Here is a 48,001-nt window from a genome sequence, read left to right as displayed (position 1 = left end):
GGCAGTTTGGTGCCCGGGCCCATCGAGCCCAGCACCCAGCGCTGCTGCCCCGTCGAGGCCGTGAACTCGTCCGCGACCTCGCGCGCGATCCGCGCGCCCGCCTCGGAGAGCTCGAAGTTGCGGTGCGGGATGTCGTACTCGACCAGGGCGGAGAGGTTCGTGCCGAAGGTGTTGGTCTCCACGCAGTCGACGCCGACGGAGAAGTAGGCCTCGTGGACCGTGCGCACGATGTCGGGGCGCGTCGCGTTCAGGACCTCGTTGCAGCCTTCCAGCTGCTCGAAGTCCTCCATCGTCGGGTCCTGGGCCTGGAGCATCGTCCCCATGGCTCCGTCGGCGACCACCACGCGGGTGGCCAGCGCCTGCCGGAGGGCGTCGGCACGGGTCTGTGTGTCGGCGGCGGGCGGGTTCGGCAACGAGGCCATGGTTGAGCTCCCTGGGATGCGACGGCTGTCGGCTTTGCACCCCCTCTGTGTCAAGGGTGCACGCGGTCAGGGTAACCGCGAGGGACCGGCCCCGGTGAGGGTGTCCCACGTGGCGGACTGCATTCTGTGCGCGGGGGTTCACCGGGTCTGGCCGGTTCGCCGTGGCTCGAACAGTTTCCCCACCATGCGCGGAGTCGGCATCGACCGATACTGTTCAGCATTGTCGAACCACGTCAGCAGGAGGCAGCCCGATGGCACGGAACATCCAGTCGCTCGAGCGAGCCGCTGCGATGCTGCGACTCCTGGCGGGGGGCGAGCGCCGCTACGGCCTGTCGGACGTGGCCTCCTCCCTGGGGCTGGCCAAGGGCACCGCACACGGCATCCTGCGCACCCTCCAGGCCGAGGGTTTCGTGGAGCAGGACCCGGTGTCGGGCCGCTATCAGCTGGGGGCGGAGCTGCTGCGCCTGGGCAACAGCTACCTGGACGTGCACGAGCTGCGCGCCCGCGCGCTGGTCTGGACGGACGATCTGGCCCGGGCGAGCGGCGAGAGCGTGTACGTGGGGGTGCTCCACAAGAGCGGGGTGCTGATCATGCACCACGTCTTCCGCCCCGACGACAGCCGCCAGGTACTGGAGGTGGGGGCCATGCAGCCGCTGCACTCCACGGCCCTGGGCAAGGTGCTGTCGGCGTACGACCCGGTGGCGCACAGCCAGGCCGCGGAGGCCGAGCGGGAGTCGTTCACGCCCCGTACGGTCACGGACCCGGTCGGCTTCGAAGAGGTGCTGGACCTGACCCGGGCGCGCGGCTGGGGCTCCGACGTCGAGGAGACCTGGGACGGCCTGGCCTCGGTGGCCGCGCCGATCCACGACCGGCGCAGGATGCCCGTGGGCGCGGTGGCGGTCTCGGGCGCCGTGGAGCGGGTCTGCGGCGACTCCGGGGAGCCGCGTCCGGCGCTGGTGGCGGCGGTGCGCGACTGCGCGCGTGCGGTTTCGCGCGATCTCGGCGCGGGCCGGTTCTGACCTTCCCTTCTCAGCCTGGGGCCCTTCCCTGGCCGTTCCATGCCCTTTTCGGCCGGTTCCTGACCATGAGATGGCTGGATTTGGGCGATCGTACCTACTGGTAACGATCCTGCACTTTGGCCTGGCCAACCCTTGACGCGTTCTCCACCTGGGCGGAAAACTGCCGTTCACCGGTCGGCATTGTCGAACACCTAACGGCAATAAGCGTTAGGGTGTGGCAAGGCCAAGGAACCGGTGCAGCACTCACCGAGTGCGTGGGACCACCGGAGGGACCCGGTGTTCCGCCCACCCCATGGACGTTTTTGACAAAGGAGTCGCGGGTGTCCAGCTCCGACATCTTCATCGGCGAGACCATCGGTACCGCCCTGCTCACCCTGCTCGGCGGAGGCGTCTGCGCCGCCGTGACGCTCAAGAGCTCCAAGGCCCGCAACGCGGGCTGGCTGGCGATCACGTTCGGCTGGGGCTTCGCCGTCCTGATCGCCGCCTACGTGTCCGCCCCGCTCTCGGGTGCCCACCTGAACCCGGCGGTCACCGTCGGCCTCGCCATCAAGAGCGGCGACTGGAACGACGTACCGGTGTACTTCGCCGGCCAGCTGCTCGGCGCCATGCTCGGCGCCGTGCTGATGTGGGCGACGTACTACGGCCAGTTCCGCGTCCACCTCGCCGACCCGGAGCACATCCGCGACGCCAAGCTCGGCCCCGAGAACCCGCACCCGCACGACCAGGCCGGTCCGGTGCTCGGTGTCTTCTCCACGGGCCCCGAGATCCGTAATGTCGTCCAGAACCTCACCACCGAGATCATCGGCACGGCCGTCCTGGTCCTGGCCATCCTGACCCAGGGCCTCCAGGACGACGGCAAGGGCCTCGGCGTCATCGGCGTCCTGATCACCTCCTTCGTGGTCGTCGGCATCGGCCTCTCGCTGGGCGGGCCGACCGGTTACGCGATCAACCCGGTGCGCGACCTCGGTCCGCGCATCGTGCACGCCCTGCTCCCGCTGCCCAACAAGGGCGGCTCGGACTGGGGGTACTCCTGGATCCCGGTGGTAGGCCCGCTCGCCGGCGCCGCCCTCGCCGGCGGTCTGTACAACCTCGCGTTCGCCTGATCAGTACCGGCACGTTGCGCACCATCCGCACCGCCCCCTGATTCCGCCTACTCACAGACCTGCCAGGAGCAGCCACCATGACCAGCAGCACCGGCCCCTTCATCGCCGCGATCGACCAGGGCACCACCTCTTCCCGCTGCATCGTCTTCGACCGCGACGGGCGCATCGTCGCCGTCGACCAGAAGGAGCACGAGCAGATCTTCCCGAAGCCGGGCTGGGTCGAGCACGACGCCATGGAGATCTGGACCAACGTCCAGGAAGTCGTGGCGAGCGCCATCGCCAAGGCCGAGATCACCTCGGCCGACGTCAAGGCCGTCGGCATCACCAACCAGCGCGAGACCACCGTCCTGTGGGACCGCCACACCGGCCAGCCCGTGCACAACGCGCTGGTCTGGCAGGACACGCGCACCGACGCCCTGTGCAAGGAGCTCGGCCGCAACGTCGGCCAGGACCGCTTCCGCCGTGAGACGGGCCTGCCGCTGGCGAGCTACTTCGCCGGCCCGAAGGCCCGCTGGCTGCTCGACAACGTCGAGGGCCTGCGCGAGCGCGCCGAGGCCGGGGACATCCTCTTCGGCACGATGGACTCCTGGGTCATCTGGAACCTCACCGGCGGCGCCGAGGGCGGTGTGCACGTCACCGACGTCACCAACGCCTCGCGCACCATGCTGATGAACCTGCACTCCCTGGAGTGGGACGCCAAGATCGCGGAGTCGATGGAGGTCCCCCTCGACATCCTCCCCGAGATCAAGTCCTCCGCCGAGGTCTACGGCCACGTCAAGGACGGCGTCCTCGCCGGTGTCCCGGTCGCCTCGGCGCTCGGTGACCAGCAGGCCGCCCTCTTCGGCCAGACCTGTTTCGCCGAGGGCGAGGCGAAGTCGACGTACGGCACCGGCACGTTCATGCTCATGAACACCGGCGACAAGATCATCAACTCCTACAGCGGCCTGCTGACCACGGTCGGCTACCAGATCGGCGACCAGAAGCCGGTCTACGCGCTGGAGGGCTCCATCGCCGTCACCGGCTCGCTCGTCCAGTGGATGCGCGACCAGATGGGCATGATCAAGACCGCGGCCGAGATCGAGACCCTCGCGTCCTCGGTCGAGGACAACGGCGGCGCCTACTTCGTCCCCGCCTTCTCCGGTCTGTTCGCCCCGTACTGGCGCTCCGACGCCCGCGGTGTGATCGCCGGCCTCACCCGGTACGTCACCAAGGCGCACATCGCCCGTGCCGTCCTGGAGGCCACCGCCTGGCAGACCCGCGAGATCACCGACGCCATGACCAAGGACTCCGGCGTCGAGCTGGCGGCCCTCAAGGTCGACGGCGGCATGACCTCCAACAACCTGCTGATGCAGACCCTCTCCGACTTCGTGGACGCCCCCGTGGTGCGCCCGATGGTCGCCGAGACCACCTGCCTCGGCGCCGCCTACGCCGCCGGCCTGGCCGTCGGTTTCTGGCCCGACACCGACGCCCTGCGCGCCAACTGGCGCCGCGCGGCGGAGTGGACCCCGCGCATGCCCGCCGACCAGCGGGACCGCGAGTACAAGAGCTGGCTCAAGGCCGTGGAGCGGTCCATGGGCTGGGTCGACGACGAAGACGCCAGCTGACCGCACCAGCTGAGTCAATCGACGAGGAGCTAAGAGAGATATGAGCACCCTGCAGCGCGTTCCCTCGCTGGGAACGCACCCGACCGCCGGTTCCAACGCGAGCCGAGCCGAGACCCGCGAGCAGCTGGCCAAGGCCACGTACGACCTGCTCGTCATCGGCGGCGGAATCCTGGGCACCTCGGTGGCCTGGCACGCCGCGCAGTCGGGTCTGCGGGTCGCCATGGTGGACGCCGGCGACTTCGCCGGCGCCACCTCCTCGGCCTCCTCCAAGCTCGTCCACGGCGGGCTGCGCTACCTGCAGACCGGCGCGGTCAAGCTGGTCGCGGAGAACCACCACGAGCGCCGGGTACTGGCCAAGGACGTGGCCCCGCACCTGGTCAACCCGCTGACCTTCTACCTCCCCGTGTACAAGGGCGGTCCGGTCGGCGCCGCGAAGCTGGGCGCGGGCGTCTTCGCGTACTCGGCCCTCTCGGCCTTCGGCGACGGCATCGGCAAGGTCATATCCCCGGCCCGCGCCGCCGCCGACAACCCGGGTCTGAAGACCGACAACCTGAAGGCCGTCGCGGTCTACTACGACCACCAGATGAACGACTCCCGCGTCGCCGTCATGACGGTCCGCGCGGCCGTCGAGTCGGGCGCGGTCGTCCTCAACCACGCCGAGGTCACGGGCCTGCGCATGACGCAGGGCCGGGTCTCCGGCGCCGAGCTCAAGGACCGCCTCGACGGCACCGAGTTCGGGGTCGACGCGCGCGTCGTGCTCAACGCCACCGGCCCGTGGGTGGACCACCTGCGGCGCATGGAGGACAAGCACTCGATGCCGTCGATCCGCCTCTCCAAGGGCGCGCACATCGTGATGAAGCGCAAGTCGCCGTGGAAGGCCGCCATGGCCACCCCGATCGACAAGTACCGCATCACCTTCGCCCTCCCGTGGGAGGACCAGCTGCTGCTCGGTACGACCGACGAGGTCTACGAGGGCGACCCGGCGGACGTGCGCGCCACCGAGTCCGACATCGAGCAGATCCTCGACGAGGCGGCCTTCTCCGTGAAGGACGCCGACCTCGACCGCTCCCTGATGACCTACGCCTTCGCGGGCCTGCGGGTGCTGCCCGGCGGCCCCGGCGGGGTCGAGAAGGCCAAGCGCGAGACGGTGGTCTCCGAGGGCCGCGCGGGCATGCTGTCGGTGGCCGGCGGCAAGTGGACGACGTACCGGCACATCGGCCGCGTGGTCATGGACAAGCTGGCGAAGCTCCCGGGCAGCCCGCTGACCGACGACATGGAGCCGGTGAAGTCCCTGGTGCGCCGGGTGCCGCTGCCCGGTGTCGCCAACCCCAACGCGGTCGCGCACCGGCTGCTGATCGACCGGGACCCGGGCTCGCGGATGGACCCGCTGACCGCACGCCACCTGGCCTCCCACTACGGCTCGCTGGCCTTCGACATCGCGCGCCTGGCCAATGAGAACCCGGCGCTCGCCGAGCGGATCCACGAGGACGGCCCGGAGATCTGGGCGCAGGTCGCCTACGCCCGTGACCACGAGTGGGCGGAGACGGTCGACGACGTCCTGCGCCGCCGTACGACGGTCACCGTGCGCGGTCTCGACAACGCCGAGGTGCGCGCCCGCGTCGAGGAGATGCTGAGCCGCAAGGCATAGCTTCCGCGCAGGTGGGGAAGAGGGGTGGTCCCGGGGACCGCCCCTTTTCCGATGGCGGTGGCAGGCACACCGCCAAGGCTTAGGCTGGCCCTCGTACGCAAGGAACTTCGGAAGGAGACCTGGGTGATCGAGCTTGAGGGCGTGCCCGAGCTGATCGACCCGGTCATGGTGGCCGCGTTCGAGGGCTGGAACGACGCGGGTGACGCCGCCTCCGGTGCGGTGACGCACCTGGACCGGGAGTGGAAGGGCGAGGTGTTCGCGGCGCTGGACGCCGAGGACTACTACGACTTCCAGGTCAACCGTCCGACGGTGTGGCTGGACAACGGGGTGCGCAAGGTCACCTGGCCGACCACCCGGTTGTCCGTGGTCCGGGTGGGCGGTGCCAAGCCGCGCGACCTGGTCCTGGTCCGGGGCATCGAACCGTCCATGCGGTGGCGGTCGTTCTGCAACGAGATCCTCGGCTTCGCCCACGAACTGGGCGTGGAGATGGTGGTCATCCTGGGCGCGCTGCTCGGGGACACCCCGCACACCCGGCCGGTGCCGGTGAGCGGGGTGACGTCCGATCCGGACCTGGCCCGGACGATGGACCTGGAGGAGACCCGGTACGAGGGCCCGACGGGCATCGTCGGGATCCTCCAGGAGGCGTGCACGCACGCGGGTGTTCCGGCCGTGTCGCTGTGGGCGGCGGTGCCGCACTACGTGTCGCAGCCGCCGAACCCGAAGGCGACGCTGGCCCTCCTGAACCGCCTGGAGGACCTCCTGGACATCCGCATCCCGCTGGGCGAACTGCCGGAGGACGCGCGGGCGTGGCAGGTGGGGGTTGACCAACTGGCCGCCGAGGACAGCGAGGTGGCGGAGTACGTCCAGACGCTGGAGGAGGCGCGGGACACGGCGGACCTCCCGGAGGCCTCCGGGGAGGCCATCGCCCGGGAGTTCGAGCGGTACCTGCGGCGGCGGGACGGTGGGCCCGGGCCCGCGGTGGCGGGCGACCCCGGGGACGGTTCGTATCTGCGCGACCCGTCGAGCGGTCGACCGAAAGGTCCGCGCCGCAAGCCGGACACCGCCGCGGAGGACCCCACCGACCCCGCGCCGGAGGACCCCTCCCCGGACACGCCGGAGGCCTAGCCGGCGGGCGACCGGCCCCCTAGAAGAGGGTCACGATCTTTCCTCGGACGCGTCCGCGCTCGGAGTGGGCGTGGGCCTGGGCGATCTCTTCCAGGGGGTAGGTCTGTTCGATGCGGGGTGTGTACCGGCCTTGCGCGCCGTATCCGGCGGCTTCGGCGAGGAGCGCGTGGTCGTTCGCCGCGTTGACCAGGTGGACGCCCAGGCGACCGGAGTCCCTGTAGTCGGCGACCGTCACGACGCGGGTCGGGTCTCCGGCGATCTCGACGAGCTCCGCGAGGGAGCCGGAGCCGGCGGCGTCGAGCACGAGGTCGATCCCGTCGGGGGCCAGGTCGGCGAGGCGTTCGGCAAGGCCCGTGCCGTAGGTGGTGGGAAGGGCTCCGAGGGAGGAGAGGAACGCGTGGTTGCGCTCGCTGGCCGTCCCGATCACGGTGGCGCCCATGGCGACCGCGATCTCGACCGCCGCGCCGCCGACACCGCCGGCGGCGCCTTCGATCAGCACGGTGCGCCCCGCCACTGGGCCGAGCGCCTTGAGTGCACCCAGTGCCGTCACGGCCACCAGGCCGGCCGCGCCCGCCTCCGCGTCGTTCCACGCGTCGGGCGCGGGGGCCCAGGCCGAGAGCACGGCGAGCTCCGCCGTCGCTCCCGTGACACTGCCCAGCCCGAAGACGCGGTCGCCGACGGCCACCCCGTCCACGCCCTCCCCGATCATGTCCACCAGGCCGACGGCGTCACGGCCGGGGATGGCCGGCAGCTCCACGGGGAGTACGTCGCGGACGTCTCCCCTGCGCACCTTCCAGTCGACCGGGTTGACACCGGCTGCCGCGACGCGGATGCGGATCTCTCCGGCGCCGGGCCGCGGGTCCGGCGCCTCCTCGACGGTGAGGGTCTCCGTGCCGCCGTACTCGTGGTAGCGGGCTGCGCGCATGATGTTCTGCCTTCCATCCCAACGGCTCGGTACGCCGTGACCTCGACTACGCTAAAACCTGACGTCGGTGTCAGGTGCAAGTCGAGCAGGTGAATCGGAGGCCCCGTCGGTGGCCCGGGTGAGGCTGATCCAGCAACTGTTCGCTGCGGGACTGCCGAGCAGGTCCGTGCGCGAGGTGCTCCCCTGCGTGGACTCCGGCACGGCCGCGCCGGGGCTCCTGGAGCACCTGGAGGCCGAACGCGCTCGGATCAGCGAACGGATCAGCGACCTCGCCGCGGCCCGCGAGCGACTCGACACGGTGATCGCCAACACCCGCAACCCTCCCCCCGAGTGCGCCCACCACGCCCGGGGCCAATCCCGCCTGGCCGGCGCTTGAGACGCCCCCAGAGGGCGGGCGACCCCGACCCGGCCAACGCCAGCCCCGCCGGCGATTGAGGCGCCCCCAGAGGACGGGCGACCCCGACCCGGGCAACTCCAGCCCCGCCGGCGCTTGAGGCACCCCCAGAGGGCGGCCGACCCCGCCCCTGCCAACTCCAGCCCCGCCGGCGCTTGAGGCGCCCCCGGAGGGCATACGGGTCCGCACCCGCCCCCTGAACGCACCGCGGCCCCCCGCCCGGGAGGGGCGAGGGGCCGCGTCACGACCGGTCGGGACCGGCCAGGGTCAGAGGGCCACGCCCAGCAGGGCGTCCACGGTGCGCGAGACCAGCCCGGGCGCAGCCTCGTCGGAGCCGCCGGAGGCGATCTGCGCGTCCGCCCAGCGGTCCACGGCCGCCAGCGCGGCGGGCGCGTCCAGGTCGTTCGCGAGCGCCTCCCGGACCTCCTCCACCAGCGCGTCGGCCGCGAGGCCGTCCGGCCGGGACACCGCCGCACGCCACCGCTCCAGCCGCGCCACCGCATCGGCGAGGACGCCGTCCGTCCACTCCCAGTCGGACCGGTAGTGGTGCGAGAGCAGGGCCAGGCGGATCGCCGCCGGGTCGACCCCGGAGCGCCGCAGCGCCGAGACGAAGACCAGGTTGCCCTTGGACTTCGACATCTTCTCGCCGTTCAGCCCGACCATGCCCGCGTGCACGTACGCCTTGGCCATCGGGAACTCGCCCGTCAGGGCCTGCGCGTGCGAGGCGCCCATCTCGTGGTGCGGGAAGGCGAGGTCGGACCCGCCGCCCTGGATGTCGAAGCCCATGCCCAGGTGGTCCAGGGCGATGGCGACGCACTCGATGTGCCAGCCGGGCCGGCCGCGGCCCAGCGAGGCGCCGTCCCAGCTCGGCTCGCCCGGGCGGGCGGCCATCCACAGCATCGGGTCGAGCGGGTTCTTCTTGCCGGGGCGCTCGGGGTCGCCGCCGCGCTCGGCGGAGAGCAGCCGCATCGCCTCGGCGTCGAGGTGCGAGACCCCGCCGAAGTGCGGGTCGGACTCGACCGAGAAGTAGGTGTCGCCGTCGAGTTCGTAGGCGACGCCCGCGTCCCGGAGCCGCTCCACGAGCGGCACGATCCCGGGTATGGCCTCGACGGCGCCGATGTAGTGCTGCGGCGGGAGCATCCGCAGCGCGGTCATGTCCTCGCGGAACAGGGCGGTCTCGCGCTCGGCGAGCTCGGTCCAGTCGTGGCCGTCGCGCAGGGCCCGCTCCAGGAGCGGATCGTCCACGTCGGTCACGTTCTGGACGTAGTGCACCTGCCGCTTGGTGTCGAGCCACACGCGCTGTACGAGGTCGAACGCGTTGTAGGTCGCCGCGTGACCCATGTGGGTCGCGTCGTACGGGGTGATTCCGCAGACGTAGATACGGGCGACGGGACCGGGGGAAAGGGTGACCTTCCCCTGAGTCGAAGTGTCGTGGATCTGGAGGTCGCGGCCCTTGCCAGGCAGGGCGGGGACCTCAGAAGCGGGCCAGGCATGCATGCATCGAGCCTAACCGGACGGGTGTTCCTCAAACGAACCGGACCTGCGCTCTTGGCGTGATCGAATCGCTTGCGGTCCGGCCGGTTGTGTGCGTACGTCCGTGCGGGCCGGGCGCCCAGTACGCAGAAGGGGTCGGACGGGGTCAGACGGGCGGCCAGGGGATCGAGGGCCACTCCCCGGAGGGTCGGGGATGCTCCCCGGTCCGCAGCAGGTCCGCCACCCGGCCCCGTACGGCGTCCAACTCGACCGGTGTGATCAGTTCCGCCAGTCGGGTGGCGAGCGGCGCTCCCTCGACCAGCAGGGCGGTCAGGGAGGCGAGCACCGCGCGCGCCTCGTCGGTGAGCGGCTCCCCCGCCCAGCCCCAGAGCAGGGTGCGCAGTTTGTCCTCGGTGTGGAAACTCACCCCGTGGTCGATGCCGTAGAGCCGGCCGTCGGGGGCGGGCAGCAGGTGGCCGCCCTTGCGGTCGCCGTTGTTGATCACGGCGTCGAGGACGGCGAGGCGGCGCAGCCGGGGGTCGTCGGCGTGCACGAGGAGGGCGGTGCGGCCCTCGCCCACGTCGGCGAGGGCGACGGGCTTCCAGCCCTCCCCCGCTTCCTCGCCGTCGACCAGCGCGAGCAGACCCGCCCCGGCCGGCCCCCCGGACTCCGCGACCTCCGCGCTCTCCGTGGCGTCGGCGTCCTCGGCCGGCTCCGCGGCCTCGATCCAGTGCTGGACCATGCCCTCGCCGTACGGCCCGTCGCGCAGCACGGTTGCCGGGACCAGGCCCCAGCCGGTGGCTTCGGAGACCAGGAAGGCGGCGCGCTCGCGCTGGGCGAGGTTGCCGTCGGGGAAGTCCCACAGCGGCCGCTCGCCCTTGACGGGCTTGTAGACGCAGTCCACGCTCACCCCGTCGTGGATCACGGTGCACAGCAGGACGGCGTTGGACGCCTCGCGGATCCGGCCCCGGACGGTCAGCTCGCCGCGCGCGAGCACGTCGAGGAGCGCCTCGGTCGGCTGCTCCCGCTGGTCGTCCGGCCGGTTCTCCCCCGTCACGTCGTCCCCCATCGCGTTCACGCCCCGCGCCGGTAACCGTTCTGGCGCGGACAGACATGCCCCTCGGGGTCCAGGGGCAGGCTGCACAGCGGGCACGGCGGGCGTCCCGAGTTGACCACGTCCAGGGCCCGCTTGGCGAAGGCGCGGGCCTGCGCCCCGGAGAGCCGCACCCGCAGCATGGGCGGGCCGTTCTCCTCGTCCTGGAGCAGCCGCTCCTCCGCCTCGGCGAGATCCTCGTCCGAGTCGGCGTCGAGTTCCACCAGGGCCTGCGCCTCGACGATCATGCGCTGTTCCTCGCCGTCCCAGGCCAGGGCCATGGTGCCGACGCGGAACTCCTCGTCGACGGGCACGTCGAGGGGGGCCGTGTCCGCCGCCTCGGCGGAGGCCACGGCGGGTACCGGGGCATTGCCCCCGGTGCGCCGCACGACTTCGTCCAGCAGCTCGTCCATCCGCTCCGCGAGCGCCGCGACCTGGGTCTTCTCCAGGGACACGCTGGTCACGCGGGGGCCGGTGGAAGCCTGGAGGAAGAAGGTTCGGCGTCCGGGCAGGCCGACCGTGCCGGCCACGAAGCGGTCCGGCGGGTCGTAGAGGAACACCTGACGGGGCACGTCCAGTCTCCGGTTTCTCTGCGGCAGGGGGAGGTCTGCGCACGTGTGTCTGTGCTGATGTATCGGGGCCAGTCCACCCTACTGCGCCGTTCGATCACGCAGCGCCCGCGCCGCCTCCCACGACGGCGTTCCCGCCGTCTTCGGCGCCTTTGTCCGCGCGCTGCGGCGCACCCTCCGCGGCGGGGTCCGCCGCGGAGGGTGCGCCGAGGCCGCCGAACTCGCCGGTGTCGCCGAGCCGGAGCAGGAACGGGCGGGTCGGCGTGTAGCGGATCGCGGTGATCGAACAGGGGTCGACGTGGATGCGTTGGAAGAGGTCGAGGTGCATCCCGAGGGCGTCGGCGACGAGCGACTTGATGATGTCGCCGTGCGAACACATCAGGTACGCGGCGTCGGAGCCGTGCTCCTCGTCGATGCGCGCGTTCCACTCGCGCACGGCGTCCACGGCGCGCGCCTGCATGGCGCGCATGGACTCGCCGCCGGGGAACGCCGCGGCCGACGGGTGCTGCTGGACGATCCGCATCAGGGGTTCGTCGGAGAGCTCGGAGAGTTTGCGCCCGGACCAGTCGCCGTAGTGGCACTCGCCGATCCGCTCGTCCGGGTGCAGCGGCAGGTCCGGCCGGGCGGCGAGCAGCGGTGCCAGGGTCTGGCGGCAGCGCTCCAGCGGGCTGGTGACGGCGGCGGCGAGCGGCAGGTCCGCGAGGCGACCGGGCAGCGCGGCGGCCTGTTCGGCGCCGCGCTCGTCCAGCTCGACGCCGGGGGTCCATCCGGCGAGCAGCCCTGCGGTGTTGGCGGTGGACCGCCCGTGTCGTACGAGGATCAGCGTGGCCATGCGGACAGGGTATGCGGTCGGTGTGGTGTGCGGCCGGGGCCGGGTCAGGGAAGAATGCCCCGGGTGATTGTGGACTGCGCGATTTACCGGGACGGCCGCCGTACCGAAGGACCCGAGGACTTCTCGGACGCCCTGGCCGAGGCCAGGGCCGCCGGCGACGCCTTCCTGTGGGTCGGCATGCACGAGCCGTCGGCGAAGGAGTTCGAGCACGTCAGCCGCGAGTTCGGACTGCACGCGCTCGCCGTCGAGGACGCCCTCACGGCGCACCAGCGGCCGAAGTTGGAGGTCTACGACGACTCGCTCTTCGTCGTCCTCAAGCCGGTCCTGTACGACGACGCCACAGACACGGTGACCACGGGCGAGCTGATGGTCTTCATCGGCGACTCGTTCGTCGTGACGGTGCGGCACGGCGAGGGGGCCGCGCTGACCGCCGTGCGGCGCCGGCTGGAACAGGAACCGGACGTGCTCAAGCACGGGCCCACCGCGGTGCTGTACGCGGTGGCCGACGCGGTGGTGGACCACTACATCGACGTGGCGGCGGAGCTCCAGGCGGACCTGGAGGAGCTGGAGGCCGAGGTGTTCTCGCCGAACCCCTCGGACGCGAAGAACACGGCGGCGCGGATCTACGGCTTCAAGCGGCAGGTGCTGGAGTTCCGGCGGGCGACCAGCCCGCTGCTCCAGCCGATGGACCGGCTGGCCTCGGGGAACGTGCCGTTCGTGCACGACCACTCGCGGCCCTTCTTCCGGGACGTCTCCGACCACCTGACGAAGGCGAACGAGTACATCGAGGGCCTGGACCGGCTGCTCTCGGACGCGCTGGCGGCGCACCTGGCGCAGATGGGCGTCCGGCAGAACGACGACATGCGCAAGATCTCGGCGTGGGCGGCGATGGCGGCGGTGCCCACGATGGTCGCGGGGATCTACGGCATGAACTTCGAGCACATGCCGGAGCTGACGCACGCGTGGGGCTATCCGGGCGTGCTGATCGTGATGGCGCTGCTGTGCGTGGGTCTGCACCGGATGTTCAAGCGGCGGGGCTGGCTGTAGGGACCACCACCGGGTGGGTCCGGCCCGCGCCGCCGGGGCCGCTGCCGGCGCCGAGGGCGTCGCGGTGCTCCGGCATCCGCAGGTCCACCATGCGGTGCCAGCCGGCGAAGCGCTCGTAGGCGTGGACGGAGCGGATCCCGGCGGCGAGCGCGGCGGACTTGGCCGCGGGCCAGCGCAGCAAGCGGCCCATGTGGGCCATCACGGCGAGGCTGACGTCGCGGTAGACGGTGATCTCGGCCAGGGCGCTCTGCCGCAGTACCCGCTGGATGGTGCGTCCGTGGCCGGCGGCGGCGAGGCGCAGGAGTTCCTCGTGGCAGTAGGCGAGGTGGTTGTCCTCGTCGGCGCTGATCATGCGCACGGCCCGGCCGATCTCGGGGTGGTCGCCGAAGTGGCGCACGAGCAGCTTCATCTGGTCGGCGGCGCGCTGTTCGGTGACCCGGCTGTGGGCGAGGTAGACGACGATGTCGCGCTCGGCCAGCGGTTCGGCGCGGCGCAGCTTCTCGTGGGCGAGCCCGATGCCGAGCCGCTCCAGTTTCATCGTGTAGTCGGTGTCGGCCGGGACGGTGACGGCGTGCAGCCCCCGGTGGCGCAGCAGGGCGTGGAAGATCCGCCCGTGCTTGTCCTCGTCGGCGCCGTGCCGCGCGATCCGGGGCGCGAGGGTGCGCATGCCGTCGGGCACCAGCGCCGCGATCCGCGCGTTCTCCCAGCCGCCCTGGGACTCCCCGCTGGCGGCGATGGAACAGAACAGCTGGAAGGAGTCGTCGTGTTCGAGGATCTCCCGGAACAGGCTGCGGGCAGTGAGCATGGGACGGAACACCTCCGGGGAAGCGGGACTTCACTCAAGTCCCGATCCCGGGTGCGGGCAACCGTAGGTAGCCCGAAGGGGTAGGCCCGGGGGCGTAACCCACCGGGCCCCCGGCGCGTTGTTCGCTGTGCCGGCCGTGGCGGGGAAGACCCCCCGAGCCCCCACCACGGCCGCAGACTTCCTCCCGGCCCCTGGCGCGCTGGCGGACTAGGCGAGTCCGGCCCGCTCCAGGGCTTCGGTCCCGGCGCGCAGGGCGGTGAGCCGCTCCTCCAGGGTGAAGCCGGCGGGGGCCAGCGTCAGGGTGGTGACCCCGGCCTCGGCGTAGGCCGTCATCTTGTCCGCGATCCGCTCCACGGAGCCGAGCAGCGTGGTCGAGTCGATCAGCGAGTGCGGGATCGCGGCGGCCGCGCCCGTCTTGTCGCCGGCCAGGTACTTGTCCTGGATCTCGACGGCTTCCTTCTCGTAGCCCATGCGCTGGGCGAGCTGGTTGTAGAAGTTCTGCTTGCGGCTGCCCATGCCGCCGACGTACAGGGCGGTGTAGGGGCGGAACATGTCGGCGAGGGCGTTCACGTCGTCGCCCACGGCGAGCGGGACGGTCGGACAGACGTCGAAGCCGTCCATGGTCAGCCCGACCTTCTCGCGTCCCGCCCGGATGTGGGTGAGGGCGGTGGCCTCCAGGTGCTCGGCGGCCGGGAAGATGAGCAGGGCGCCGTCGGCGATCTCGCCGGTCTGTTCCAGGTTCTTGGGGCCGATGGCCGCGATGTAGAGCGGGATGTGCTCGCGGGTGGGGTGCACGGTGAGCTTGAGCGGCTTGCCGGGGCCGCCGGGCAGCGGCAGGGTCCAGTGCTCGCCGTCGTGCGAGAGGCGCTCGCGGCTCATGGCCTTGCGGACGATCTCCACGTACTCGCGGGTGCGGGCCAGCGGCTTGTCGAACTTCACGCCGTACCAGCCCTCGGAGACCTGCGGCCCGGAGACGCCGAGGCCGAGGCGGAAGCGGCCGCCGGAGAGGGAGTCCAGGGTGGCGGCGGTCATCGCGGTCATCGCGGGCTGACGGGCCGGGATCTGGAGGATCGCGGAGCCGATGTCGATGCGCTCGGTCTGGGCGGCGACCCAGGCCAGGACGGTCGGGGCGTCGGAGCCGTAGGCCTCGGCGGCCCAGCACACGTCGTAGCCGAGGCGGTCCGCCTCCCGGGCGACGGCCAGGTTGTCGGCGTCCATGCCCGCGCCCCAGTAGCCGAGATTGATGCCGAGCCGCATGTCGTCCCCTTTAAGCCGGTACACGTCTGTACTGATGAGTAACGTCGCTGTCCCCGGGACTCTAGCGCGCCGGGCCACCATCCGTCAGTGCCTCCGGCGCCCCGCAGTACGCTCAGCGCTCATGGAGCAGAGGCATCTCGGCCGCACCGGCCTGCGCGTGTCCCGGATCGGCCTCGGCACCCTGACGTGGGGCCGCTCGGCCGGGGGCCAGAGCGAGGAGGTGGCCGCCGATCAGCTCAAGGCCTTCTGGGACGCGGGGGGCACCCTCGTCGACACCGCCGACGTGTACGGGGACGGCGAGGCGGAGTATCTGCTGGGGCGCCTGTTGGACGGGCTGGTGCCGCGCCGGGACCTGGTGATCGCCACCAAGGCGGGCGGGGTGGTGGACCCGGACCGCCGCTTCGACTGTTCGCGCGGACACCTGCTGGCGGCGCTGGACGACTCGCTGGCGCGCCTGGGCACCGACCACGTCGACCTCTGGCAGGTCCACGCCTTCGACCCCTGGACCCCGTTGGAGGAGACGCTGCACGCGCTGGACCTCGCGGTCAGCAGCGGGCGGGCGCGGTACGTGGGGGTGTCGAACTTCTCCGGCTGGCAGTTGGCGAAGGCGGCGACCTGGCAGCGGGCCGCGCCGGGCGTCAGGACGCCGCTGGCCTGCACCCAAATGGAGTACTCGCTGCTCCAGCGGGGCCTGGAGCGGGAGGTGCTGCCCGCGGCGCTGGACCTGGGCGTCGGGCTGCTGCCGTCGTCCCCGCTGGGGCGCGGGGTGCTGACCGGCAAGTACCGGGAGGGGGTGCCCGCGGACTCCCGGGGGGCCTCGGAGACCCTGGCCGCCTTCGTGGAACCCTACTTGGACGACGCCGCGAGCCGGATCGTGGACGCGGTGGCGACAGCGGCGCACGGGCTGGCCGTGACCCCGCTCCAGGTGGCCCTGGCGTGGATCCGCGACCGCCCGGGGGTCGTCGCCCCGATCGTGGGGGCCCGCACCTCGGCCCAGCTCGCGGCGGCCCTGTCGGTGGAGGCCCTTAGTCTTCCGGAGGAGATCTGCCGCGCGCTGGACGACGTCTCGGCGCCCGTGCACCGCTATCCCGATCCTGACTGGAGCACGCTGTGAGTACGGACCGCACGGACCCGCCGACCGAACCGGTGGCGCAGGCCCCCGCCGACGCGGAGCTCGACGCCGGACCGGAAGCGGAGGCGGAAGCCGAGGCCGAGGCGGATTCCGGCGCGGCCGCGGAAGCGGACGAGGCCCCGGACGACGGCGCGCGCTCCGGCGCGGGCGACGACGGCGACGCCGGAGCCGCGGACGCGGAGCCTGCCGCGGACGCGGGGTCGGAGCCGGCGGCCGGTGGCGCGGCGGACGGGGTGGTACCCGACCAGGCCGGCGGAGCCGACGCCGCCGCCGCGCCCACGGTCAGTGAGGCCGCGGCCGAGCTGGCCGCGCAGAAGGTCGAGCGGGAGCGGATCGCGCGGCGCAAGGCGGAGCGGACCGCGCCGGTCGAGGCCGGGGCCAAGCTCAGCGGCACGGCGGCGGACCTGCTGGCCGCCGTGCGCGCGGTGGAGGGCGGCCAGCAGCCCCCGTCCCAGTACTTCGACGACGCCCCGACCGCACCCCGGCGCATCCCCGCACCCGCACCGGCCCCCGCGGCCGACCGCCCGCGGACCGCGCCGCGGCCCTCCGCCCCCGCGGAGACCGTCGACGCCGTGCGCGCGCTGCTCGCCCGTACCGGCGGCCCCGAGGCCGTCGCCGTCAAGGCCGCCGAGACCCTCGGCGAGGACGCCGCCGGGCGGCTCGCCGAGGACCCCTGGCAGTTGCTGGCCGTACCCGGCGTGCGCCCGACCCAGGCCGACGGCTTCGCCCGCGCCCTGCTGGGTGTGGACTGCGGCCCCGGGGACGAGCGCCGCACGGCCGCGCTGGTGGCCTGGCTGCTGGCCCAGGCGGCCCTGAAGGGCCACACCGCGCTGGAGGCCGCCGTGCTGACCGGCGCCCTCGGCCAGTACGCGGTGCCCGACCCCGCCGGGGCCCTGGAGCAGGCCATCGGTGAGGGCGCCGTGCTCGTCTTCCAGGAGCCCGTGGGCGAGCCCGTCGCCGACGACGAGGAGCAGCCCGTCAAGGTCCTGGTCGGCCTGGAGGGCTGCGCCCTGGCCGAGGAGAGCCTCGCCGACGGCCTGGCGCGCCTGATCAACACCTTCGCCGGGGCCGCGGATCCGCAGCAGTGGGCGAAGGCCGCTCCCGGTCCGACCGGCGCCGAGCTGGTCCGCGCCGTCGCGGGCCACGGCCTGGTCGCCCACACGGGCGGCGAGGCGGCCCGCGCGGAGCCGCTGGCCCTGCTGGCGACCGCCCGTGCGCTCGGGCTCCGCGCCTGGCTCGCCTGCCACTCCCCCGCCACCCGTGACCGCGCGGGCGAGGGCGCCGCGACCGTCGCGGGGCTGCTGGCCGGGACTGAGGGACCGGGCCGGGACCAGGACGGCCAGCTGGCCCTGGACCTGCTCGTCGTCACCGATGCCCCGCAGCTCGACGTGGAGGGCGCCGCCGCGCTCGTGGAGTCCGTGCCCGACGGAGCCCGGCTGGTGCTGTCCGGGGATCCCGGGGTGCTCGGATCCGCGGGCCCCGGGCGGGTGTTCGCGGACCTGCTGGCCGCCCGCGCCTGCCCGCAGCTCGCCTCCCGCCTCCCGGATCCCGGCCCGCTCGGCGAGCTGGTCTCCGGGATCGGCGCCGGGGAGCTGCTCGCGGTCGACGCCCCCGGCAAGGAGGTCGTCATCGTCCCGGTGCGCGACGCCGGGGAGGCCGTCCACCGCACGGTCCAGTTGGTGGCCGAGTCCGTCCCGCGGGCCTTCGGGATCCCGGCCGAGGGGGTCCAGGTCGTCACCCCGGGCCACGGCGGTTCGGCGGGCACCAGGGCGCTGAACGCCGCGCTCAAGGAGCGGCTGAACCCGGGCCCCGGCCGCTTCGGCGGTTTCGACCCGGGCGACCGGATCGTGTACGTGCCCTCCCCGGGCCGCGCGCTGCCGGGCCGGGTGGTCACGGCCGACGCCGAGGGGCTGCACCTGGACTGTCCCGGCGCGGGCGGGCGGGTCGTCGTACCGAAGGAGGCCGTGGAGTCGGCGGTGCGGCACGGCTGGGCCGTGACGGCGCACCAGGCCGTCGGCGAGCGCTGGCCCGGCGTGGTCGTCGTCCTGCCCGGTGACGCGGCGGACGCGCTGTCGCGGGACTGGGTGTACACGGCTTTCGGGCGGGCCGAACGGCACCTGTCCGTGGTGCACGGCGTGGACCAGGCGCTGCCGCGCGCGGTGGCGGAGGTCCTGCCGAAGCCCCGCACGACGCGACTGACCGGCCTGCTGCTGGCCCTGACGGCCGCGGCGGCGGCCGGGGAGGCCCGGGAGTGAGCGCGGGCCCCGCCGCGCGCGCTGCGCGGCGGGGCCCGACCGACCGACTAGTGGCCCTTGCCGGCTTCCCGCACGGCCGCTTCCAGGTCCGGGTGTTCGGCGTCGGAGTCGTCCTCGTCGAACTCGTCGTCGAAGACGGAGCTCACGTCGAACCGGTGCAGTACGTGTTCCGGATCGGCGTGGTCGAAGGGCGAGCCGAGCCACTCCCCCGGTTCCGCGGCCTCCTCGGAGGGCACCAGCCAGAGCGTGGAGTCGCCCTCTTCGAGCCCGAACTCCTTGTAGCGGGAGGCGATCTCGTCCGGCTCGTACTCGCCGAAGAGGACACCGAGCGCGCCCCCGGTCCCGCCGTCGTGGACGCTCTCCGCGTCCCGGTCGTGGGCGGCCACGCGCCCGGCCTGGGCGATCAGCCGCTGCGGTTCGGCGACGAGGTAGTCGCGGCGGATCAGCACGCTGAAGGCGGTGGGGTCGGCGGGGCCGGTGTACGGGACGCCGTCCTCGGTGGAAGGGATCTCGAAGGGAGTGACCTCGTCGTAGCGGTCGTAGAGGAGCTCGTCGTACTCCTCGGCGGCGGAGGCGAGTTCGTTGAAAGCGGCGAAGACGGCGGGATCATCGTCTCCGGACCTGCCCTCGACCGCCGCGAGGTGACGGTCCAGCGCGGTCTTGACGGCCTCGGCGGCGGCACGTACCTCGGCAACGGTGGGCAGAGCGGCATCAGACATAGGGCAGACGCTATCCGTAGCGGGGCTCCGTCTGCACAATAGATGCGATGCCGGAATACGAATTTGTCGACGTGTACGTACCGCGCGGGGTGCCACGCAAGGAGGCGACCCGGCTACTGACCGACCATGCCGAGTACGGGAACTGGGAGCTGGACCGGCTCACGCTGCACCGGGACGGGAGTCGTCGGGTGAGACTGCGGCGCCGGATCATCCGTCAGATACGCGCGACCTGGTGACGTGCGGCGCGGGCCCCGTGGCGGGACCCGCGCCGTGATGTCCCGTCAGGCGGCGTTGCGGGAACGCCGGTAGAGCAGGGCGCCGGCCAGCAGCAGACCCCCGGCGAGCGGTACGGCCGCACCGACGGCGCCGCCGGTTCCGGTGGCGGCGAGCACATCGGTTCCGCTCCCGCTCGGGGTTCCGGGCAGGTTGACCGGGGTCCCGGCCACCGGGCCCGCCCCCTTACCGCTCCCGGTACCGGGGGTTCCCGTACCGGGGGTTCCGCCCGGGGTGCCCTTGTGGCCGCCGGGGTTACCGCCCGGGGTGCCCGGGTTTCCGCCGGGCGTACCGGGGTTGTCGCCCCCGTGACCGTCGTGGCCCCCGTGGCCGCCCGGTGCGCCCGGGTTGCCGCCGTGTCCGCCGTGACCTCCCGGCGTGCCGGGGTTGCCACCGTGTCCGCCGTGTCCGCCGGGCGTGCCGGGGTTGCCACCGTGTCCGCCGTGTCCGCCGTGTCCGCCCGGCTCGTCCGACTCGCACGGCTCGTCCGGGTGGTCCTGGCCGGGGTGTTCGTGGCCCTGGTGGCCGCTCGGCTTGCCGGAAGTGTTCGCGCAGGCGGTGCCGAAGGCGGGGTTCAGCGCCCCCACCACCGTCACGGTGTTCCCGCAGAGGTTCACCGGTGCGTCGACGGGAGCCTGGAGGGCGTTCCCGGACAGCAGTCCCGGCGAGTTCGCGGCGTGGCCGGAGGCCCCGGCGTCCGCGTGGGCGTATCCGCCGCCCAGGGCGAGCATGCCGCCCGCGGCCGCCATGGTGATCAGCGTCTTGCTGCTGGTGGTCTGCCTGCCTCGGCTGTGTCGTGCGTGTCGCATGTGTGACGTGTCCCCAACCCTGGTCTGCTGTGCGCAGCCCTGTACGTTCGTTACGGATCGACGTACTCGGCCGTACCGGCTCCCCCGCCTCGTACGTCGAGAAAGCGCCCGGAAAGCCCTGCGCCCCGGAGCGCTGGAATGCGCTCCGGGGCTGAGGACTTCAGAGCGTCAGTTGTTGACGCAGGTGGTGCCGAAGGCCGGGTTCAGCAGGCCGATCACGGAGATCGTGTTGCCGCACACGTTCACCGGAACGTGGACGGGGACCTGGATGACGTTGCCCGAGGCAACACCGGGGGAACCGATGGCCGCACCCTGGGCACCGGCGTCGGCGACGGCCAGACCCGCACCAGCGAGAACGAGGCCACCCGTGGCAGCCGCAGCGGCGACAATCTTCTTGATCATTGTTCCTCCTAGTAGGCAATGCGGTACCAGCCGCGGACCGCACCACCTGTAACGAGGAGTTCCCACCGGGGCTACGAGCGTATGAGCGCATTCACTCTTCTCAGTGGAATCCGCACATCCTCCCGATTCCCCCGGCGGGTTCGGGCGTTGTCGCTCAGGCGTTGTCGATGAAGCGGTCCAGGACGCGCACGCCGAACTTGAGGCCGTCGACCGGCACCCGCTCGTCCACCCCGTGGAACATCCCGGCGAAGTCGAGCTCGGGCGGCAGCTGGAGCGGCGCGAAGCCGAAGCAGCGGATGCCCAGGTCGTCGAAGGACTTGGCGTCCGTACCGCCGGAGAGCATGTACGGGACGGCGCGCGCGATCGGGTCCTCGGCCCGCAGGGCGCCCTGCATGGCGTCGACGAGCTTGCCGTCGAAGTCGGTCTCCAGCGCCTTGTCCCCGTGAACGTCCTCCCGCTTGACGCGCGGGCCGAGGATCCGGTCGAGGTCGGCGAAGAACTCGTCCTCGTAGCCCGGCAGGAAGCGGCCGTCGACGTGCGCGGTGGCCTGGCCGGGGATGACGTTGACCTTGTAGCCCGCGCCGAGCATTGTCGGGGCCGCCGAGTTGCGCAGGGTGGCGCCGACCATCTTGGCGATGCCGCCGAGCTTGGCGAGCGTCGCGTCCATGTCCTCGGGGTCGAGGGGGGTGCCGAGCGCGTCCGAGAGCTCGTCCAGGAAGGACCGTACGGTCTTGGTCACGCGCACCGGCCACTGGTGGCGGCCGAGGCGGCCCACGGCCTCGCACAGCTCGGTGATGGCGTTGTCGTTGTTGGTCATGGACCCGTGGCCGGCGGTGCCGTCCACGGTGAGGCGCATCCAGTGCATGCCCTTCTGGGCGGTCTCCACCAGGTACAGCCGCAGGTTCTCGTTGACGGTGAAGGAGAAGCCACCGACCTCGCCGATCGCCTCGGTGACCCCTTCGAAGAGCTCGGGGTGCTTGTCGACGAGGTGTCGGGCCCCGTAGGTGCCACCCGCCTCCTCGTCGGCGAGGAAGGCCAGGACGATGTCCCGGGGGGGCTTGCGACCGCTGCGCATCCGGTCGCGCACGACCGCGAGGGTCATCGCGTCCATGTCCTTCATGTCGACCGCCCCGCGACCCCACAGGCAGCCGTCGGCGATCTCGCCCGCGAAGGGGTCGTACGTCCAGTCCGCGGCGTTGGCCGGGACGACGTCGGTGTGGCCGTGGATCAGCAGCGCGGGCCGTGAGGGGTCCTCGCCCTGGATCCGGGCCACGGTGGAGGCCCGGCCCTTGTGCGACTCGAAGATCTGCGGCTCCAGGCCCACCTCGGCGAGCTGCTCGGCGACCCACTCGGCCGCCTTGCGCTCACCGGGACCCGAGTGGTCGCCGTAGTTGCTGGTGTCGATCCGGATGAGGTCCCGGCAGAGGTCGACGACCTCGTCCTCGCCGGATACGGTCCTGCCCGCGCTCGACTGGCTCACGCTGCTTCCTCCCAATGATCGGTACCGCACTGCCCCCATCCTCCCGCCCCGGACGGCTCCGCCCAAGGGCGCTCTCCGGTCAACGGGGGGTGTGATCGGGGCTCCGGAATGTTTGGTAATGTTTTCCCTGTCGGAACGGCCCGCGAGGGACGTGAGACAGACACCTTGTCCGGGTGGCGGAATGGCAGACGCGCTAGCTTGAGGTGCTAGTGCCCTTTATCGGGCGTGGGGGTTCAAGTCCCCCCTCGGACACCAAAGAAGGACCCCGCTCCGGCGGGGTCCTTTTTCGTTGTCCGCCGGGTCCCGGCCGGGTGGCGCGGACGCGAGGAGGGCCCCGCCGTGGTCGGCGGGGCCCTCCTCGTACGGGCGCTGCGGGCGCGGTCAGTCGCGCTGGTCCGCGGCCGTGCGCTCGCGGTCCGTGGCGATCTCGGCGACCCGGCGGCGGACCAGGAACCAGCCTCCGACCAGGGCCGCGGCGATGATCGGGAGGAAGAGGATGGTGCGGCGGCCCACGCCGCCGTCGCTCCACATCAGGACCAGCACGACGGCCAGGAAGACCAGGGTCACGATCTGCGTGTACGGGGCCCAGGGCAGCCGGTAGGACGGGCGCTCCACGCGGCCCTCGCGGGCCCGGCGCCAGAAGTGCAGGGAACAGAGCATGACCATCGCCCAGGTGCCCAGGATGCCGATGGAGGCGAAGTTCAGGACGATCTCGAAGGCGTCGTCGGGCATGAAGTAGTTCAGGCCCACACCCATGACGCCGAAGGCCGCGGTGAACAGCACCCCGCCGTAGGGGACCTTGCCCCGGTTCATCTTGGCGGTGAACTTCGGGGCGGAGCCGGACATGGCCATCGAGCGCAGGATGCGGCCGGTGGAGTAGAGGCCGGAGTTCAGGCTGGAGAGGGCCGCGGTCAGGACGACCAGGTTCATGATGCCCGCGGCGCCGGGGATGCCGAGCTTGTCGAAGACCGTGACGAAGGGGCTCTGGTCCGCGGAGTACTCGGTGTACGGCAGGAGGAGCGCCAGCAGGACCACGGAGCCGACGTAGAAGACGCCGACGCGCCACATGATCGAGTTGATCGCCTTCGGCATGATCTTCTCGGGGTTCTCGGTCTCGCCCGCCGCGACGCCGCACAGTTCGACGGAGGCGTAGGCGAAGACGACGCCCTGGATCACCAGGAGCATGGGGAGCATGCCCGCGGGGAAGATGCCGCCGTTGTCGGTGATGGAGCCGAGGCCGGGGGTGTGGCCGTCGATGGGGTGGCTCGTGGCGACGAGGTAGATGCCGACCAGGAGGAACGCGACGAGGGCGCCGACCTTGATGATCGAGAACCAGAACTCCATCTCGCCGAAGTACTTCACCGAGATCAGGTTCACGGTGAGGACCACGGAGAGGGCGATGAGCGCGAGGATCCACGACGGGATGTCGCTGAACATCGACCAGAAGTGGGCGTAGGTGGCGGCCGCGGTGATGTCGGCCACGGTGGTGGTGGACCAGTTCAGGAAGTACAGCCAGCCCGCGGTGTACGCGCCCTTCTCACCCATGAACTCGCGCGCGTAGGAGACGAAGGCTCCCGAGGAGGGCCGGTAGAGGACCAGCTCGCCCAGGGCGCGGACGACGAAGAAGGCGAAGACGCCGCACACGGCGTAGGCGATCGCGAGCGAGGGCCCGGCGCTCGCGAGGCGGCCGCCCGCGCCGAGGAACAGGCCGGTGCCTATCGCTCCGCCGATCGCGATCATGTTGATGTGGCGGGACTTCAGGTCCTTGCTGTAACCCTCGTCACCGGCGTCCACGTGAACGGGCTGGGCGGACGCCTTCGGTGCGGCAGGGGCGCGGGACGCGGCCTCTTCCAGGGTGCGGTCACTCATCTATGACTTCGCCTTCGTGGGGTGGACAGGCAGGTCCGGGCCGCCGCGCAGGAGGGTTGGGTGGTCTCGCCTGTGCCCGCGGTCCGGATTTGATCGCCCCAGGAGACCATGTCTGTCGCGCTCCGGCCAAAACCACCGCTTTACCTGCCAAGGCCCCCGGCTCCCCTCGAAAGGGGTACCGGGGGCCTTGGCGGGTCGTGTCGGGCGTACGTCGCCGGGCCGGCGTACGTCGCCGGGCGCGCGCGGGTCAGGCCTGCGGGGTGGCCTCCGCGGCCTGGTCGAGGCGGAAGGCCTCGTTGCCCAGGCCGATCCGGGCGTGCACCTCGGGGCGCCGGGAGCGCAGGACCGATCCGTACGCCAGGCCGCCCACGGCGGCGATCCCGATGATCGCCGGCAGCGCCCAGCTGAGCACGGAGCCCTCGTCCGCGCTGACCAGGACGCCGAAGTCCTTGACGGTGTAGCCGGCGATGCCGAGCAGGGCGAGGCCGGCGGCGCCCGCCGCGACGAGGCGCCAGACCTGGGCGGAGGCGGTGCCGCGGCGGACGAAGAAGGCGATGACGGCGAAGGAGGCGGCGGCCATCAGGAGGGTGATGCCGAGGGCGCCGACGCTGCCCATCCAGGTGAACAGGTGCAGGACGGGGGCGGTGGGGTCACCGGCCGGGCCGTCGTCGGTGAGGGCGAAGCCGAGGACGACGACGGCCGAGATGCCGGTCTGCAGCAGGGACCCGGTGCCGGGGGCGCCGGTGCCCGCGTTGGTCCGGCCGAAGGCGGCCGGGAGCAGGCCCTCGCGGCCCATGGCGAAGGCGTAGCGGGCGACGACGTTGTGGAAGCTGAGCATGGCCGCGAACATGCCGGTGACGAAGAGCACGTGCAGGACGTCGGTGAAGGCGGTGCCGAGGCGGGCCTCGGTGAGCTGGAAGAGCAGGCCGGGGCCGGCGTCGGCGGAGGTCTTGACGACCTCGGAGGGGCCGGTGGCGACGGTGAGGGCCCAGGCGCTGAGCGCGAAGAAGAGGGCGACGAAGCCGACGGCGAGGAACATCACGCGGGAGACGACGATGTGCGGCTTGCTGGTCTCCTCCGCGTAGACCGGGGACTGCTCGAAGCCGACGAAGGCGGCGATGCAGAAGCACAGGGCGGTGCCCAGGCCCGGGCCGCTGAGGGTGGCCGGGTTGAACGCGTGCAGCGAGAGGCCTTCGGCGCCGGGCTTGCCGAGGGCGGCGAGGTCGAAGATGACGACGAGGGCGCACTCGATGAGGATGAGGACGCCGATCACCCGGGCGTTGAGGTCGATCTTGAGCCAGCCGAGGGCGCCGGTGGCGGCGACCGCGAGGAGGGCCGGTATCCACCAGGCCACCTGGAGGTCGAGGTAGGTGGTGAGGAGGCCGGAGACCTCGAAGCCGAGGATCCCGTACACGCCGACCTGCATCGCGCTGTAGGCGACGAGGGCGACCATCGAGGCGCCCGCGCCCGCGGTGGCCCCGAGGCCGCGCGCGATGTAGGCGTAGAAGGCTCCGGCGTTGTGGACGTGCCGGCTCATCTCGGCGTAGCCGATGCTGAACAGCGCGAGGACGACGCCGAGGATGACGAAGAGCAGCGGCTGGCCGACGATGCCCATGACGCCGAAGGTGGTCGGCATCACGCCGGCCACCACCATCAGGGGGGCGCTGGCCGCCAGTACGGAGAGCAGCAGTCCCGCGGTACCGAGGCGGTCCGCGCGCAGGGCCCGGTCCTGGCCCTTGTACGTGCGGATCTCGGCCGCGCTGCTGCGCGGGGACGTGGTGGAACTGCCCGTCGCCATGGCGGGGGTCCTTTCGGAGAGGGAAGTTCGGGGGACGTGCGCGGAGCGGAGGGTTCAGGCGGAGCCGAGTGCGGCGCTGCGCGCGGCGAGGAAGGCCTTGTGCGGGTCGAGGTCCGGATAGGACCAGGGGGCCCGGGTCGCGTGGCTCCCGATCCGCTGGAAGAGGGCGGCGGCCTCGGCGGGGCGGCCCTCGCAGAGCTTGGCGTGGGCCAGGAAGTTGAGGTCGACGCGGTTGCGCGGGTGGTCCTCGCGTTCCCATTCGAGCCACCAGTCGAAGGCGGAGCGCAGGACCTGGCGGGCCCGGCGGCCGGACCAGTGTGCGGCGGCCGCGGCGGCCGCCGGGCCGCCGCCGTGGCCGGCGGCCAGGACGCGGTAGCGCTCGGCGTGGGCGATGACGGGGAGGACGGCGAGCGGTGAGTCGGCCGGCGACTCCTCGGCGGCCCAGGCGGCGAAGTCGTAGACCTCGTGGAGCGGGTCGTGGCCGGTCCCGGGGAGGCGTTCGGCGAGCCGGGCGACCATGACGTGGTGGGCGTGGTGGTGTTCCCGGTGCCGGGCGCGGACCTGGTCGAAGTGGCGGCTGAACTCCTCCTCGGTGCCGAAGGCGCGGGAGAGCAGCAGCAGGCCGAGCCAGGGGGTGGGGTCGGCGGGGAACAGGGCGGCGGCCCGGCGGCACGCCTCGTCGGCCGCTTCGGGGGTGCCCTTGCGGCGCAGGGCGGTGAAGACGGCGGCGCAGGCGAGCAGGGTGGCGGCGTCGGCGCTCTCCGGTTCGGCGAGCAGCCACTCCCGGGCCCAGGCGGTGGCGGCCGGGGTCTCGGCGAGGACGACGACGCGGTGGCCGCGGCGGTCCCAGTCGTCGGCGGTGGCCGCGAGCAGGCTCCGGGCGGTGGCCCACCGACCCTGGGTGAACTGGGTGCGCACGTCGACCAGTTCCGTGTCGCACAGGGCCGGATCGAAGAGCTGGGCGGCTCGTTTGCGAGCGCGGCCGAGGGGCGGCGGAGGCGGAGACATCCGCGGTTTCCCTCCAGAACGCGAGCGCGGGTCGACGAGCGGTGGATGATCACGCACAGCAAACCGGTAGGCACAGCTCCGCGTCAAGGTCCAGTCCACTGGGTGGCGGGTTTCAACTGGTCATCACCTTGGCGGAGTTGGGACGGTTGTGCCGATTCGGTGCCCGCGCGCGCCGGCGCGCGCGGGCACTTAGGGTGTCCGCATGACGAACTCCGAGGACGTGCCGCCGTACTTGCTGGGCTTTCCCGGGCCCTTGCGCGACCGCTTGGTCGCGGCGGTGCTGAGTGGCGCGAAGACCACGACGACCGGGTTGTTGGCCGGATATGAAGCAGAGGGCGAGCCGCTGCCCCGGCCCGGTGACCGGAGGATGCTGGTCGATTCGGCGGAGCGCGCGGTCGCGCTGGTGGAGGTGGTCGACGTACGGGTCCTGCGCCTGGGCGAGGTGGACCTGCGGCACGCCGTGGACGAGGGCGAGGGGGACACCTCGGTGGCCGAATGGCGCGCTTCGCACGAGGAGTTCTGGCACAGCGCGCCCGTACGGGAGGAGCTCGGCGACCCGGGGTTCACCGTGGACGAGGACACGCTGGTCGTCGCCGAACGGTTCGGGGTCGTCGAGCTCCGCGGCTGAGGGCCCGGGGCGGGGCGGGGCCCGCCGGTCGGGGGCCGCGGGTCAGGCCACCGCCTGCGCCGCCGCGCGGCCCGCCGCCCGGCCCGAGAAGATGCAGCCGCCGAGGAAGGTTCCCTCCAGGGCGCGGTAGCCGTGCACCCCGCCGCCGCCGAAGCCCGCGGCCTCGCCCGCCGCGTAGACGCCGGGCAGGGGTGCGCCGTCCGCGCCGAGCACGCGCGAGGAGAGGTCGGTCTCCAGGCCGCCGAGGGACTTGCGGGTCAGGACGGAGAGCCGGACGGCGATCAGCGGCCCCGCCTTGGGGTCCAGGATCCGGTGCGGGGCGGCCGTACGGATCAGCTTGTCCCCGAGGTACCTGCGGGCCCCGTGGATGGACATGACCTGGAGGTCCTTGGTGAAGGGGTTGGCGATCTCGCGGTCGCGGGCGGTGATCTCGCGGCGCAGCGCGTCCTCCTCGATCAGGCCCTCCTTGGTGATCGCGTTCATGCCGCGGACCAGCGCGCCGAGGTCGCGTTCGACGACGAAGTCGGCGCCGTTGTCCATGAAGGCCTTGACCGGTCCGGGGACGTCCTGGCGGGCCCGGTTGATGACCTCGCGGACGGACTTGCCGGTGAGGTCGGGGTTCTGCTCGGAGCCGGAGAGCCCGAACTCCTTGCCGATGATGCGCTGGTTGAGCACGAACCAGGTGTGGTCGTGGCCGGTCCTCATGATGTGGTCGAGGGTGCCGAGGGTGTCGAAGCCGGGGAAGAGCGGTACGGGCAGCCGCTTGCCGGTGGCGTCCAACCACAGCGAGGAGGGGCCGGGCAGGATCCGGATGCCGTGCCGGGCCCAGATCGGGTTCCAGTTCTCGATGCCCTCGGTGTAGTGCCACATGCGGTCCTTGTTGATGTGGCTGGCGCCGACGCGCTCCGCGATGCCCAGCATCAGGCCGTCCACGTGGGCGGGGACCCCGGACAGCAGCCGCTCGGGCGGGGTGCCGAGCCGCTCGGGCCACTGGGCGCGGACCAGGTCGTGGTTGCCGCCGATGCCGCCGGAGGTGACGATGACCGCCTGGGCGCGCAGCGAGAAGGAACCGGTGGCCTCGCGGCTGCTCGCGGCGCCGCGTTCGGCGTCGGAGGGCTCCAGGACCTCGCCGGTGACGGTGTCCAGGGTCCCGGCATTGCGGGAGAGGCCGGTGACCCGGTGCCGGAACCTCAGCTGGACCAGCCCGCGGGCCACCCCGGCCCGGACCCGCCGCTCGAAGGGTTCGACCAGCCCGGGGCCGGTGCCCCAGGTGATGTGGAAGCGGGGTACGGAGTTGCCGTGGCCGGTGGCGTCGTAGCCGCCGCGCTCGGCCCAGCCGACCACGGGGAAGAAGCGGACGCCGCGCTGGTGCAGCCAGGGGCGCTTCTCCCCCGCGGCGAAGTCGACGTAGGCCTCGGCCCAGCGGCGCGGCCAGGCGTCCTCGGGGCGGTCGAAGCCGGCGGTGCCGAACCAGTCCTGGAGGGCCAGGGCGTGGCTGTCCTTGATGCGCATGCGGCGCTGCTCGGGGGAGTTCACGAAGAACAGGCCGCCGAAGGACCAGTGGGCCTGGCCGCCGATCGACCGCTCGGGCTCCTGGTCGAGCAGGATGACCTTGCGGCCCGCGTCCACCAGCTCGGCGGTGGCCACGAGGCCCGCCAGTCCGGCGCCGATCACGATCACGTCTGCGTCGTACCCCATGCGTTTTCCGTCCTGACCTCGGTGGATTGGGACAGATCCTTGGCTACCTCGCGGTAACCAGTCAACACCGGTGCTTGGATGGGATGCATGAGCGCGATGGATCCGGCGGACGAGGTACTGGACGTGGTGGACCGCGAGGACCGGGTCACCGGGCGGGCCCGGCGGGGCGAGGTCTACGCCCGGGGGCTGCTGCACCGCTGCGTGTTCGTGCGGGTCAGGGACGCCGAGGGGCGGATCTTCGTGCACCGGCGGACCGCGTCGAAGCTGGTGTTCCCGTCCCGCTACGACATGTTCGTGGGCGGGGTGCTGGGCGCGGGCGAGGACTACGCGGGGGCCGCGCTGCGGGAGGCCGAGGAGGAGCTGGGGGTGAGCGGGTTGGCGCAGCCGACGCCGGTGCTGAAGTTCCTGTACGAGGGCGAGGGCGGGGCCTGGTGGTCGTACGTGCACGAGGTCCGGTGCGACCTGCCGGTGCGTCCGCAGGTCTCCGAGGTGGACTGGTACGCCTTCGTGGACGGGGCGGAGGTGGCACGGCGGGTCGCCGACGGATCCTGGCCGTGGGTGCCGGACGGGCTGGCGGCGTACCGGCGGCTGGAGGAGCACCACAGGGGGCGGGGGCAGGGGCAGGGGCAGGGGTAGCGGATCCGCCGGGGCGCTCCCCCGATCATCGGACGTCGGACAGTAGATTGGTCGGATGATCGACTTCGTGAGGGACGTGCGCCTCTGGTTCGCGCCGCGGCGGCTCCGGGAGGAGGGTGCGACGCCCGACTACCGGTTCTCCCTCGCCAACGAGCGGACCTTCCTCGCCTGGATCCGCACCGCGCTGGCCCTGGTGGGCGGCGGGTTCGCGGTGGACCAGTTCCTGCCGGACCTGCGCTGGGCGGTGCGCGTCGGGATGGCCTTCGCCCTGCTGGCGGTGGGCGCGGCCTGCGCGCTGCGGGCGGTGAACCACTGGGTGCGCTGCGAGCGGGCGATGCGGCGCGGCGAGGACCTGCCGCTGTCGCCGTTCCCGGTGGTGCTGAGCCTGGGGGTGGGGCTGGTCGCGGTGGCGATGGTGGTGGTCATGCTGATGGGTTGGACGACCGGACGGTGAGCGGGTACGGGGCCCCCGCGGCCGTGCGGGATCCCGGGTTGCAGCCTGAGCGCACCCGGATGGCGTGGCGGCGTACGACGCTCAGCGTGTCGGCGGCCGCGGTGCTGGGGGTGCGGCAGGTGCTGCACGGGCCGGGGACGCCGGTCGCGGTCGCCGCGACCGTGCTGATCGTGCTGGTCTGGCTGGCGTTCCTGCGGGCGGCGCACCGCAGGATGGCGGAGCTGGCGACCCGGCGGCCGCCGGGGCTGGCGCCGCGGGCCGCGCTCGCGGTCACCCTGTGGACCGTGGCCCTGGCGGTCTTCGCGATGGCCTTGATCGTCTGAGGCCCGCCGTCCGGGGGCGCGCGCCCGCCGGTGCGATGATCGGGCTTCTCCGCGGCGCGGTGACACAAGGGTGATGGAACGGGTGATACCACCCGATCCCCACTAGCCTCGGCGCCATGACGACCCTGCACCACGAGCACGCGACGCACGAGCACTCCCACGGCCCCGGCTGCGGGCACGCCCCGGTCGAACACGGCGACCACGTCGACTACGCGCACGACGGCCACCTGCACCGGGAACACTCGGGGCACTGGGACGAGTGCGAACCGGCGGGCCACGTGCCGCACACCGGGCACGACCACGCGCACGGCGCGGACTGCGGCCACGAGTCGGTCGCGCACGGCGACCACGTGGACTACGTGCACGACGGCCACCGGCACGCGGAGCACGACGGGCACTATGACGACCACTGACGGCCGCTGACGACCGCTGACGACCGCTGACGACCGGTGAGGCTCCCGTTCCGCGGTGACCCCGCCCTCCCCCGGGTCCGCGCGGGCTGGCAGGATGCTGCCCGCCCGTCAAAGCGACCCGGGGAGAGCGCAGATGACCGCAGACAAGCCCTACCTCGTCCAGCCGGCGCCCGGCGTCTTCGCCTACATACAGCCGGACGGCGGTTGGTGCCTGAACAACGCCGGCTTCGTGACCGGCGGCGGCCGGAGCCTGCTCGTCGACACCGCGGCGACCGAACGCCGGGCCCTGGCCCTGCGCGACGCCATCACCTCGACCGGGTCGCCGCTGCCGCGCACCGTGGTCAACACCCACCACCACGGCGACCACACCTACGGCAACGCCGTCTTCACCCCCGAGGCGCTCGTCCTCGGCCACGACCGCTGCCGCTCGGAGCAGTTGGACGCGGGGCGCCAGCTCGAACTGATCTGGCCGGAGACCGACTTCGGCGCCCTGCCCATCACCGCGCCCGACCTCACCTACAGCGAGCGCGCCACGGTGCACGTGGGCGACACCGAGGTGGAGGTGATCCACCCGGGCGTCGCGCACACCGTCGGCGACTCGGTGGTGTGGCTGCCGCGGCAGCGGACCGTCTTCACCGGGGACCTGGTCTTCGCCGAGGGCACCCCCTTCCTGGCCATGGGTTCGTTGGCCGGCTCGCTGCGGGCGCTGGAGCTGCTGCGCGCCCTGGACGCGGAGACCGTCGTACCGGGCCACGGGCCGCTGACGGACCCGTCGGCGTACGAGGCCACCGAGCGCTACCTGCGCTACGTCGACCAGCTCGCCCGGGAGGGCAAGGAGCGGGGGGACACCCCGCTGGAGGTCGCGCGGCGGGCGGACCTCGGGGAGTTCGCGCTCTGGCGGGAGAGCGAGCGGCTGGTGGCCAACCTGCACCGGGCCTACGCGGAGCTGGACGGGGGCACCCTCGGGGAGCCGCTGGACATCATGGCGGTGCTGCGGGACATGACGGTGATGAACGGCGGAGTTCCGATCGCCTGCCACGCCTGACGGCGGGTCGGGGCGACGGAGGCGTCGGAGGCGGGGCGGGTCCGGCTCCGGCTCCGGCTCCGGGGCGAAGTTTCGGTCCGCACTCTGGACGGCATACCGACCGGTCGGCATGATGGCTGCGAGACATGCGGGACACGCACCCGACCGGGCACCTCCCGCCCCTTCCGTACGGAGGTCCGCACCATGACCACACCACCGGCCGCCGACCCCCGGGGCCTCGACCTGGAGCGGCTGCGCGCCCACCTCGACCGCGAGCGCCCCGGCCTGGTGTCCGGGCCGCTGCGCGGCCGGCTGATCGAGGGCGGCCGGTCGAACCTCACCTACGAGATCACCGACGGCGCCGCGCGCTGGGTGGTCCGGCGCCCGCCGCTCGGGCACGTCCTGGCCACCGCGCACGACATGCGCCGCGAACACCGGGTGATCGCGGCGCTGCACGGCACGGCGGTGCCGGTGCCCGGGGCGCTGCTGCTCTGCGAGGACGAATCGGTGCTCGGCGCGCCCTTCTACGTCATGGAGTACGTGGAGGGGGTGCCCTACCGCACGGCCGGGCAGCTGGCCGCCCTCGGCCCCGAGCGGACCCGCCGGGCGGTGCTCGGCCTGGTGGACACCCTGGTCGAGCTGCACGCGGTGGATCCGCGGGCCGTGGGCCTGGACGACTTCGGCCGCCCCGAGGGCTTCCTCGACCGGCAGCTGCGGCGCTGGGGCAAGCAGCTGGCAGCCTCCCGGGGGCGGGAGCTGGCCGGCATCGACGAGCTGCACGGCGCGCTCGGCCGGGCCCTGCCCGACTCCCCCGCCCCCACCGTGGTCCACGGGGACTTCCGGCTCGACAACGTGTTGATCGGCGGGCCGGACGACACCATCCGGGCGGTGCTGGACTGGGAGATGTCCACCCTCGGCGATCCGCTGACCGACCTCGGGCTGCTGGTGATGTACAGCTCCGACCTGGGGCTGACCGAGTCGCCGGTGAGCACGACCAGCGGGGCTCCGGGCCATCCGGCGCCGGCCGAGCTGATCGAGCGGTACGCCGCCCGTTCGGGCCGGGACACCGGGGCGATCTCCTGGTACACGGCCTTCGCCTGGTTCAAGCTCGCGGTCATCCTCGAAGGCATCCATTACCGCTTCACCCTCGGCCAGACCGTGGGAGCGGGTTTCGACCGGATCGGCGAGCTGGTCCCGGTCTTCATCGAACACGGTCTGACGACCCTCCAGGAAGGCTGAGGCACGCGCCCATGGACTTCGCATTCGACGCCCGGACCGAGGAACTCCGCGAGCGGTTGCTCGCGTTCATGCACGCGTACGTCTACCCCGCGGAGTCGGTGGCGGCCGAGCAGCGGGCCCGGCTGGCCTCGCCCTGGGACACCCCGGCGGTCTTCGGCGACCTCAAGGCCGAGGCTCGCCGCCAGGGCCTGTGGAACCTCTTCTTCGTGGAGGGGCAGGGCGGGGACGGGCACGCCGCGCCGGGCGAGCGTTACGGCGCCGGGCTGACCAACCTCCAGTACGCGCCGCTCGCCGAGATCACCGGCCGCAGTCCGCACCTGGCCCCGATGGCCACCAACTGCGCGGCCCCGGACACCGGGAACATGGAGCTGCTGGCCCAGTTCGGGGACGACGAGCAGAAGAAGCGGTGGCTGGAGCCGCTGCTGGCCGGGGAGATCCGGTCCGCGTTCGCCATGACCGAGCCCGAGGTGGCCTCCTCGGACGCCACGAACGTCGAGACCCGGATCGAGCGCTCCGCGGACGGCGGGAGCTACGTGGTCACCGGGCGCAAGTGGTACATCTCCGGGGCGATGAACCCGGACTGCAAGGTCTTCATCGTGATGGGCAAGACGGACCCGGACCACGCCGATCCGCGCCGCCAGCAGTCGATGATCCTCGTGCCGCGGGACGCTCCGGGCGTCGAGGTCCGGCGCGCGATGAGCGTGTACGGCTACCAGGACCACGACCACGGCGGTCACGCCGAGGTGGTCTTCGACGGCGCACGGGTCCCGGCCTCCCACCTGATCGGGGACGAGGGCAGCGGCTTCGCCATCGCCCAGGCCCGGCTCGGCCCCGGTCGCATCCACCACTGCATGCGGCTGATCGGGATGGCCGAGCGGGCCATCGAGCTGATGTGCCGGCGCGCGCTGGGCCGCACCGCCTTCGGCAAGGAGCTGGCCGAGCAGGGGGTGGTGCAGAACTGGATCGCGGACGCCCGGGTGACCGTGGAGCAGCTGCGGCTGCTGGTGCTGAAGACGGCCTGGCTGATGGACACGGCCGGCAACCGGGGCGCGCACACCGAGATCCAGGCCATCAAGATCGCGACCCCGCGCGCGGTGGTCGGGATCCTGGACCAGGCGGTGCAGTTGCACGGAGCCGGCGGGGTCAGCCAGGACTTCCCGCTCGCGGAGCTGTGGGCGGCGGCGCGGACGCTGCGGCTGGCGGACGGTCCGGACGAGGTGCACCAGCGGTCGCTGGCGCGGCGGGAGCTGAAGCAGTACCGCTGAGCACCGGGTGTCGCGGCGGGCCGTCCCCGCGGTCCGCCGCGGGAACGGCCCGCGGGTCTCGCGAGGGGCCGCGGGTGGCGAGGGGCCGATCTTCGGCCGTGAGGGGGACTTTCGACTGGTCTGGACCTCCGTAAAGGTCCGATATATTCGGTATACCCCCCACCGAAAGTGCTCCTCGTCATGCCTAGCTCCACTCTGGCCCCGGCTCCGGTGGCTCCCGCCGCCGCGCCCGCCGCCGAAGCCTCCGCCGCGCCTTCCGCCCCGTCCGGGCGGGTCGCCAACCCCGGACCGCTCGGTCTGGCCGCCTTCGCACTGACCACCTTCGTGCTCAGCCTCTTCAACTCGGGCCTGATCTCGAACGCGGCGCTCAGCGCCGTCGTGCTCCCGCTGGCGCTGTTCTACGGCGGTCTCGCGCAGTTCGTCGCGGGCATCATGGAGTTCCGCCGCGGCAACACCTTCGGGACCACGGCGTTCGTCTCGTACGGCGCCTTCTGGATGTCCTTCGCGGGCTACGTGAAGTTCGTCGTCCCGACGCTGCCGGCCGACCAGGCGCACGTCGCCACCGGCTGGTTCCTCGTGGCCTGGTTCGTCTTCACCGCCTACATGTCCGTCGCCGCGCTGAAGCTGGACGTCGCGCACCGCGCGCTCTTCATCTCGCTGGCGCTGACCTTCCTCTTCCTCGCGCTGGGCGATCTGACCGAGGTCACCGCGCTCGGCCACACCGGCGGCTTCCTCGGCCTGCTGACCGCGGGCATCGCCTGGTACATCTCCTTCGCCGTGGTGGCCGAGGACACGTGGGGCCGCAAGGTCCTCCCGCTGGGCTGATCCCGGCGGACGACGCCTACGGGCGGCGGTTACGGGCGCAGCGAGCGCAGCAGCAGGTCGGCGAGGTGATCGGCGACCTGCTGCGGCGTGAGCGGGCCGTCCTCGCGGTACCAGGTGGACAGGTGGTGGACCGACCCGAAGTGGTAGTCCACGATCAGGTCGGCGGGGGTGACGGCGGCGAAGACCCCGCTCAGCTGGCCCTCTTCGACCAGGGCCCGGAAGCGCTCGTGGTAGCGCCGCCGCTCGGCCCGCACCTGCTTGTACTTCTCCGGGCTGAGCTGGTGCATCGAGCGGAAGAAGATCATCGCGTCGTCGAGGTTCTCGATCGTGGTGACCACCACGTCGGCCGCGGCCGCCCGCAGTCGTTCCTCGACGGGTGCCGCGGAGTCGGCGATCGCGTCGAGCCGCTGCTGCTGCAGGCGCAGCATCCGCGCGTACACCTCGTGCAGCAGGTCGTCCTTGGATCCGAAGTAGTGGTAGAGGGCGCCCTTGGTGACCCCTGCCGCCTCGACGATCTCCTGGACGGAGGTGCGGTCGTAGCCGCGCTCGGCGAAGAGCCGGGTCGCGACGGCCAGCAGCCGCTGCGGGACCGGCGCGTCCGGCGCCGCGGCGGCGTCCTTGGCCCGCGCGGGCTCCCTCGGCGGGCGCGTGGACTCCTGCGGGCGCGTGGACTCCTGCTGCCGCGCCGGCTCCCTGGTTTCCATGGCCTTCGCCTTCCCTTCGCCTTCACCTTCGAACGCGACGCGCCCACCGCTGATTTTCAGCCGCGCTCGCGCAGTTCCCGTCGCAGGATCTTGCCACTGGTCGTCTTCGGGAGAACAGGCAGTATCTCGACCTGGCGCGGGTACTTGTACGCGGCGATGCGCTCGGCGCAGTACGCGGACAGTTCGGCGGGCTCCATGGACATACCGGGGCGAAGGCTGACGTACGCCTTCACACTCTCCCCCCGATAAGGGTCCGGAACGCCCACGACGGCGGCTTCGCGGACGGCCGGGTGCGTGTAGAGGAGGTCCTCGACCTCGCGCGGCCAGACCTTGAAACCGGACGCGTTGATCATGTCCTTCTTGCGGTCGACCACATAGAGCCAGCCATCCGCGTCCATGAAGCCGATGTCCCCGGTCCGCAGTTCGCCGCCCGGGAAGGCCTTGGCCGTGTCGGCGGGCAACCGCCAGTAGCCGGGCACCACCTGGGGCCCGCGGACGGCGATCTCCCCGCTCTCGCCGAGCGGCACCTCGGCGCCGCGCTCGTCGAGGATGCGTACGACCGTGTCCGCGCCCGGGACGCCGACGGAGAGGGTGCCGGAGGCCGGGTCGACCGGCGCTTCGAGGTGCGGGGGCACGGAGGCGCAGGGGGCGGTGCATTCGGTGAGCCCGTAGCCGTTGCGGAGGTAGAAGCCGAAGGCGGCGCGCAGCCGCTCGACCAGCGCGGGCGGCAGCGGGGCACCGCCGGAGGAGATCACCCGGAACGAGGCGAAGTGGTCGCGGGTGGCGCCGGGGTGGGCGGCGAGCGCCATGAAGGCGGTGGCCGGGCCGACGGTGTAGGCCGGACGGTGTTCGAGGAAGGCGTCCAGGACCACGCCGGCGTCGAAGCGGTGGGCGAGGGCGAGGGTGCCCGCGTTGCGGAAGCAGGCGGCGAGTTCGCAGACCAGGCCGGTGATGTGGAAGAGCGGGGCGAGGGCGAAGTAGGTGGCGCCCTCGGGGACCGGGTGGGCGCTCACCTGGCGCTCCGCGTTGTGGGTGATCGCGCCGTGCGGGTTCAAGGCGCCCTTGGGGGTGCCGCTGGTGCCGGAGGTGTAGCTGATCAGCGCGGTGTCGGCGGGGCCGGTGTCCGGGAAGGCGGGGGCTCGGTGGCCGTGGCGGGCCACCGCGAGGAAGTCCTCGGCGATGCCGTCCGGCAGCGGCGGACTCTGGTCCGGGTCCGGGTCCGGGTCCAGGACGCGGGTGTCGCCGCGGGTCTGGAAGTCCAGGTCGCGGGCGGTGAGCACGGTGCGTACGTCCGTGCCCTCCACGGTCCCTTCCAGGTACGCCGCCCAGGCGCGGCGGTCGCAGACCAGCGCGGCCGCCCCGGAGTCGCGCAGGACGTGCGCCACCTCGGCGGACTTGTACATCGGGTTGAGCGGGACCACGACGGCCCCGGTCTTCCAGGCGGCGAGGACGGCGAGCGCGAAGTGGGGGGTGTTCTGGAGCATGACCGCGACCCGGTCCCCCGCCCGCACCCCGCGCGCGGCGAGGTACCCGGCGACGGAGTCGGAGAGCGCGTCCGCCCCGGCGTAGTCGATCCGCCCGTCGAAGTAGGCGAGCGCGGTCCGGCCCGGGGCCCGGGCCACGGCGTCGCGGAAGGCGTGCAGCACGGTGGGCGGTGGGCTCACGGGGGCCCGCTGGGCGGCGGTGAGCCGGCCGAGCCAGGGGCGCGCGGCGTAGGGCGAGCCGGGCGGCTCCGGGTGGGGGGCCCGGTGCGCGGGCTGTTCCTCGTCGGGCCCGGGGCCCTGGTGCGCGGGCCCGGTCACCGGCTCTCCCACTTCTGCTGGAGGTGGTTCATCCCGCTGAGCCAGCGGTCGGGGTCGGCGGCGCGGGCTGCGGCGTATCCGGCGACCTCGGGGTGCGGGAGGATCAGGAACCGGCCCTGCGCCATGCCGTCGAAGAGGGCGTCCACGACCGCTGCGGGCTCGATGGCGGTCGGCGCGAGCACCAGCTCGCCGGCGGAACCCGCGGCCGTCAGCATGTCGGTGCGCACTCCCTGCGGGCAGATGGCGTGGACCTGGATCCCGCGGTGGCGGTAGGTCAGCGACAGCCATTCGGCGAAGGCGAGTGCACCGTGCTTGGTGACACTGTACGGCGCGGCTCCGATCATGGTCAGGAGCCCGGCGGCCGAGACGGTGGAGACGAACCGGCCGCCGCCCCGCTCCAGCCAGTGCGGCAGCAGTGCGCGGGCCGCCCGGACGTGGGCCATCACGTTCGTCTGCCAGGCGGCGTCCCAGACGGCCTCGTCGGCGAAGGCGTCACCGCCCGAGGCGAGCCCGGCGTTGGCGCAGTAGACGTCCACCGTGCCGCCCAGGGCCTCGCGGGCCTCGGCCACGACGGCCGAGGCGTCGCCGGGCAGCGCGATCGCCGACGGGCCGATCTCCCCCGCCACGCTCTCGGCCTTCGCGGGGTCGAGGTCGTTGACCACGACGGTCGCACCCTCGGCGGCGAACCGGTGCGCGAGGGCGGCGCCGATCCCGCCGCCCGCGCCGGTGACGACGACGCGCGCGCCCTCGTGTCCGCGCCGGTCGTCGAGCGTGCCGGCGTGCGCGCCCGGGTCGGGTTCGTGCTGCTCCTGCCGGCCGTGCTGCTCCGTGCCCACTGGATCCGCCCCTCGTCGCCTGCCGTCGCCCGCGCCGGATCGCGCCGGTCGACGGCAGACTAACCAGTCGGTATGCCGGGGTGGAAGGGTGCCGACGCCTAGCGTGGGCCGATGGATCTGTCGCGACGGGGACTGCTGGGAGTGGCGGGGGCGCTGGGGGCCGCGGGCGCGGTGGGCGCCGCCGCGCCGGGGCCGGGGCGGGGCCGGACGCCGGGGCGGGTGGTGACCGGGCTGGAGCGGTTGGTGGCCGACGGGTACGCGGAGCTCGCCGGGCAGCGGGTCGGGGTGGTGACCAACCCCACCGGGATCACCGCCGACGCGCGCCACCTGGTCGACGTACTGCACGCGGACGAACGGGTGCGCCTGGTGGCGGTGTTCGGGCCGGAGCACGGCTTCCGCGGGACCGCGCAGGCGGGCGGGTCGGAGGGGACCTCCCGCGACCCGGCGACGGGACTGCCCGTGTACGACGTCTACGACAAGAGCGGGCAGGCGCTCGCGGACGTCTTCACGGCGGCCGGCGTGGACACCGTGGTCTTCGACGTCCAGGACGTGGGCGCGCGGTTCTACACCTACATCTGGACGCTGTACGACTGCATGCGGGCGGCCGCGCTGGCGGACAAGGCCCTGGTGGTCCTGGACCGGCCCAATCCGGTGGGCGGGGCCCGGGCCTGCGGTCCGGTGCTGGAGCGGGCGTACGCCAGCGGCGTGGGCCGGGAGCCGATCGCGCTCGCGCACGGGATGACGGCGGCCGAGCTGGCACTGCTGTTCAACGGCGAGTTCCTGGCGGCGCGCCCGGTGCGGCTGCGCACGGTCGCGATGTCCGGATGGCGGCGCCGGGACCGGTTCGGGGCGACGGGGTTGCCGTGGGTGCCGCCGAGCCCGAACGTGCCGACCCCGGAATCGGCGCTCGCCTACGCCGGGACCTGCCTCTTCGAGGGGACGAACCTGTCCGAGGGGCGGGGCACCACCACCCCCTTCCAGGTGCTGGGCGCGGAGGGCGTCGACCGGCGCTGGGCGCGGGAGGCGGATGCGCTGGGGCTGCCGGGCGTGTGGTTCCGGGAGGCGTACTTCACCCCGTCCTTCTCCAAGCACGCCGGGCGGGTGTGCGGCGGGGTGCGGCTGCTGGTGCACGACCCGGAGGTCTTCGACCCGGTGCGGACCGGGATCGGGCTGCTGGTGAGCGCGCGGAGCAGTTGGAGCGGCTTCGCGTGGCGCGCGGACCACTGGATCGACCGGCTGACCGGATCGGACCGGGTCCGGCTGATGGTGGACGCCGGGGCGGGGGTCGCGGAGATCGTGGCGGACTGGGAGGCGGGGCTGGCGCGGTTCGCCGCGGTCCGGGAGAAGTACCTGCTCTATCCCTGAGGCGCGTACCGGGGGGACGTGCCCATGGGACCTGCCGAGGGGACCTGCCGAGAGGACCTGCCGGTGCGGTCGGTGCGGTCGTGGGGCTGGCCGGTCGGGGGTGCCCGCAGGATGCTGTCGGCACCGGCCGCGCCGCGGCCCGGCGGTGCGACGCGGAGGGGGACGTCATGGCGGGTGCGGGAGTGCCGGGCGCGGCGGCTGGAGCCGTCGGGGCGGCTGGGGCCGCCGGCGTGGGCGTACGGCCGTACGCGGAGCTGGTCTTCGACGCGGACGGGGACGTGGATCCGGCGTCCCGGGACGCGGTGGCCCGGCTGGACGCGACGGACCTGTTCGTCTTCGCGCACGGCTGGAACAGCGACCGGGCCACCTCCACCCAGCTCTACGACCACTTCTTCGCGCCGTTCCCCGGGCTGCTGGGGCCGGGGGTGCGGCCCGGGTACGTGGGGGTGTTCTGGCCGTCGATGGTCTTCTCCGACGATCCGCCGCCGAACTTCGGACACCTGGCCGCGGTCGCGGACACCGGATACGCGGTGCGGTTGGATCCGCGGACGCGGTCGGCGCTCGGGGAGTTCTGGCCGGGCCGGGAGGCCGAGTTGGACCGGCTGACGCAGCTTCTCGAAGAACAGCCGGAGTCGGCCGCCTCGCTCATCGAATTCGGCGCACTGATACGGGAGTTGAGCGGCACGAATGCCCCGGCGGGCCCGGGAGCGACCGCGCCCGCCCGAGTGCCGCTGATGTTCACCGAGGACGTGCTGGAGGTGTGCCGCACCTTCACGGAGGCGCTGGCGGATACCGGGGCGCTGGACGGCGCACCGCCGGTGGCGGGGGCGCATGGCCTCTCGGCCGGATCCGCCGCGCACTCCCTCTGGAACGGCGCCAAGGAGTTGCTGAGGCAGGCCACTTACTACCGGATGAAGCACCGCGCCGGGGTCGTCGGCGAGCACGGACTCGGCCCGGTGCTGGCGGGGTCGCCGCGGACGCCGGGCGGCGGGACGGGCCCGCGGATCCACCTGATCGGGCACAGCTTCGGGGCCCGGGTGGTCTCGTTCGCGCTGCGCGGGCTGCCGGCGGCCGGACCGCGTTCCGTACGCTCGGTGACCCTGCTCCAAGGAGCCTTCTCCCACTACGCGTTCGCCGCCGGACTGCCGTTCGGCCCGGGCGCCGGCGACCTGCACGGTCTCCAGACGAGGGTGGACGGACCGGTGGTCGCCTGCCATTCGGGCTTCGACACCGCCCTGAAGGTGTTCTACCCGCTGGCCTCCCGCATGGCCGGGGACGCGACCGGTTTCGCGGGTTTCGACGCCCGGTGGGGAGCGGTCGGGCACGACGGCATCCAGGAGGTGCCCGGCTCGGCACGGCTGACCTTGGACGCGGCGCTGCGCGGCGGGCTCCCGACCGGTGGGTGCGTGAGCGTGGACGCGGCGTCCGTGGTGCGGCGCGGAGGGGCACCTTTCGGGGCGCACAGCGACGTCTGCCACGAGGAACTGGCCCGCCTGGTCACACTGGCGGGGCGCGTGGGGCGCTGACTTCCGGCCATGTGCCACCCGCACGCCTCGACCGCCCCCGCATGCGCCCGCGCCCGGGCGGGCATGTTGGGCACATCAAGGACATGTGACGTCACTCGATGCCGTGTGCGGGCACGAGCGCGACGGAGGTGCAGGTGTGATGGCGGGTTTCCGTAGTCTGGCGTACCAGGTGCGCGACGCGGGCAACGACCGGGCCCTGCGGCGCCATTCACTGCGCCGCTGTCTGGAGCGTTTCGCCCCGTACGGGCACCGGGCGACCTGGTGGCACCTGTGCGACCGGCACGGGATAGGACCCGACGACCGGGGCGCGGACCCGCTCAGGCTGGTCGCCGCGCTGGAGGAGCTGGAGGACGCGCGGGCGGTGTGGCTGGAGTACGAGCGCCATTTCGCCGAGCGTCGGCGCCGGGAGAAGCACGACGGACTGCGGCGCCCGGAGTGGGCGTGGGGCGGCGAGGCGGCGGTCGTACGGTGCGCCGACCCGGACGTCCGCCCGGAGGGCGCGCTGGGCGAGGTGCTGCGACGGCTGGTGAAGGCGCTGGAGTCGGAGCCGGGCACGGCGTGCCCGGTGTGCGGGGACCAGGAGCTGCGCTGGAACGCCCCGGTCGGGCCCGGCCACTGGGTGGGGCCGGTGTGCGCGGGCTGCGGGATCGTGGTGCCCAGACCGGCGCTCGCGGACTCGGCGTGACGGGCGCGGGTGCGTGGGCGGATACGGGGGCCGGTGCGAATACGGGTAAGGGCGCGGGTACAGGTAAGGGCGCGGGTACGGGTTGGTGACGGGAGCCGGGGGCGTGCGGGCCGGCCGGGTCCGGTTGCAGGTGTCGCTGAACGGGGCGCGGACCGCGGCCGACGGGGCCGCGGTGCCGATGTCCCCGCGGGCGCTGGTGGAGTCGGCGCTACGGTCGGTGGCCGCCGGGGCCGCGGAGGTGCTGGTGCGCCCGCGGACCCCGTGCGGGCGCGAGAGCCTTTCGCCGCGGGTGGTCGGGCCGCTGCTCCGGGCGCTGCGGGAGGGCGGGGTCGCGGTGCCGCTGGTGGTGTGCGCGAGCGTGGGCACGGAAGCGGACCCCGGGGCGCGGGTGGCCCGGGTGCGGTCCTGGGAGGTGCTGCCCGACCGGGCAGAGGTGCACTTCGCCGAGCCGGGGGCGGTGGAGCTGGCGGCCGCGCTGGCGGAGCGGGGCGTGGCCGTGGACGCGGTGGTGCCGGGGGCCGTCGGGGGCGCCGGGGGCGGTCCGGAGGGGGCGCTGCGGGTGGCCGCGTTGGCTGGGGTGACCGGGGTGGCTGGGGTGGCTGGGGTGGCTGGGGTGGCGCGACTGGTGGTGGAGGTGGGGGCCGGGGGTGCGGGGGACGGGGGTCCGTGGGACGGGGTGGGTGTGAGTGCCGCGGGCGGGGCGCGCGAGGTGCTGGTGTACGGCCGTGATGCCGCCGCCTGGGGAGCCTTGCTCCGCGGCGCGGGGGTCGGGCCGCACCGATGGGTTCGGACCGGGCTGGGCGACGTACTCCTCTTGCCGGACGGTCGCCCGGCCCGCTCCAACGAAGAACTGGTGGCGGCGGCGCTGGCCCTGCTCGCTACCGGGGCGTCTCGCTACTGGGGTGTGACGTAGAGGCGGGAGCCGGTGATGCGGTCGCCGAAGACGTCGTCCGGGTTGGACAGCACGCAGGTCTCCAGCGAGAGGCAGCCGCAGCCGATGCAATCGCTCAAGTGGTCGCGCAGCCGTCCGAGTTGCTTGATCCGTTGATCGAGCTCGGCGCGCCAGTTCTCGGACAGCCGGGCCCAGTCCTCGTGGGTGGGCGTGCGCTCCTCCGGGAGCTGGGCCAGTGCCTCGCGGATGGTGAGCAGCGGGATGCCGACGCGTTGGGCGGCGCGCACGAAGGCGACGCGGCGCAGCGCGTCACGGGTGTAGCGGCGCTGGTTCCCCGCGGTGCGGCGGCTGCTGATCAGGCCCTTGGTCTCGTAGAAATGGAGCGCGGAGACCGCCGCGCCGCTGCGCGCGGACAGCTGGCCGACGGTGAGTTCGTGGACTTTTTCGGGAATCTGCGGCACCGGGCCGAGCGTAGTCGGTGGCTGTGGGCGTCGACGCCGGAGGTCGGCGGGCGGCGGGGCTCGGGGCGGCGGGCGGCGTGGGGCTGCGGGCGGCGGGGCGGTGGGCGGCGGGGCGGTGGGCGGCGGGGCGGTGGGCGGCGGGGCTCGCGGGTGTCCGTTGACAGACGCAGGTGGTCCCAGCATGCTGAGCAAGCGCTTATTCGTTGATCGAGTTGATCGAGTCGTTGAGTTCGTTCATCGTCGTCGTCGTCGAGGGGCAGGAACACGCACATGGCCGAGCCGAGGATCTTCACGTCCGCCGAGGAACTGCGCGGGGGGATCGGCGAGCCGCTCGGGCCGAGCGAGTGGCTGGAGATCGACCAGAAGCGGGTCGACCTCTTCGCGGACGCCACCGGCGACCACCAGTGGATCCACGTGGACCCCGAGCGCGCGGCGTCCGGACCCTTCGGGACGACCATCGCCCACGGGTACCTGACGCTGTCGCTGCTGCCGAGCCTGGTGCCGCAGACGATGCGGGTCGAGGGCATGAAGATGGGCATCAACTACGGGGTGGACAAGGTCCGTTTCCCCGCGCCCGTGCCCGTCGGCTCGCGCCTGCGGTCCACCGCCGTGATCACCGAGGTCACGGAGGCGGGCGGCGGGGTGCAGGTCGCGGCGACGGTCACGATCGAGCGCGAGGGCGGCGACAAGCCGGTGTGCGTGGCACAGACGGTGTCCCGCTACTACTTCTGAACCGACCGGTACGTCGGGGTGGCCCGCGAGCGCGCTACGGGCGCGCGCCGACCATGCGCAGGACGAGGCCGGCGTAGAGGGCGCCGACCTCGTCGGGCGTGCGCTGACCGGCGGTGCTGAACCAGCGGGCCACGTCGATGCACAGCGACAGCACGGCGAGGGTGGTGCCCGGCACGTCCGGCACGTCGAACTCCCCCGCGCGGACCCCCTCCGCGAGGATCCGGCGGACGGCGGCGTCGCTGCGACGGCGCAGCGCCACGATGTCGGAGCGGTGCTCCGGAGCGAGAGCATCGAGCTCGTACTGGACCACGCGCGCGGTGGTGTGGTGCGCGGCGTGCCAGAGCACGAAGGACCGGACGGCGGCTTCGAGCCGCTGGGCGGCGGTGCCGGGCCCGTCCGCGGCGGTCTCCAGGATCTCCAGGGCCTTGTCGTGGCCGATCCGGCTGATCCGGTGGAGCAGCTCTTCCTTGGTCTTGTAGTGGATGTAGAGCGCGGCCGGGCTCATCCCGGCCCGGCCCGCGATGTCGCGCGTGGTCGTGGCGTGGTAACCGCGTTCGGCGAAGGCCTCGACGGCGGCGAGCAGCAGCCGGCGCGCGGCGTCGGGGGTGACCTCCGACCACGGCTGGTAGCCGCCGGTCGTCGCCTCGTCCGCGATGTCCATCGCCCGCTCACCCTCTTCGCCGTGCTCGTCCCCGCGTGGAAGTGAACACCTTACCGGAGGGTGAGCAAGCGCTTAGCGGTCCTGCGCGGGCTTCGGCGCCGACCGCGGCGTGAAGGGGTCGTACTCCGTCATGATCTTCTCCATCCGGGCCTGGTCGACCCGGGTGACGATCTGGGTCACCTCCTGGCGGTCACGGACCACCTTGGCGAGCGTGAAGGCGGAGGTGACGAGGTAGAGCACCGCGATGCCGAGGAAGGCCCGCACCCACGCGTTCGCCTCCAGGTTGTAGATCCCCAGGGCGACGGCCCCCATGGCGACGCCGAAGGAGGCGACGGCCTGGCCGTAATAGGCCCCCGTGTTCTGCTGCTTGACCGGTGTCTCGTTCATGGGTCCAGCATCGCGAGCGGGCGCGGCCGGGGTAATCCGCGCACGTACTCAGGTGCGTTCACCCCGGTACTCAGGCGCGTGCATGCGTACGGGCGGGACCGACAGGTGGATCAAAAGGCCGAAACCCCGGTCAGGGAACGGCCGATGAGCAGCTTCTGGATCTGACTGGTGCCTTCGTAGAGGGTCATGACGCGGGCGTCGCGCAGCAGCTTCCCCGCCGGATACTCGTCGATGTAGCCGTAACCGCCGTGCACCTGGAGGGCGTTGCTCGCCGCGCGCACCGCGGCCTCGGAGGCGAAGAGCTTGGCGGTCGAGGACTCGGCCGCGAAGGGCAGTCCGCGGTCGATGAGGTCGGCGACCCGCCAGGTGAGCAGCCGGGCCGCGTCCACGTCCACGCTGATGTCGGCGATCAGCTCCTGGACGAGCTGGTGGCCTGCGATCGACTTGCCGAACTGCTCGCGCTGGGCGGCGTACGCGAGGGCAGCGTCCAGCGCCGCCTGGGCGATGCCGACACAGCCCGCGGCGACCGACATCCGACCCTTGGCCAGCGCGGACATCGCGACCGAGAACCCCTTGCCCTCGGGGCCGAGCATCGCGGCGCCCGGAACGCGCACGTCGGCGAAGGCGAGTTCGGCGGTGGCCTGGCCGCGCAGGCCGAGCTTGCCGTGGATCTCACGGCGGGTCAGGCCAGGGCTGTCGGTGGGGACCAGGAAGGCGGAGACCCCGCGGTGGCCGGGCTCGTCGTTGGTGCGGGCGAAGACGAGGACGACGTCCGCCCAGGTGCCGTTGGTGATGAAGGTCTTGGCGCCGTTGACGGTGTAGGTGTCGGTGGCGGGGTCGTGCACGGCGCGGGTGGTGAGGTTGCCGGCGTCCGAACCGGTGCCGGGCTCGGTGAGGCCGAAGCAGCCGAGGGCGTCGCCGGAGCAGAGCCGCGGCAGCCAGGCCCGCTTCTGCTCCTCGTTCCCCCAGGCGGCGACGGTCTTGGCGACCAGGCCGAGGGAGACGGAGACGATGCCGCGCACGGCGGAGTCGGCGCGGCCGAGCTCCTCGGTGACCAGGACGTAGGCGAGGTGGTCGCCGCCGGAGCCGCCGTACTCCTCGGGGACGGTCAGGCCGAGGAAGCCGACGGCGCCGAGCTTCTTGACGATGGCCCGGTCCACGCTCTCGGCGCGGTCCCAGTCGGCGGCGTACGGCGTGATCTCGCGGTCCGCGAAGTCGCGGGCGAGGCGGCGGACCGCGGTCTGCTCCTCGCTGAGTTCCAGGTTCATGGCCACCCCTCGACGCCGCCGGGGCGCCCCTCGGACTCGACAGGACCCGACAGGACTCGCTGACGGACGCTTAAACTACCACCGGTAGTTTAAGCGGGACAGGCCCTACTATGTGGCGCATGGCCAGACCGCGCAAGCCCCTCCTCAGCAGAGAACGCATCGTCACGGCGGCGGGTGCGCTCGTGGACGCGGAGGGGCTGGAGGCGGTCTCGACCCGGCGGCTGGCGGCGGCCCTGGGGGTCAGCGGGCCGTCCCTCTACAACCACTTCCGCACCAAGGACCAGATCCTGGAGGCGGTCGCGGACGCGGTGAGCGCCCGGGTGGACCTGTCGATGTTCGAGGAGGGGGATCCGCGCGACTGGCGCACGGCCCTGGCCGACTGGGCGCACTCCTACCGTGACGCGCTGGCCGACCATCCCCACATCGTGCCGGTACTGGCCCGGGGGCCGGGGCGCCGGCCGGCCGGGCTACGGGTGGCCGACGCGGTGTTCGGTGCGATGACGGCGGCGGGGTGGCCGCCCGCGCAGGCGACGCGGATCGGCGCGCTGATGCGGTACTTCATCCTGGGGTCGGCGGTGGCCTCGTTCGCCCGGGGCTTCGTGGACGACGAGGCGGCGTACGACCCCGCGGACTACCCGCACCTGGGCCAGGCCCACCTGCTGGCCGAGCGCCAGCGCGAGGTAGACCAGGCCGCCTTCGAAACGGGCCTGACAGCCCTACTGGACGGCCTGACCCTCCAACACGAGGCCTTGCGGGGCACATAGCGGGACGGGGCAGGGCGGGGCAGAGCAGATGGTGCGGGTCGCGGATGCGCGGGGCAGGCGGGTGCGGGGCATGGGTGCCGGGACATGGAGGGCGTTCGACGCGGCCAGATCCAGCCCCGCCGGCACTTGAGGCGCACACCGGCCGCAGGACAAAGGCCGAGCCCAGCCAACCCAGCCCCGCCGGCGCTTGAGGCGCACACCGGCCGCAAGACGAAGGCCGAGCTCAGCCAACCCAGCCCCGCCGGCGCTTGAGGCGCACACCGGCCGACGGTGGGGGCCGCGCTCGGCCGCAGGGCACGGCGACGGTCCCGGCGCGCGGGAAGGTACGCGCGCCGGGGTCGGCCCGGGTCCG

General features: G+C 73.0%; 48 protein-coding genes and 1 tRNA gene. 26 read left to right on the top strand and 23 right to left on the bottom strand.

Features of this window, described 5'->3' with window-relative positions; genetic code table 11:
• Nucleotides 1-422: homocysteine S-methyltransferase family protein (locus ACIBEA_RS32660; protein ID WP_399266804.1), on the bottom strand; the 422-nt coding region annotated here is incomplete at its 3' end.
• Between the two features lie 251 nt (nucleotides 423-673).
• Between ACIBEA_RS32660 and ACIBEA_RS32655 the strand changes: the two genes are divergently transcribed.
• The 5 genes from ACIBEA_RS32655 to ACIBEA_RS32635 all read left to right on the top strand — a co-directional run bounded on the left by ACIBEA_RS32655 (nucleotide 674) and on the right by ACIBEA_RS32635 (nucleotide 6,921).
• The gene (locus tag ACIBEA_RS32655) at nucleotides 674-1,441 is read left to right on the top strand and encodes an IclR family transcriptional regulator (RefSeq protein WP_399266803.1); all 768 of its coding nucleotides are present in this window, start codon (nucleotides 674-676) and stop codon (nucleotides 1,439-1,441) included.
• 320 nt (nucleotides 1,442-1,761) lie between these two features.
• On the top strand, nucleotides 1,762-2,544 hold the full coding sequence (locus ACIBEA_RS32650; RefSeq protein ID WP_399266802.1) for an MIP/aquaporin family protein: 783 nt from the start codon (nucleotides 1,762-1,764) through the stop codon (nucleotides 2,542-2,544).
• 77 nt (nucleotides 2,545-2,621) lie between these two features.
• Nucleotides 2,622-4,148 (top strand): glycerol kinase GlpK, encoded by a 1,527-nt coding sequence (glpK, locus tag ACIBEA_RS32645; RefSeq protein WP_399266801.1) that lies wholly within the window; start codon nucleotides 2,622-2,624, stop codon nucleotides 4,146-4,148.
• Between the two features lie 40 nt (nucleotides 4,149-4,188).
• Nucleotides 4,189-5,796 carry an FAD-dependent oxidoreductase gene (locus ACIBEA_RS32640; protein ID WP_399266800.1) on the top strand — a complete coding sequence of 536 codons (1,608 nt, stop codon included), beginning with the start codon at nucleotides 4,189-4,191 and terminating at the stop codon, nucleotides 5,794-5,796.
• Between the two features lie 123 nt (nucleotides 5,797-5,919).
• Nucleotides 5,920-6,921, top strand: coding sequence for a PAC2 family protein (locus tag ACIBEA_RS32635; RefSeq protein ID WP_399266799.1), 1,002 nt, complete (start codon nucleotides 5,920-5,922; stop codon nucleotides 6,919-6,921).
• 19 nt (nucleotides 6,922-6,940) lie between these two features.
• On the opposite strand, the gene ACIBEA_RS32630 is transcribed toward ACIBEA_RS32635, so the two are convergent.
• Nucleotides 6,941-7,846, bottom strand: a complete 906-nt coding sequence (locus tag ACIBEA_RS32630; protein WP_399266798.1) for an NADP-dependent oxidoreductase — start codon at nucleotides 7,844-7,846, stop codon at nucleotides 6,941-6,943.
• A gap of 109 nt (nucleotides 7,847-7,955) precedes the next feature.
• On the opposite strand from ACIBEA_RS32630, the gene ACIBEA_RS32625 reads away from it, so the two are divergent.
• Nucleotides 7,956-8,222 (top strand): MerR family DNA-binding protein, encoded by a 267-nt coding sequence (locus tag ACIBEA_RS32625; protein ID WP_399266797.1) that lies wholly within the window; start codon nucleotides 7,956-7,958, stop codon nucleotides 8,220-8,222.
• A gap of 285 nt (nucleotides 8,223-8,507) precedes the next feature.
• On the opposite strand, the gene mshC is transcribed toward ACIBEA_RS32625, so the two are convergent.
• The 4 genes from mshC to ACIBEA_RS32605 all read right to left on the bottom strand — a co-directional run bounded on the left by mshC (nucleotide 8,508) and on the right by ACIBEA_RS32605 (nucleotide 12,207).
• Complete coding sequence (gene mshC, locus ACIBEA_RS32620; protein WP_399266796.1) at nucleotides 8,508-9,737, bottom strand: cysteine--1-D-myo-inosityl 2-amino-2-deoxy-alpha-D-glucopyranoside ligase; 1,230 nt, start codon at nucleotides 9,735-9,737, stop codon at nucleotides 8,508-8,510.
• Between the two features lie 142 nt (nucleotides 9,738-9,879).
• Nucleotides 9,880-10,824 carry an SCO1664 family protein gene (locus tag ACIBEA_RS32615; protein ID WP_399266815.1) on the bottom strand — a complete coding sequence of 315 codons (945 nt, stop codon included), beginning with the start codon at nucleotides 10,822-10,824 and terminating at the stop codon, nucleotides 9,880-9,882.
• Complete coding sequence (locus ACIBEA_RS32610; protein WP_399266795.1) at nucleotides 10,788-11,378, bottom strand: DUF3090 domain-containing protein; 591 nt, start codon at nucleotides 11,376-11,378, stop codon at nucleotides 10,788-10,790. The genes ACIBEA_RS32615 and ACIBEA_RS32610 overlap by 37 nt, the downstream gene beginning before the upstream one ends.
• A 94-nt stretch (nucleotides 11,379-11,472) precedes the next feature.
• Nucleotides 11,473-12,207 carry a histidine phosphatase family protein gene (locus tag ACIBEA_RS32605; protein WP_399266794.1) on the bottom strand — a complete coding sequence of 245 codons (735 nt, stop codon included), beginning with the start codon at nucleotides 12,205-12,207 and terminating at the stop codon, nucleotides 11,473-11,475.
• 54 nt (nucleotides 12,208-12,261) lie between these two features.
• On the opposite strand from ACIBEA_RS32605, the gene corA reads away from it, so the two are divergent.
• On the top strand, nucleotides 12,262-13,254 hold the full coding sequence (gene corA, locus ACIBEA_RS32600) for a magnesium/cobalt transporter CorA (protein ID WP_399266793.1): 993 nt from the start codon (nucleotides 12,262-12,264) through the stop codon (nucleotides 13,252-13,254).
• On the opposite strand, the gene ACIBEA_RS32595 is transcribed toward corA, so the two are convergent.
• Both ACIBEA_RS32595 and ACIBEA_RS32590 read right to left on the bottom strand, forming a co-directional pair.
• A complete protein-coding gene (locus tag ACIBEA_RS32595) occupies nucleotides 13,232-14,059 on the bottom strand; it encodes a ferritin-like domain-containing protein (protein ID WP_399266792.1) in 828 nt (275 codons plus the stop codon). The two genes, corA and ACIBEA_RS32595, sit on opposite strands and share 23 nt — an antisense overlap.
• Nucleotides 14,060-14,266: 207 nt before the next feature.
• Entirely contained in the window at nucleotides 14,267-15,316 is a 1,050-nt protein-coding gene (locus tag ACIBEA_RS32590; protein WP_399266791.1) for an LLM class F420-dependent oxidoreductase, read from the bottom strand.
• A 121-nt stretch (nucleotides 15,317-15,437) separates the two neighbouring features.
• Here ACIBEA_RS32590 and ACIBEA_RS32585 point away from each other — a divergent pair, with 121 nt between their 5' ends.
• Together ACIBEA_RS32585 and ACIBEA_RS32580 are read left to right on the top strand one after the other, a co-directional pair.
• The gene (locus ACIBEA_RS32585) at nucleotides 15,438-16,430 is read left to right on the top strand and encodes an aldo/keto reductase (protein ID WP_399266790.1); all 993 of its coding nucleotides are present in this window, start codon (nucleotides 15,438-15,440) and stop codon (nucleotides 16,428-16,430) included.
• Nucleotides 16,427-18,703 carry a helix-hairpin-helix domain-containing protein gene (locus tag ACIBEA_RS32580; protein ID WP_399266789.1) on the top strand — a complete coding sequence of 759 codons (2,277 nt, stop codon included), beginning with the start codon at nucleotides 16,427-16,429 and terminating at the stop codon, nucleotides 18,701-18,703. Before ACIBEA_RS32585 ends, ACIBEA_RS32580 begins: the two co-directional genes overlap by 4 nt.
• A gap of 47 nt (nucleotides 18,704-18,750) precedes the next feature.
• Here the strand turns inward: ACIBEA_RS32580 and ACIBEA_RS32575 are convergent, their stop codons facing one another.
• Nucleotides 18,751-19,422, bottom strand: a complete 672-nt coding sequence (locus ACIBEA_RS32575) for a hypothetical protein (RefSeq protein WP_399266788.1) — start codon at nucleotides 19,420-19,422, stop codon at nucleotides 18,751-18,753.
• Between the two features lie 47 nt (nucleotides 19,423-19,469).
• On the opposite strand from ACIBEA_RS32575, the gene ACIBEA_RS32570 reads away from it, so the two are divergent.
• A complete protein-coding gene (locus ACIBEA_RS32570) occupies nucleotides 19,470-19,658 on the top strand; it encodes a DUF5703 family protein (RefSeq protein ID WP_283452490.1) in 189 nt (62 codons plus the stop codon).
• Nucleotides 19,659-19,703: 45 nt separating this feature from the next.
• On the opposite strand, the gene ACIBEA_RS32565 is transcribed toward ACIBEA_RS32570, so the two are convergent.
• From ACIBEA_RS32565 to ACIBEA_RS32555, 3 genes are all read right to left on the bottom strand, one after another.
• On the bottom strand, nucleotides 19,704-20,504 hold the full coding sequence (locus tag ACIBEA_RS32565; RefSeq protein ID WP_399266787.1) for a chaplin: 801 nt from the start codon (nucleotides 20,502-20,504) through the stop codon (nucleotides 19,704-19,706).
• 168 nt (nucleotides 20,505-20,672) lie between these two features.
• Nucleotides 20,673-20,906, bottom strand: coding sequence for a chaplin ChpH (gene chpH, locus ACIBEA_RS32560; RefSeq protein WP_399266786.1), 234 nt, complete (start codon nucleotides 20,904-20,906; stop codon nucleotides 20,673-20,675).
• 154 nt (nucleotides 20,907-21,060) lie between these two features.
• Nucleotides 21,061-22,386 carry a M20/M25/M40 family metallo-hydrolase gene (locus tag ACIBEA_RS32555; RefSeq protein WP_399266785.1) on the bottom strand — a complete coding sequence of 442 codons (1,326 nt, stop codon included), beginning with the start codon at nucleotides 22,384-22,386 and terminating at the stop codon, nucleotides 21,061-21,063.
• 167 nt (nucleotides 22,387-22,553) lie between these two features.
• Between ACIBEA_RS32555 and ACIBEA_RS32550 the strand changes: the two genes are divergently transcribed.
• Nucleotides 22,554-22,641, top strand: a tRNA-Leu gene (locus ACIBEA_RS32550).
• A 126-nt stretch (nucleotides 22,642-22,767) separates the two neighbouring features.
• On the opposite strand, the gene ACIBEA_RS32545 is transcribed toward ACIBEA_RS32550, so the two are convergent.
• From ACIBEA_RS32545 to ACIBEA_RS32535, 3 genes are all read right to left on the bottom strand, one after another.
• Entirely contained in the window at nucleotides 22,768-24,255 is a 1,488-nt protein-coding gene (locus ACIBEA_RS32545) for an amino acid permease (protein ID WP_399266784.1), read from the bottom strand.
• A 247-nt stretch (nucleotides 24,256-24,502) separates the two neighbouring features.
• Nucleotides 24,503-26,053 carry an APC family permease gene (locus ACIBEA_RS32540; protein ID WP_399266783.1) on the bottom strand — a complete coding sequence of 517 codons (1,551 nt, stop codon included), beginning with the start codon at nucleotides 26,051-26,053 and terminating at the stop codon, nucleotides 24,503-24,505.
• A gap of 54 nt (nucleotides 26,054-26,107) precedes the next feature.
• Entirely contained in the window at nucleotides 26,108-27,061 is a 954-nt protein-coding gene (locus ACIBEA_RS32535) for a hypothetical protein (protein ID WP_399266782.1), read from the bottom strand.
• Nucleotides 27,062-27,263: 202 nt separating this feature from the next.
• Here ACIBEA_RS32535 and ACIBEA_RS32530 point away from each other — a divergent pair, with 202 nt between their 5' ends.
• Nucleotides 27,264-27,689: an ASCH domain-containing protein gene (locus tag ACIBEA_RS32530; protein ID WP_399266781.1), complete on the top strand. Its 426-nt coding sequence runs from the start codon at nucleotides 27,264-27,266 to the stop codon at nucleotides 27,687-27,689.
• Between the two features lie 42 nt (nucleotides 27,690-27,731).
• Here the strand turns inward: ACIBEA_RS32530 and ACIBEA_RS32525 are convergent, their stop codons facing one another.
• Nucleotides 27,732-29,387, bottom strand: coding sequence for an FAD-binding dehydrogenase (locus tag ACIBEA_RS32525; RefSeq protein WP_399266780.1), 1,656 nt, complete (start codon nucleotides 29,385-29,387; stop codon nucleotides 27,732-27,734).
• 96 nt (nucleotides 29,388-29,483) lie between these two features.
• Between ACIBEA_RS32525 and ACIBEA_RS32520 the strand changes: the two genes are divergently transcribed.
• From ACIBEA_RS32520 to ACIBEA_RS32485, 8 genes are all read left to right on the top strand, one after another.
• Nucleotides 29,484-30,023 carry an NUDIX domain-containing protein gene (locus ACIBEA_RS32520; RefSeq protein WP_399266814.1) on the top strand — a complete coding sequence of 180 codons (540 nt, stop codon included), beginning with the start codon at nucleotides 29,484-29,486 and terminating at the stop codon, nucleotides 30,021-30,023.
• Between the two features lie 55 nt (nucleotides 30,024-30,078).
• Complete coding sequence (locus ACIBEA_RS32515; RefSeq protein WP_399266779.1) at nucleotides 30,079-30,477, top strand: YidH family protein; 399 nt, start codon at nucleotides 30,079-30,081, stop codon at nucleotides 30,475-30,477.
• A complete protein-coding gene (locus ACIBEA_RS32510; protein ID WP_399266778.1) occupies nucleotides 30,474-30,800 on the top strand; it encodes a DUF202 domain-containing protein in 327 nt (108 codons plus the stop codon). The genes ACIBEA_RS32515 and ACIBEA_RS32510 overlap by 4 nt, the downstream gene beginning before the upstream one ends.
• 116 nt (nucleotides 30,801-30,916) lie before the next feature.
• On the top strand, nucleotides 30,917-31,213 hold the full coding sequence (locus ACIBEA_RS32505; protein WP_399266777.1) for a hypothetical protein: 297 nt from the start codon (nucleotides 30,917-30,919) through the stop codon (nucleotides 31,211-31,213).
• 133 nt (nucleotides 31,214-31,346) lie between these two features.
• Complete coding sequence (locus ACIBEA_RS32500; RefSeq protein ID WP_399266776.1) at nucleotides 31,347-32,258, top strand: MBL fold metallo-hydrolase; 912 nt, start codon at nucleotides 31,347-31,349, stop codon at nucleotides 32,256-32,258.
• 183 nt (nucleotides 32,259-32,441) lie between these two features.
• Nucleotides 32,442-33,476, top strand: a complete 1,035-nt coding sequence (locus ACIBEA_RS32495; RefSeq protein WP_399266775.1) for a phosphotransferase family protein — start codon at nucleotides 32,442-32,444, stop codon at nucleotides 33,474-33,476.
• Between the two features lie 11 nt (nucleotides 33,477-33,487).
• On the top strand, nucleotides 33,488-34,741 hold the full coding sequence (locus ACIBEA_RS32490; protein WP_399266774.1) for an acyl-CoA dehydrogenase family protein: 1,254 nt from the start codon (nucleotides 33,488-33,490) through the stop codon (nucleotides 34,739-34,741).
• A gap of 180 nt (nucleotides 34,742-34,921) precedes the next feature.
• The gene (locus ACIBEA_RS32485) at nucleotides 34,922-35,566 is read left to right on the top strand and encodes an acetate uptake transporter (RefSeq protein WP_399266773.1); all 645 of its coding nucleotides are present in this window, start codon (nucleotides 34,922-34,924) and stop codon (nucleotides 35,564-35,566) included.
• A 29-nt stretch (nucleotides 35,567-35,595) separates the two neighbouring features.
• Here ACIBEA_RS32485 and ACIBEA_RS32480 read toward each other — a convergent pair whose 3' ends face one another.
• Genes ACIBEA_RS32480 through ACIBEA_RS32470 form a run of 3 tightly spaced genes read right to left on the bottom strand, consistent with a single transcriptional unit; the run spans nucleotide 35,596 to nucleotide 38,908 of the window.
• Complete coding sequence (locus ACIBEA_RS32480) at nucleotides 35,596-36,270, bottom strand: TetR/AcrR family transcriptional regulator (RefSeq protein ID WP_399266772.1); 675 nt, start codon at nucleotides 36,268-36,270, stop codon at nucleotides 35,596-35,598.
• Nucleotides 36,271-36,326: 56 nt separating this feature from the next.
• Nucleotides 36,327-38,072 carry a class I adenylate-forming enzyme family protein gene (locus ACIBEA_RS32475; protein WP_399266771.1) on the bottom strand — a complete coding sequence of 582 codons (1,746 nt, stop codon included), beginning with the start codon at nucleotides 38,070-38,072 and terminating at the stop codon, nucleotides 36,327-36,329.
• On the bottom strand, nucleotides 38,069-38,908 hold the full coding sequence (locus ACIBEA_RS32470) for an SDR family oxidoreductase (RefSeq protein WP_399266770.1): 840 nt from the start codon (nucleotides 38,906-38,908) through the stop codon (nucleotides 38,069-38,071). Before ACIBEA_RS32470 ends, ACIBEA_RS32475 begins: the two co-directional genes overlap by 4 nt.
• A 111-nt stretch (nucleotides 38,909-39,019) precedes the next feature.
• Here ACIBEA_RS32470 and ACIBEA_RS32465 point away from each other — a divergent pair, with 111 nt between their 5' ends.
• From ACIBEA_RS32465 to ACIBEA_RS32450, 4 genes are all read left to right on the top strand, one after another.
• Nucleotides 39,020-40,273, top strand: a complete 1,254-nt coding sequence (locus ACIBEA_RS32465) for an exo-beta-N-acetylmuramidase NamZ domain-containing protein (protein WP_399266769.1) — start codon at nucleotides 39,020-39,022, stop codon at nucleotides 40,271-40,273.
• A 167-nt stretch (nucleotides 40,274-40,440) separates the two neighbouring features.
• Nucleotides 40,441-41,799 (top strand): serine-threonine protein kinase, encoded by a 1,359-nt coding sequence (locus ACIBEA_RS32460; RefSeq protein WP_399266768.1) that lies wholly within the window; start codon nucleotides 40,441-40,443, stop codon nucleotides 41,797-41,799.
• 139 nt (nucleotides 41,800-41,938) lie between these two features.
• The gene (locus ACIBEA_RS32455; protein ID WP_399266767.1) at nucleotides 41,939-42,484 is read left to right on the top strand and encodes a hypothetical protein; all 546 of its coding nucleotides are present in this window, start codon (nucleotides 41,939-41,941) and stop codon (nucleotides 42,482-42,484) included.
• A gap of 85 nt (nucleotides 42,485-42,569) precedes the next feature.
• A complete protein-coding gene (locus tag ACIBEA_RS32450) occupies nucleotides 42,570-43,397 on the top strand; it encodes a 3-keto-5-aminohexanoate cleavage protein (RefSeq protein ID WP_399266766.1) in 828 nt (275 codons plus the stop codon).
• Here the strand turns inward: ACIBEA_RS32450 and soxR are convergent.
• Nucleotides 43,379-43,837: a redox-sensitive transcriptional activator SoxR gene (soxR, locus tag ACIBEA_RS32445; protein ID WP_385782756.1), complete on the bottom strand. Its 459-nt coding sequence runs from the start codon at nucleotides 43,835-43,837 to the stop codon at nucleotides 43,379-43,381. The genes ACIBEA_RS32450 and soxR overlap by 19 nt on opposite strands.
• Before the next feature lie 270 nt (nucleotides 43,838-44,107).
• Here soxR and ACIBEA_RS32440 point away from each other — a divergent pair, with 270 nt between their 5' ends.
• Nucleotides 44,108-44,569 carry a MaoC family dehydratase gene (locus ACIBEA_RS32440; protein ID WP_354383576.1) on the top strand — a complete coding sequence of 154 codons (462 nt, stop codon included), beginning with the start codon at nucleotides 44,108-44,110 and terminating at the stop codon, nucleotides 44,567-44,569.
• A 34-nt stretch (nucleotides 44,570-44,603) separates the two neighbouring features.
• Here ACIBEA_RS32440 and ACIBEA_RS32435 read toward each other — a convergent pair whose 3' ends face one another.
• From ACIBEA_RS32435 to ACIBEA_RS32425, 3 genes are all read right to left on the bottom strand, one after another.
• On the bottom strand, nucleotides 44,604-45,230 hold the full coding sequence (locus ACIBEA_RS32435; protein ID WP_399266765.1) for a TetR/AcrR family transcriptional regulator: 627 nt from the start codon (nucleotides 45,228-45,230) through the stop codon (nucleotides 44,604-44,606).
• A gap of 72 nt (nucleotides 45,231-45,302) precedes the next feature.
• Complete coding sequence (locus ACIBEA_RS32430) at nucleotides 45,303-45,617, bottom strand: YiaA/YiaB family inner membrane protein (RefSeq protein WP_399266764.1); 315 nt, start codon at nucleotides 45,615-45,617, stop codon at nucleotides 45,303-45,305.
• Nucleotides 45,618-45,727: 110 nt separating this feature from the next.
• Nucleotides 45,728-46,885 carry an acyl-CoA dehydrogenase family protein gene (locus ACIBEA_RS32425; protein ID WP_399266763.1) on the bottom strand — a complete coding sequence of 386 codons (1,158 nt, stop codon included), beginning with the start codon at nucleotides 46,883-46,885 and terminating at the stop codon, nucleotides 45,728-45,730.
• 119 nt (nucleotides 46,886-47,004) lie between these two features.
• Here ACIBEA_RS32425 and ACIBEA_RS32420 point away from each other — a divergent pair, with 119 nt between their 5' ends.
• Nucleotides 47,005-47,649 (top strand): TetR/AcrR family transcriptional regulator, encoded by a 645-nt coding sequence (locus ACIBEA_RS32420; RefSeq protein WP_399266762.1) that lies wholly within the window; start codon nucleotides 47,005-47,007, stop codon nucleotides 47,647-47,649.
• Nucleotides 47,650-48,001: the final 352 nt, after the last annotated feature.

It is taken from the genome of Streptomyces sp. NPDC051555 (assembly GCF_044454405.1).
In the GTDB taxonomy this organism is placed as follows: Bacteria; Actinomycetota; Actinomycetes; order Streptomycetales; family Streptomycetaceae; genus Streptomyces.
This window is presented reverse-complemented; position numbering and strand designations above follow the sequence as displayed.

Excerpts from the sequence above, each read along its gene's own strand:
- ACIBEA_RS32630 (WP_399266798.1), bottom strand. The coding sequence starts at position 7,846 with ATGCGCGCAGCCCGCTACCACGAGTACGGCGGCACGGAGACCCTCACC.
- ACIBEA_RS32515 (WP_399266779.1), top strand. The coding sequence starts at position 30,079 with ATGATCGACTTCGTGAGGGACGTGCGCCTCTGGTTCGCGCCGCGGCGG.
- ACIBEA_RS32535 (WP_399266782.1), bottom strand. The coding sequence starts at position 27,061 with ATGTCTCCGCCTCCGCCGCCCCTCGGCCGCGCTCGCAAACGAGCCGCC.
- ACIBEA_RS32440 (WP_354383576.1), top strand. The coding sequence starts at position 44,108 with ATGGCCGAGCCGAGGATCTTCACGTCCGCCGAGGAACTGCGCGGGGGG.
- ACIBEA_RS32485 (WP_399266773.1), top strand. The coding sequence starts at position 34,922 with ATGCCTAGCTCCACTCTGGCCCCGGCTCCGGTGGCTCCCGCCGCCGCG.
- ACIBEA_RS32530 (WP_399266781.1), top strand. The coding sequence starts at position 27,264 with ATGACGAACTCCGAGGACGTGCCGCCGTACTTGCTGGGCTTTCCCGGG.
- ACIBEA_RS32480 (WP_399266772.1), bottom strand. The coding sequence starts at position 36,270 with ATGGAAACCAGGGAGCCGGCGCGGCAGCAGGAGTCCACGCGCCCGCAG.
- ACIBEA_RS32495 (WP_399266775.1), top strand. The coding sequence starts at position 32,442 with ATGACCACACCACCGGCCGCCGACCCCCGGGGCCTCGACCTGGAGCGG.
- ACIBEA_RS32420 (WP_399266762.1), top strand. The coding sequence starts at position 47,005 with ATGGCCAGACCGCGCAAGCCCCTCCTCAGCAGAGAACGCATCGTCACG.
- ACIBEA_RS32455 (WP_399266767.1), top strand. The coding sequence starts at position 41,939 with ATGGCGGGTTTCCGTAGTCTGGCGTACCAGGTGCGCGACGCGGGCAAC.
- ACIBEA_RS32540 (WP_399266783.1), bottom strand. The coding sequence starts at position 26,053 with ATGGCGACGGGCAGTTCCACCACGTCCCCGCGCAGCAGCGCGGCCGAG.
- ACIBEA_RS32425 (WP_399266763.1), bottom strand. The coding sequence starts at position 46,885 with ATGAACCTGGAACTCAGCGAGGAGCAGACCGCGGTCCGCCGCCTCGCC.
- ACIBEA_RS32525 (WP_399266780.1), bottom strand. The coding sequence starts at position 29,387 with ATGGGGTACGACGCAGACGTGATCGTGATCGGCGCCGGACTGGCGGGC.
- chpH (WP_399266786.1), bottom strand. The coding sequence starts at position 20,906 with ATGATCAAGAAGATTGTCGCCGCTGCGGCTGCCACGGGTGGCCTCGTT.
- ACIBEA_RS32505 (WP_399266777.1), top strand. The coding sequence starts at position 30,917 with ATGACGACCCTGCACCACGAGCACGCGACGCACGAGCACTCCCACGGC.
- ACIBEA_RS32575 (WP_399266788.1), bottom strand. The coding sequence starts at position 19,422 with ATGTCTGATGCCGCTCTGCCCACCGTTGCCGAGGTACGTGCCGCCGCC.
- ACIBEA_RS32545 (WP_399266784.1), bottom strand. The coding sequence starts at position 24,255 with ATGAGTGACCGCACCCTGGAAGAGGCCGCGTCCCGCGCCCCTGCCGCA.
- glpK (WP_399266801.1), top strand. The coding sequence starts at position 2,622 with ATGACCAGCAGCACCGGCCCCTTCATCGCCGCGATCGACCAGGGCACC.
- mshC (WP_399266796.1), bottom strand. The coding sequence starts at position 9,737 with ATGCATGCCTGGCCCGCTTCTGAGGTCCCCGCCCTGCCTGGCAAGGGC.
- ACIBEA_RS32460 (WP_399266768.1), top strand. The coding sequence starts at position 40,441 with ATGGCGGGTGCGGGAGTGCCGGGCGCGGCGGCTGGAGCCGTCGGGGCG.
- ACIBEA_RS32640 (WP_399266800.1), top strand. The coding sequence starts at position 4,189 with ATGAGCACCCTGCAGCGCGTTCCCTCGCTGGGAACGCACCCGACCGCC.
- ACIBEA_RS32585 (WP_399266790.1), top strand. The coding sequence starts at position 15,438 with ATGGAGCAGAGGCATCTCGGCCGCACCGGCCTGCGCGTGTCCCGGATC.
- ACIBEA_RS32605 (WP_399266794.1), bottom strand. The coding sequence starts at position 12,207 with ATGGCCACGCTGATCCTCGTACGACACGGGCGGTCCACCGCCAACACC.
- corA (WP_399266793.1), top strand. The coding sequence starts at position 12,262 with ATGCCCCGGGTGATTGTGGACTGCGCGATTTACCGGGACGGCCGCCGT.
- ACIBEA_RS32590 (WP_399266791.1), bottom strand. The coding sequence starts at position 15,316 with ATGCGGCTCGGCATCAATCTCGGCTACTGGGGCGCGGGCATGGACGCC.
- ACIBEA_RS32520 (WP_399266814.1), top strand. The coding sequence starts at position 29,484 with ATGGATCCGGCGGACGAGGTACTGGACGTGGTGGACCGCGAGGACCGG.
- ACIBEA_RS32435 (WP_399266765.1), bottom strand. The coding sequence starts at position 45,230 with ATGGACATCGCGGACGAGGCGACGACCGGCGGCTACCAGCCGTGGTCG.
- ACIBEA_RS32570 (WP_283452490.1), top strand. The coding sequence starts at position 19,470 with ATGCCGGAATACGAATTTGTCGACGTGTACGTACCGCGCGGGGTGCCA.
- ACIBEA_RS32500 (WP_399266776.1), top strand. The coding sequence starts at position 31,347 with ATGACCGCAGACAAGCCCTACCTCGTCCAGCCGGCGCCCGGCGTCTTC.
- ACIBEA_RS32465 (WP_399266769.1), top strand. The coding sequence starts at position 39,020 with ATGGATCTGTCGCGACGGGGACTGCTGGGAGTGGCGGGGGCGCTGGGG.
- ACIBEA_RS32430 (WP_399266764.1), bottom strand. The coding sequence starts at position 45,617 with ATGAACGAGACACCGGTCAAGCAGCAGAACACGGGGGCCTATTACGGC.
- ACIBEA_RS32565 (WP_399266787.1), bottom strand. The coding sequence starts at position 20,504 with ATGCGACACGCACGACACAGCCGAGGCAGGCAGACCACCAGCAGCAAG.
- ACIBEA_RS32490 (WP_399266774.1), top strand. The coding sequence starts at position 33,488 with ATGGACTTCGCATTCGACGCCCGGACCGAGGAACTCCGCGAGCGGTTG.
- ACIBEA_RS32655 (WP_399266803.1), top strand. The coding sequence starts at position 674 with ATGGCACGGAACATCCAGTCGCTCGAGCGAGCCGCTGCGATGCTGCGA.
- ACIBEA_RS32595 (WP_399266792.1), bottom strand. The coding sequence starts at position 14,059 with ATGCTCACTGCCCGCAGCCTGTTCCGGGAGATCCTCGAACACGACGAC.